This window comes from Scytonema sp. PCC 10023, from assembly GCF_963920835.1.
GTDB lineage: Bacteria > Cyanobacteriota > Cyanobacteriia > Cyanobacteriales > Nostocaceae > Kalymmatonema.
This window is the reverse complement of the sequence record NZ_CAWUDP010000006.1, coordinates 57,672-114,631: the sequence shown is the minus strand read 5'-3', so window position 1 is coordinate 114,631 and position 56,960 is coordinate 57,672. Positions and strand designations below refer to the sequence as shown.

At 43.5% G+C, this 56,960-nt stretch carries 53 protein-coding genes (1 of these 53 only partly in view); 19 read left to right on the top strand and 34 right to left on the bottom strand.

What is annotated here, in order from left to right; all coding sequences use genetic code 11:
* Nucleotides 1-123: 123 nt before the first annotated feature.
* The 3 genes from ACM0OZ_RS05900 to ACM0OZ_RS05890 all read right to left on the bottom strand — a co-directional run bounded on the left by ACM0OZ_RS05900 (nt 124) and on the right by ACM0OZ_RS05890 (nt 2,116).
* On the bottom strand, nt 124-369 hold the full coding sequence (locus ACM0OZ_RS05900; protein ID WP_414581875.1) for a hypothetical protein: 246 nt from the start codon (nt 367-369) through the stop codon (nt 124-126).
* A 174-nt stretch (nt 370-543) separates the two neighbouring features.
* Complete coding sequence (locus ACM0OZ_RS05895) at nt 544-1,077, bottom strand: phosphate-starvation-inducible PsiE family protein (RefSeq protein ID WP_414581874.1); 534 nt, start codon at nt 1,075-1,077, stop codon at nt 544-546.
* A 106-nt stretch (nt 1,078-1,183) separates the two neighbouring features.
* Complete coding sequence (locus tag ACM0OZ_RS05890) at nt 1,184-2,116, bottom strand: tetratricopeptide repeat protein (protein ID WP_414581873.1); 933 nt, start codon at nt 2,114-2,116, stop codon at nt 1,184-1,186.
* Nucleotides 2,117-2,388: 272 nt separating this feature from the next.
* Between ACM0OZ_RS05890 and ACM0OZ_RS05885 the strand changes: the two genes are divergently transcribed.
* The gene (locus ACM0OZ_RS05885) at nt 2,389-4,440 is read left to right on the top strand and encodes an elongation factor G (protein ID WP_414581872.1); all 2,052 of its coding nucleotides are present in this window, start codon (nt 2,389-2,391) and stop codon (nt 4,438-4,440) included.
* Nucleotides 4,441-4,520: 80 nt separating this feature from the next.
* Here the strand turns inward: ACM0OZ_RS05885 and ACM0OZ_RS05880 are convergent, their stop codons facing one another.
* From ACM0OZ_RS05880 to ACM0OZ_RS05870, 3 genes are all read right to left on the bottom strand, one after another.
* On the bottom strand, nt 4,521-4,727 hold the full coding sequence (locus ACM0OZ_RS05880; protein ID WP_414581871.1) for a hypothetical protein: 207 nt from the start codon (nt 4,725-4,727) through the stop codon (nt 4,521-4,523).
* Between the two features lie 327 nt (nt 4,728-5,054).
* Nucleotides 5,055-5,639, bottom strand: coding sequence for a PEP-CTERM sorting domain-containing protein (locus ACM0OZ_RS05875; protein ID WP_414581870.1), 585 nt, complete (start codon nt 5,637-5,639; stop codon nt 5,055-5,057).
* A gap of 356 nt (nt 5,640-5,995) precedes the next feature.
* Nucleotides 5,996-6,601, bottom strand: coding sequence for a Uma2 family endonuclease (locus ACM0OZ_RS05870; protein WP_414581869.1), 606 nt, complete (start codon nt 6,599-6,601; stop codon nt 5,996-5,998).
* 124 nt (nt 6,602-6,725) lie between these two features.
* Here ACM0OZ_RS05870 and ACM0OZ_RS05865 point away from each other — a divergent pair, with 124 nt between their 5' ends.
* Nucleotides 6,726-6,914 carry a DDE transposase family protein gene (locus ACM0OZ_RS05865; protein WP_414581868.1) on the top strand — a complete coding sequence of 63 codons (189 nt, stop codon included), beginning with the start codon at nt 6,726-6,728 and terminating at the stop codon, nt 6,912-6,914.
* Between the two features lie 72 nt (nt 6,915-6,986).
* Here the strand turns inward: ACM0OZ_RS05865 and ctpC are convergent, their stop codons facing one another.
* Nucleotides 6,987-8,276, bottom strand: a complete 1,290-nt coding sequence (gene ctpC, locus ACM0OZ_RS05860) for a carboxyl-terminal processing protease CtpC (RefSeq protein ID WP_414581867.1) — start codon at nt 8,274-8,276, stop codon at nt 6,987-6,989.
* Between the two features lie 155 nt (nt 8,277-8,431).
* Nucleotides 8,432-9,658, bottom strand: a complete 1,227-nt coding sequence (gene ispG, locus ACM0OZ_RS05855; RefSeq protein ID WP_414581866.1) for a (E)-4-hydroxy-3-methylbut-2-enyl-diphosphate synthase — start codon at nt 9,656-9,658, stop codon at nt 8,432-8,434.
* Between the two features lie 240 nt (nt 9,659-9,898).
* Here ispG and ACM0OZ_RS05850 point away from each other — a divergent pair, with 240 nt between their 5' ends.
* The 4 genes from ACM0OZ_RS05850 (at nt 9,899) to ACM0OZ_RS05835 (ending at nt 12,877) form a co-directional block, all read left to right on the top strand.
* The gene (locus ACM0OZ_RS05850) at nt 9,899-10,879 is read left to right on the top strand and encodes a phosphotransferase enzyme family protein (RefSeq protein ID WP_414581865.1); all 981 of its coding nucleotides are present in this window, start codon (nt 9,899-9,901) and stop codon (nt 10,877-10,879) included.
* A 188-nt stretch (nt 10,880-11,067) separates the two neighbouring features.
* Complete coding sequence (locus ACM0OZ_RS05845; RefSeq protein WP_414581864.1) at nt 11,068-11,412, top strand: hypothetical protein; 345 nt, start codon at nt 11,068-11,070, stop codon at nt 11,410-11,412.
* On the top strand, nt 11,409-11,801 hold the full coding sequence (locus ACM0OZ_RS05840) for an HNH endonuclease (RefSeq protein ID WP_414581863.1): 393 nt from the start codon (nt 11,409-11,411) through the stop codon (nt 11,799-11,801). The genes ACM0OZ_RS05845 and ACM0OZ_RS05840 overlap by 4 nt, the downstream gene beginning before the upstream one ends.
* Nucleotides 11,802-11,848: 47 nt before the next feature.
* Complete coding sequence (locus ACM0OZ_RS05835; protein ID WP_414581862.1) at nt 11,849-12,877, top strand: isochorismatase; 1,029 nt, start codon at nt 11,849-11,851, stop codon at nt 12,875-12,877.
* Nucleotides 12,878-12,986: 109 nt separating this feature from the next.
* Here the strand turns inward: ACM0OZ_RS05835 and ACM0OZ_RS05830 are convergent, their stop codons facing one another.
* Nucleotides 12,987-13,889 (bottom strand): LysM peptidoglycan-binding domain-containing M23 family metallopeptidase, encoded by a 903-nt coding sequence (locus ACM0OZ_RS05830; protein WP_414581861.1) that lies wholly within the window; start codon nt 13,887-13,889, stop codon nt 12,987-12,989.
* 668 nt (nt 13,890-14,557) lie between these two features.
* Between ACM0OZ_RS05830 and ACM0OZ_RS05825 the strand changes: the two genes are divergently transcribed.
* The gene (locus tag ACM0OZ_RS05825) at nt 14,558-15,763 is read left to right on the top strand and encodes an HhoA/HhoB/HtrA family serine endopeptidase (protein ID WP_414581860.1); all 1,206 of its coding nucleotides are present in this window, start codon (nt 14,558-14,560) and stop codon (nt 15,761-15,763) included.
* A gap of 73 nt (nt 15,764-15,836) precedes the next feature.
* On the opposite strand, the gene ACM0OZ_RS05820 is transcribed toward ACM0OZ_RS05825, so the two are convergent.
* From ACM0OZ_RS05820 to ispD, 3 genes are all read right to left on the bottom strand, one after another.
* Nucleotides 15,837-16,184, bottom strand: coding sequence for a DUF760 domain-containing protein (locus ACM0OZ_RS05820; RefSeq protein ID WP_414581859.1), 348 nt, complete (start codon nt 16,182-16,184; stop codon nt 15,837-15,839).
* A 110-nt stretch (nt 16,185-16,294) separates the two neighbouring features.
* Nucleotides 16,295-16,825 (bottom strand): SMC-Scp complex subunit ScpB, encoded by a 531-nt coding sequence (scpB, locus tag ACM0OZ_RS05815; RefSeq protein ID WP_073633509.1) that lies wholly within the window; start codon nt 16,823-16,825, stop codon nt 16,295-16,297.
* Nucleotides 16,826-17,013: 188 nt separating this feature from the next.
* The gene (gene ispD, locus ACM0OZ_RS05810) at nt 17,014-17,703 is read right to left on the bottom strand and encodes a 2-C-methyl-D-erythritol 4-phosphate cytidylyltransferase (protein ID WP_414581858.1); all 690 of its coding nucleotides are present in this window, start codon (nt 17,701-17,703) and stop codon (nt 17,014-17,016) included.
* 230 nt (nt 17,704-17,933) lie between these two features.
* On the opposite strand from ispD, the gene ACM0OZ_RS05805 reads away from it, so the two are divergent.
* The 3 genes from ACM0OZ_RS05805 (at nt 17,934) to ACM0OZ_RS05795 (ending at nt 21,409) form a co-directional block, all read left to right on the top strand.
* Nucleotides 17,934-18,893 (top strand): glycosyltransferase family 9 protein, encoded by a 960-nt coding sequence (locus tag ACM0OZ_RS05805; RefSeq protein ID WP_414581857.1) that lies wholly within the window; start codon nt 17,934-17,936, stop codon nt 18,891-18,893.
* On the top strand, nt 18,886-19,473 hold the full coding sequence (locus ACM0OZ_RS05800; RefSeq protein WP_414581856.1) for a D-glycero-alpha-D-manno-heptose-1,7-bisphosphate 7-phosphatase: 588 nt from the start codon (nt 18,886-18,888) through the stop codon (nt 19,471-19,473). Before ACM0OZ_RS05805 ends, ACM0OZ_RS05800 begins: the two co-directional genes overlap by 8 nt.
* 1,168 nt (nt 19,474-20,641) lie before the next feature.
* Nucleotides 20,642-21,409 (top strand): hypothetical protein, encoded by a 768-nt coding sequence (locus tag ACM0OZ_RS05795; protein WP_096567215.1) that lies wholly within the window; start codon nt 20,642-20,644, stop codon nt 21,407-21,409.
* A 390-nt stretch (nt 21,410-21,799) separates the two neighbouring features.
* Here the strand turns inward: ACM0OZ_RS05795 and ACM0OZ_RS05790 are convergent, their stop codons facing one another.
* Complete coding sequence (locus ACM0OZ_RS05790) at nt 21,800-22,273, bottom strand: CRR6 family NdhI maturation factor (RefSeq protein ID WP_332987760.1); 474 nt, start codon at nt 22,271-22,273, stop codon at nt 21,800-21,802.
* Between the two features lie 544 nt (nt 22,274-22,817).
* Here ACM0OZ_RS05790 and ACM0OZ_RS05785 point away from each other — a divergent pair.
* A complete protein-coding gene (locus tag ACM0OZ_RS05785; RefSeq protein WP_414581855.1) occupies nt 22,818-23,267 on the top strand; it encodes a Fur family transcriptional regulator in 450 nt (149 codons plus the stop codon).
* A gap of 56 nt (nt 23,268-23,323) precedes the next feature.
* On the opposite strand, the gene ACM0OZ_RS05780 is transcribed toward ACM0OZ_RS05785, so the two are convergent.
* Nucleotides 23,324-26,521: a pentapeptide repeat-containing protein gene (locus ACM0OZ_RS05780; protein ID WP_414581854.1), complete on the bottom strand. Its 3,198-nt coding sequence runs from the start codon at nt 26,519-26,521 to the stop codon at nt 23,324-23,326.
* Nucleotides 26,522-26,662: 141 nt separating this feature from the next.
* On the opposite strand from ACM0OZ_RS05780, the gene ACM0OZ_RS05775 reads away from it, so the two are divergent.
* Nucleotides 26,663-28,447, top strand: coding sequence for a DUF3685 domain-containing protein (locus ACM0OZ_RS05775; RefSeq protein ID WP_414581853.1), 1,785 nt, complete (start codon nt 26,663-26,665; stop codon nt 28,445-28,447).
* A 170-nt stretch (nt 28,448-28,617) separates the two neighbouring features.
* Here ACM0OZ_RS05775 and ACM0OZ_RS05770 read toward each other — a convergent pair whose 3' ends face one another.
* The 16 genes from ACM0OZ_RS05770 to ACM0OZ_RS05695 all read right to left on the bottom strand — a co-directional run bounded on the left by ACM0OZ_RS05770 (nt 28,618) and on the right by ACM0OZ_RS05695 (nt 49,008).
* Nucleotides 28,618-29,499, bottom strand: a complete 882-nt coding sequence (locus tag ACM0OZ_RS05770; RefSeq protein WP_414581852.1) for a glycosyltransferase family 2 protein — start codon at nt 29,497-29,499, stop codon at nt 28,618-28,620.
* Between the two features lie 161 nt (nt 29,500-29,660).
* Complete coding sequence (locus ACM0OZ_RS05765) at nt 29,661-30,497, bottom strand: HpsJ family protein (RefSeq protein WP_414581851.1); 837 nt, start codon at nt 30,495-30,497, stop codon at nt 29,661-29,663.
* A gap of 327 nt (nt 30,498-30,824) precedes the next feature.
* Nucleotides 30,825-31,466, bottom strand: coding sequence for a TIGR04282 family arsenosugar biosynthesis glycosyltransferase (locus ACM0OZ_RS05760; protein ID WP_414581850.1), 642 nt, complete (start codon nt 31,464-31,466; stop codon nt 30,825-30,827).
* A gap of 32 nt (nt 31,467-31,498) precedes the next feature.
* Nucleotides 31,499-32,176, bottom strand: a complete 678-nt coding sequence (locus ACM0OZ_RS05755) for a Tfp pilus assembly protein FimT/FimU (RefSeq protein WP_414581849.1) — start codon at nt 32,174-32,176, stop codon at nt 31,499-31,501.
* Nucleotides 32,103-33,044: a hormogonium polysaccharide secretion pseudopilin HpsC gene (hpsC, locus tag ACM0OZ_RS05750; protein ID WP_414581848.1), complete on the bottom strand. Its 942-nt coding sequence runs from the start codon at nt 33,042-33,044 to the stop codon at nt 32,103-32,105. The genes ACM0OZ_RS05755 and hpsC overlap by 74 nt, the downstream gene beginning before the upstream one ends.
* Nucleotides 33,045-33,076: 32 nt before the next feature.
* Nucleotides 33,077-33,769: a hormogonium polysaccharide secretion pseudopilin HpsB gene (gene hpsB / locus ACM0OZ_RS05745; protein ID WP_414581847.1), complete on the bottom strand. Its 693-nt coding sequence runs from the start codon at nt 33,767-33,769 to the stop codon at nt 33,077-33,079.
* Nucleotides 33,770-33,801: 32 nt separating this feature from the next.
* Nucleotides 33,802-37,479: a hormogonium polysaccharide biosynthesis protein HpsA gene (gene hpsA / locus ACM0OZ_RS05740; protein WP_414581846.1), complete on the bottom strand. Its 3,678-nt coding sequence runs from the start codon at nt 37,477-37,479 to the stop codon at nt 33,802-33,804.
* A gap of 342 nt (nt 37,480-37,821) precedes the next feature.
* Nucleotides 37,822-38,058, bottom strand: coding sequence for a 50S ribosomal protein L28 (gene rpmB, locus ACM0OZ_RS05735; protein ID WP_414581845.1), 237 nt, complete (start codon nt 38,056-38,058; stop codon nt 37,822-37,824).
* Nucleotides 38,059-38,179: 121 nt separating this feature from the next.
* On the bottom strand, nt 38,180-40,162 hold the full coding sequence (gene htpG / locus ACM0OZ_RS05730) for a molecular chaperone HtpG (RefSeq protein ID WP_414581844.1): 1,983 nt from the start codon (nt 40,160-40,162) through the stop codon (nt 38,180-38,182).
* A 317-nt stretch (nt 40,163-40,479) separates the two neighbouring features.
* Nucleotides 40,480-40,815 (bottom strand): XisI protein, encoded by a 336-nt coding sequence (locus ACM0OZ_RS05725; protein ID WP_073633526.1) that lies wholly within the window; start codon nt 40,813-40,815, stop codon nt 40,480-40,482.
* Nucleotides 40,803-41,222 (bottom strand): element excision factor XisH family protein, encoded by a 420-nt coding sequence (locus tag ACM0OZ_RS05720; protein ID WP_414581843.1) that lies wholly within the window; start codon nt 41,220-41,222, stop codon nt 40,803-40,805. The genes ACM0OZ_RS05725 and ACM0OZ_RS05720 overlap by 13 nt, the downstream gene beginning before the upstream one ends.
* Nucleotides 41,223-41,333: 111 nt before the next feature.
* The gene (gene clpB, locus ACM0OZ_RS05715; protein ID WP_414581842.1) at nt 41,334-44,003 is read right to left on the bottom strand and encodes an ATP-dependent chaperone ClpB; all 2,670 of its coding nucleotides are present in this window, start codon (nt 44,001-44,003) and stop codon (nt 41,334-41,336) included.
* 226 nt (nt 44,004-44,229) lie between these two features.
* Entirely contained in the window at nt 44,230-46,125 is a 1,896-nt protein-coding gene (locus ACM0OZ_RS05710) for an iron uptake porin (protein ID WP_414581841.1), read from the bottom strand.
* A gap of 23 nt (nt 46,126-46,148) precedes the next feature.
* A complete protein-coding gene (gloA, locus tag ACM0OZ_RS05705) occupies nt 46,149-46,583 on the bottom strand; it encodes a lactoylglutathione lyase (RefSeq protein WP_414581840.1) in 435 nt (144 codons plus the stop codon).
* A gap of 150 nt (nt 46,584-46,733) precedes the next feature.
* The gene (locus tag ACM0OZ_RS05700; protein ID WP_414581839.1) at nt 46,734-47,363 is read right to left on the bottom strand and encodes a 4Fe-4S single cluster domain-containing protein; all 630 of its coding nucleotides are present in this window, start codon (nt 47,361-47,363) and stop codon (nt 46,734-46,736) included.
* 385 nt (nt 47,364-47,748) lie between these two features.
* A complete protein-coding gene (locus ACM0OZ_RS05695) occupies nt 47,749-49,008 on the bottom strand; it encodes an RNA-guided endonuclease InsQ/TnpB family protein (RefSeq protein ID WP_414581838.1) in 1,260 nt (419 codons plus the stop codon).
* 29 nt (nt 49,009-49,037) lie between these two features.
* Between ACM0OZ_RS05695 and tnpA the strand changes: the two genes are divergently transcribed.
* The 6 genes from tnpA (at nt 49,038) to ACM0OZ_RS05665 (ending at nt 53,980) form a co-directional block, all read left to right on the top strand.
* On the top strand, nt 49,038-49,448 hold the full coding sequence (gene tnpA / locus ACM0OZ_RS05690; protein WP_414581837.1) for an IS200/IS605 family transposase: 411 nt from the start codon (nt 49,038-49,040) through the stop codon (nt 49,446-49,448).
* Nucleotides 49,449-49,880: 432 nt separating this feature from the next.
* Nucleotides 49,881-51,161, top strand: a complete 1,281-nt coding sequence (eno, locus tag ACM0OZ_RS05685; protein WP_414581923.1) for a phosphopyruvate hydratase — start codon at nt 49,881-49,883, stop codon at nt 51,159-51,161.
* A 160-nt stretch (nt 51,162-51,321) separates the two neighbouring features.
* Nucleotides 51,322-51,480: a hypothetical protein gene (locus ACM0OZ_RS05680; RefSeq protein ID WP_414581836.1), complete on the top strand. Its 159-nt coding sequence runs from the start codon at nt 51,322-51,324 to the stop codon at nt 51,478-51,480.
* A 542-nt stretch (nt 51,481-52,022) separates the two neighbouring features.
* Nucleotides 52,023-53,234, top strand: a complete 1,212-nt coding sequence (locus ACM0OZ_RS05675) for an RNA-guided endonuclease InsQ/TnpB family protein (protein WP_414581835.1) — start codon at nt 52,023-52,025, stop codon at nt 53,232-53,234.
* Between the two features lie 154 nt (nt 53,235-53,388).
* Nucleotides 53,389-53,613 carry a hypothetical protein gene (locus ACM0OZ_RS05670; RefSeq protein WP_414581834.1) on the top strand — a complete coding sequence of 75 codons (225 nt, stop codon included), beginning with the start codon at nt 53,389-53,391 and terminating at the stop codon, nt 53,611-53,613.
* Nucleotides 53,603-53,980 carry a type II toxin-antitoxin system VapC family toxin gene (locus ACM0OZ_RS05665; RefSeq protein ID WP_414581833.1) on the top strand — a complete coding sequence of 126 codons (378 nt, stop codon included), beginning with the start codon at nt 53,603-53,605 and terminating at the stop codon, nt 53,978-53,980. Before ACM0OZ_RS05670 ends, ACM0OZ_RS05665 begins: the two co-directional genes overlap by 11 nt.
* Before the next feature lie 116 nt (nt 53,981-54,096).
* Here ACM0OZ_RS05665 and ACM0OZ_RS05660 read toward each other — a convergent pair whose 3' ends face one another.
* The 4 genes from ACM0OZ_RS05660 to argC form a co-directional block, all read right to left on the bottom strand.
* The gene (locus ACM0OZ_RS05660; RefSeq protein ID WP_414581832.1) at nt 54,097-54,303 is read right to left on the bottom strand and encodes a Uma2 family endonuclease; all 207 of its coding nucleotides are present in this window, start codon (nt 54,301-54,303) and stop codon (nt 54,097-54,099) included.
* Nucleotides 54,300-54,497 (bottom strand): hypothetical protein, encoded by a 198-nt coding sequence (locus ACM0OZ_RS05655; RefSeq protein WP_414581831.1) that lies wholly within the window; start codon nt 54,495-54,497, stop codon nt 54,300-54,302. The genes ACM0OZ_RS05660 and ACM0OZ_RS05655 overlap by 4 nt, the downstream gene beginning before the upstream one ends.
* Before the next feature lie 53 nt (nt 54,498-54,550).
* On the bottom strand, nt 54,551-54,673 hold the full coding sequence (locus ACM0OZ_RS05650) for a hypothetical protein (RefSeq protein ID WP_414581830.1): 123 nt from the start codon (nt 54,671-54,673) through the stop codon (nt 54,551-54,553).
* Nucleotides 54,674-54,780: 107 nt separating this feature from the next.
* Nucleotides 54,781-55,839 (bottom strand): N-acetyl-gamma-glutamyl-phosphate reductase, encoded by a 1,059-nt coding sequence (argC, locus tag ACM0OZ_RS05645; RefSeq protein ID WP_414581828.1) that lies wholly within the window; start codon nt 55,837-55,839, stop codon nt 54,781-54,783.
* Nucleotides 55,840-56,077: 238 nt separating this feature from the next.
* Between argC and ribBA the strand changes: the two genes are divergently transcribed.
* Nucleotides 56,078-56,960 carry the 5' portion of a bifunctional 3,4-dihydroxy-2-butanone-4-phosphate synthase/GTP cyclohydrolase II gene (gene ribBA, locus ACM0OZ_RS05640; protein ID WP_414581827.1) on the top strand. The gene runs 806 nt beyond the window's last position, so the window shows 883 of its 1,689 coding nt (coding positions 1-883); the start codon lies at nt 56,078-56,080; its stop codon lies off the right edge, out of view.

Genomic DNA, 56,960 nt, shown 5'->3' with positions numbered 1-56,960 from the left:
TTCCCAACCTAGGCAACTGGCGCAATTTGTAGCGTGTCCAGAGGACATACCGAAGGGGCTTTGTTTGTGTAGCCTGTTAGGAAAGAGTGCAAAATCTGTCTAAAGGCTACGTTATAACAAGGGTTACATCTTACCGTGCTGCATGACTTGCTGAAGGTGGTTGCGGATTTCCTGCGCTTGCTCGATATCAGATTGCCGCAACTTCTGGAACAGTTCTACACAAGGCTGAGAACCAGCTTGCTGTGCATCATTGATGTAAGTCTCATAAGCTTTGATTGCTTCAGCTTTGTTGTGCAACACAGTGAGGAAGTCATACTCCAGGTTGCTAATAGGATTTTGAGTTTGAGCGTTTCCTGCGGTTTGAACCATAGATTTACCCTCCTTTAGGTTTCTTATTCACTTCTACTTGTCCTACAAGAGGTATTCATCTTCCTAAAAGAGTATGCCAGGATACGTAATCGGTAGATAAATTATTAACCTAAAAGGTTAAGTTCCCAGGTGGAACCTGGGAACGAGATAAGAAGCTGAAGACAACTCTACTATTCAAGCAATCTCCTCACAGCGATGGCTTGAATTCACGCTCAATTTCATGTTGTCTATCTCACCGTGTTTAACAGGACAAAATTTAGTGTTAGCACTTATGCAGTCCATATGTGGTGTCTTGGCACAGACTAGCAGTAGCCCACCTAGTATCAACAATAACCCACAAATTGAGGCAACCTGAATCCAAGAAATTTCCAATGCTCCGTGAACCACCACTTCTCGCAGTACAGATACAATTGTGACCTCTACTGCCACTCCCACAGAGATGCTGTGTTCTTGCAAGTAAACCATCAGCAATCGAAATAACTCGACCAAAATCAAGATAAATAATATCTTGGCGGTGACTCGTTTATAGTCTAGTGGCTGCGTGAGGGAGGTAAATATCCCCCACAAATGGATAAGCATGACGGCAAATAAACCTAGGCACAGGATAACCACAATTAGGTCTTGGAAAGCTTCCATCTGGCGGACAATCCATTCCCGATCTAGCCAGCGATCGCTGAACAAGAATCGACTCTTGAGGCGCTTTTTCATGAGTATTTTGATTCCAATTGGGAGAACTTTAAACCACACCAGCCAGTGTCTATGACACTTTTATTGTGCCGCGATTACGCTTTATTTATTGTGCCGTGATTACGCTTTAACGAGGCTGATAATTGAAGTTTTGCGCCTGTTGTAATAATTGTGCCGCATTGTTCGCCCATTGGAAATTACGCTGACTGTTGTATAAATCTCTGGCATATTGCAACACTTGTGCCGCTTCTGGATATTGCCTTAATTGTATAAAAGCCAACCCGGCTCCATAATAAGCATTGGCGTTATTTGTATTTGCTTCTGCCGATTTTCTAAAAGCTTCTAATGCCTCTTTTAACTTTCCTTGGCTAAACAAAACTGTCCCCAGATTGTAGTGAGCTTCTGAATATTTGGGATTGATTTTCACTGCCTTGCGAAAAGCATCTTTTGCTTTATCAGCTTTTCCTTGTTGTAAATAACATATGCCCATATGATACGCAGGTTCTGGTGCATTTTTGCTCAGATCCATTGCTTTTTTAAAGGATGCGATCGCTCTGTCCCAATCTCGTTGTTGCTCGCGCAGCAACCCTAGGTTATAGTGAGCAACTCCCAGTTTGGGATCAAGTTCTACTGCTCGTTGTAAGTAATCGTTCGCCTGCTGCCAATTACTTCCTTCCAATAGTGAACCCCCCAAATTCGCATAAGCCAGAGCAAATTGGGGATCAGCTTGTGTTGCTTTGTAAAATGCATCTGCCGCAGGTTGTAATTGTCCTATTTGTCGCAGTGCTAGTCCCAAATTGTAGTGCGCTGCGGCTAAATTGGGATCGAGTTCTGTGGCTTTGCGAAATAAGGCGATCGCATCTTGTACTCTCGCTACCTGAATTGCCTGCAACCCTTGACTCAAGTAATCTTGAGCGCTGCTATCAACGTATTGCGCCAGTAGAGGGAGGCGGGGATCACGAGGAGATGGAGTGGCTGGGGAAGAAGGGGAGAGAAAGCTTTGTGCCACTAATATGATCACCAAAACTGGGAGGCGATATTTATAAAGAGGAACTCGCATTGTTTTTTTATGTGGGAATTTGAGTTACATTTACTTTACAAAGTTTGTGTGAGAGATGAATAGATTCACATAAGTTTAAGTTTATATAGTAAATTTTGTGTTTCTTAAATTTTGCTGTGGTAAATATTACGAGAAAATACGATTTTTAACTCTCATATTAAAGGAGAGATAATCTCAAGTTAAAGACAGGATAATCTTTTCAATCATCAATGTTAAATCCTCAATAACTTAGGATAACGCGGCGAAAAGTGGCAAGCCGCTAAGGAGGTTGTATGAACGAAAAAGTCAAATCGGGTTCGCGGAATGTGGCAATTGTCGGTCCATATTTAAGTGGCAAAACCACATTAATGGAAAGTTTATTATTCGTTACAGGGGCGGTAACTCGCAAAGGCAGCGTTAAGGATGGCAACACAGTAGGAGATAGTGCTGCGGAATCGCGCGATCGCCACATGAGTGTGGAGGTAGGTGCCGCTAGCACTGAGTATAATGGCACTCGCTTCACATTTATTGATTGTCCTGGAAGTGTGGAATTTGCCCAAGAAACTTACAACGCCCTCATGGGAGTAGATGCGGCAATTGTAGTTTGCGAACCCATCACAGACCGAGTTCTCACCCTTGCTCCTTTATTTAAATTTCTTGACGATTGGGAAATTCCTCACCTCGTGTTCGTCAACAAAATGGATCGGGCTAATATCAATGTCTTAGATACATTGCACGCCCTGAAAGCCGTTTCCAGCCGTCCCTTGGTAGCGCATCAATATCCCATCATTCAAGCGGAACAGCTCATTGGCTTTATCGATTTGGTAAGCGAGCAAGCATACAAGTACCATGCAGGTGGTCCTGCTGACCCCATCCCCTTCCCGGAAGAACTTAAAGAAGAAGAACATATGGCACGGGCAGAAATGCTCGAAGCTTTGGCAAACTTTGACGACCATTTATTAGAAGAACTTTTAGAAGACATCGAACCGCCCCAAGAAGAAATTCTCACAGATTTGAAAATGGAATTAGGGGCAGATTTGGTCGTACCCGTTTTCTTTGGAGTCGCTGAACAAGATTATGGCGTACGCCCGCTCTTGGAAGCTTTACTTAGAGAAGCCCCTGAACCAGAAACCACAGCAGAACGTCGCTTAAAGGCTCAAAAAGGCGATTTTCCTATAGCGCAGGTACTAAAAACTTATTACACCCCCCAAGGTGGCAAACTCTCTCTCGTGCGAGTTTGGCGGGGTAAGTTAACAGACGGTATTGTTCTCAATGGCGTTCGCGCTGGTGGTCTTTACCGCCTCATGGGACAACAACAGCAGCAAATTAACGAAGCTTGTGCTGGTGAAATCGTTGCTGTCAGTCGTTTAGAGAATATCAAAACTGGGGATACTCTTTCTTGTGAGCAGTTGACGACAGCATTACCCAAAGCTGAGCAGCTAGAACCAGTTTATGCCCTAGCGATTACTCCCGAAAAGCGCAACGATGAAGTTAAACTCAGCAGTGCTATTACTAAGCTGTTGGAAGAAGACTGCTCTCTTGCTTGGGAACAACACGGCGATACTCACGAAGTTATCCTTTGGGGTCAAGGCGAGATTCATCTGCAAGTCGCACTCGATCGCCTGCGGCGTAAATATAATTTGCCGATGACAACGCACTTACCGCAAGTGCCTTACAAAGAAACGATTCGCAAGCCAGCGTCATCAATTCACGGGCGCTACAAACACCAAAGTGGTGGTCACGGGCAGTTTGGCGATGTTTATCTCGACATCAAGCCATTACCACGCGGCGAAGGCTTTAACTTCAAAGAAACTATTGTCGGTGGTGTGGTTCCCAAGCAGTACATCCCAGGTGTGGAAATAGGTGTACGGGAGTTTCTCTCACATGGTCCGTTGGGTTTCCCGGTTGTAGATGTGGCGGTAACACTAACAAATGGTTCTTACCACACTGTTGATAGTTCCGAACAAGCATTTAAGCAAGCAGCGCGTCTTGCTATGCAAACGGGAATACCCAAGTGTGAACCTACGCTACTAGAACCGATTATTCGTGTGCAAGTTTCTACTCCAACCGAATTTACTGCCAAAGTGCTGCAACTTGTGACTGGTAGGCGAGGGCAGATTTTGGGTTATGAAGGTATACATGACTGGCAAGGATGGGACAGTGTGATCGCTTATCTGCCGCAAGCAGAGATGCAAAACTTTATCGTAGAATTGCGATCGCTCACTCTTGGCGTTGGTTCTTTCCATTGGGAATACGACCATCTTCAGGAAGTTCCTGATAAAATTGCCGATCGCATCCGCACCTCTGGTAATGGCAATGGTGGTAACGGCAACGGTAACAAGTAATTTTGGATTTTAGATTTGGGATGAATCTAAAATCTAATGGAAGTACCATCGCCTCTTATTTCAGCCGCTGCTGATTCGGTTTAGTGAGGAGGTGTGGTGCGATCGCCTACCTCATCCCCTCCCCTGATGCCCATCATTGGTGGAGGGGTATTTTTTTGCGGCTGTGGGGTATGAAACGGTGATGCCCCCATTTCAGCAGCGGCTGATTTGGTTTGGTGAGGAGTGGTTGTAGTGCGATTGGCTTTGCCACTGCCCCTTGGGCAATCGCATTCCTCCGTCGCCAGCATTCAGGGTAAGGGTTTTAGCCGTCGCCAGCCCTGGTACAGCGAGACAAGTAGCTTGATATTAGAAGGCTGGCGACGGAGCGGTGGCGACGGAGGGTGGCGACGGGTGACGGAGTGCGCTCGCCATGACTAACCCAGTAACTTATGGTCAATCGCCAGGGGTGTGACCGTTGCCCGATTACGTAACTGGTTATGCTTACTATTTTGTGCCGACTTTAGGCATTACCAAGCCAAGATACGCGCCTAAAGCTACTTTGCTTAAATCAGGTAGGGCGTGTGCTAGCCTGCCACTTCCCCGAAAGTGGGTAATCAGACCGAAACTACTTTTGACTAAAAATCATCCTGCGACCGCTTCTTACGCTTGAGTGCCAAAGGTGCGCCGATACTGCCAAGGATGAGTAAGCTAAGGATGAAGGTCGTTTCAGGGACAGTGATTATGGTTGCAGAAAAACTAATAGGTAACTCACTATCTTCCAGTCCCAAATTTTCAAAACCAGGTACAATTGGTGGCGCAGAAAAAACCTCTAAATAACCCGGTGTCGGCAAAAAACTAGCGAAAAACGGATTAGAATAGTTTCCCTGCTCGGTGGAATACCCAAAACCATCACCCGTTAACTGCTGAGTATTAAGACTAATTAAATTGTCAACATTAAAAGGTTCGTTTCCCGGTATTGAAGTCCCAGCAGGTTGCAGACCAGTAATTGTTTCACCATTTCGTGTACCAGTAATTTCAGAAATCTGGTAAAAACCCAAATCATCAGGGGTGTCATTAGTGGTGAAAGTGCCACTCGCCGTTATGCCAGTACCAAAATAATTCCAGTTCCAATTTAAAGCAGAAGCTGCTTGCATTGTCCCGAAAATCAATCCAGATGTGGCAGCAAGGACTGTGACAGATAATAGAGCTAGATTTTTCATGAAGGTCGGAGCGTGTTATCACGGAACTTGTAGGTGGAGTTAAGCTACAGCCCAACCCAAAACTAATGGCAGTTTAACACCAAAGATATCTATACAAAGTAAACTTTGTACGCTAAATATGTAGATAAGGTTGGAAGTATTTGACTTCACCTTCAACTTTGTACTCACTCTAAGTGGACAAGATTGATTAGCTCGACCTCCGATTTTCAGTGAGCGCTAAATCGTCAAAGCTTTTCAAATCATCGGAGCTTCCCCGCCACACCCCTCCACAACAAAATTCCCCACAACCATATCGGATTATGGGGAATCGCTACTATGAACAAGATATTTATTTACTTAGGGATGGGTCAACTGGTTTATGCATTTTTATTGTGGGAGCTATGGGCGATAGAAGGGTCAGGATGCATAACGTACTGAGCTAAAAGTGCTAAATCCAAACCGGGAAGCAATTCACTGTGAGAAATTTTTTCATAGTCCTTTCCTCGCAGATGATAAACCTCAAACTCAGTATTATGCCAAAACCAAACTTCCTTAATCCCTAATCTTTTGTAAACAGCGAGCTTATCCACGCCTCCACTAGTTAGCACAACCTCAATCGCTAGATCCGGAAGCTCCTTTTCTACACCAATGCAATAACACTCGTCTGGTTCCGTACCGCCCCTTTTCTCTTGTCTACGAAACGTGGTTGAACCCAACCCCCAAAAACGAGTCCTAGTTTCCTGAAAATATGCTTCCAGAAGCATTCCAATATTTGTTTTGCTTTGGTCGTGACGACGACTTGGCGACATGATTTCCAGCACTGCTTCCAGATAGCTAACTCGATACCAGGGACTATCGCCCAGTCTGTTCAGGAGTTCCTCATACTGCTCCCAGCTAACACCAGTGGTGATAAATCGCTCCTCTGGATCGTCAGTGACCAAATCTAGCTCTTCTGCAAGGTCTTTAAGCAATGTTGAGGTCATGAGGATTTCCTTTCCATGCCTGGGTGAGTGTCTCGACCAAAGTCTAGCACCGTACTAAGCTAAACTACAATTTACAGGTTCTTAATAAAATGACTTCTATGTTGACCTAATTTTTATCACAAACATGAGCAATACACAAATCTGGTATATTGTCAAGCGTCATGCAGGTCATTGCGAAATTGTCTCCAGCAACGAAGCGACTGGAGATGATAATCCAGAAATTATAGAACAGTGGGGACCTTTCACTTCCGAAGGTGAAGCGATCGCCCGTCGTGTGGGACTGATTAGGTCTGGCAAATGCCAACCAGTATAAAGAAAGAAGAAAGAACAAGGAAGAACGAAGAATAGTTCTCGTCTTCTGTTTTCTTTCTTCCCTCTACTTTCTTCATTTTTCTGCCCTATTATTGCCTCTTTGTGCAATTTCCTTGCCTAACACTTCCGCTGCTTTAGCAAACTGGGGATCTGCTAGAGTGCCAATTTTTTCGCGCTCTTTGAGCCACAATTCCTGCCGCTGGGCATCTGTCATTTCCACCTTGATATCTGGGTCAATCCCATGCTTATTGATATCCCGATTACTGGGAGTAAAGTATTTGGCAATTGTCACAGCTAGTCCTGAGCCATCGTCTAGAGGACGTACTGATTGCACCAAGCCTTTGCCAAAGGTCTGACTACCGACCAAAACAGCACGCTTATTATCTTGCAAAGCTCCTGAGAGGATTTCACTCGCACTTGCGGAACCTTTATCGACCAACACCACAAGCGGTTTATTAGTTAAAGCACGTCCGTTTGCTGTTTCCCGTTCCACTTCTCCTTGACGGCTTTTAGTGGAGACAATCGTGCCGTTATTCATCCACATCCGGGCAATTTCCACGCTGGAGAAGAGCAAGCCCCCCGGATTATTCCGTAAATCGAGAACATAACCAGCAACCTGCTTATTCTCCAAATTTCTCACTGCTTGTTGCATTTCCTTACTGGCGTTAGCGCTGAACTGCTTCAAGCGAATATAGCCAACGTTACCTACTCCTGGAATTTGCTTTTGGGAATACTCTACTGGATGAATTTCAATCTTTGCTCTTGTAATTTTGAATTCTTTTTCTTGACCGTTACGCAGAATAGTCAAATTGACCATCGTTCCTGGTTCACCTCGGATCAAGGATACTGCCTGATTGGTATCCATGCCCTCGGTGCTTTTTCCGTTGATTTTGGTTATAGTGTCCTTTGCTAAAAGTCCAGCTTTGGCGGCTGGTGTATCCTCAATTGGCGCAATCACAGTTAGCTTTTTCGTTTTCTCATCTAGACCCATCTGGATACCAATACCTGTAAGTTCTCCAGAGGTATCCACTTGCAGACTTTTGAACTCATTTGGATCCATAAACCGGGTGTAGGGGTCATCTAGCTTCTTCAGCATTTCCCGTATGGACTTATAGGCTTCCTGCTTGTTGGTGTACGACTTGTTTAGGTACTCTTTACGAACAGCGACCCAATCAAGCTTATTAAAAGTACCATCTACATATTGGCGGTTAATAATTTGCCAAACTTCATCTACTAAATCCTTAGGACTTTCTTTAAATAAAGCCTGTCCTTGCGAGTGAATTCCCAGGCTGGTGACTGCGATTGTTGTCAGTGTCACCGCTGTAGCACCCACCAAAACAAGCCCACTTTTTGTAATCACCATAATGACAGCTGCGCGTCTACGGAAAGTTTTATAGTCAGTATGCCCAATCTAACACAGGGTTTTAATGTACAGACTGAGCATTATTTTTTTATTTCATTAAAAGCCTTTGTCGTCCGGCGATATCGGAACCGTCGGTACAAAACTTGTCGAAAATTTTATGGATCTACCCAACGCCCATCAGCCTTAATTAAATTAATCAACTCTTCTACTCCTTTTTCTTCTGAAACTTTTTTAATTTCTTCTCTCCCACGGTAGAGAGAAATATATCCAGGAGTTTTTCCAACGTAACCATAATCGGCATCAGCCATTTCTCCTGGTCCATTGACAATACAACCCATAACTGCTATGTCAAGCCCTGTCAGATGTTTCGTAGCTTCGCGGACTTTGTGCAGGACTTCTTCTAAGTTAAACAATGTACGTCCGCAGGAAGGACACGCGACGTACTCCACCATTGTTTTCCGCAATCCCAAAGCTTGCAAGATACTGTAGCATACGGGAATTTCTTTCTCTGGTGGTTCCGTCAGGGACACGCGAATTGTATCGCCAATTCCATCAGCTAAGAGAGTCGCAATACCCGCAGTGGATTTAATCCGTCCGTACTCCCCATCACCTGCTTCTGTGACACCTAAGTGTAGGGGATAATCCATACCCAGTTCATCCATCCGCTTTGCTATGAGGCGATAAGCGGCTACCATCACCGGAACCCGTGAGGCTTTCATGGAGATGACGATATTACGGAAGTCCAAAGATTCACAGATGCGAATGAATTCCAGGGCAGATTCTACCATTCCTTCTGGAGTGTCCCCGTAGGTAAACAGCATCCTTTCGGCAAGGGAGCCGTGATTAACGCCGATTCGCATAGCTTTCCCTTGATCACGCAAGGAAATCACTAAGGGAGCTAAAGTTTCGCGGATTTTTTCTCCTATTTCGTCAAATTCCGCTTTGGTGTATTCGCTTCTCCCAGAATTTGGCTTTTCAAACACATACAACCCTGGATTAATCCTCACTTTCTCTATGTGTTTGGCGACTTCCAAAGCAATTTTCATGCCATTGTGATGCACATCGGCAACAATAGGCACGTCCTTGTAGGTTTTGATTAATTTTTGTTTAATCTCTGCCAACGCTTTAGCATGAGCCATACTGGGTACAGTAACGCGGACGATTTCGCAGCCAATTTCATGAAGACGACGAATCGCTGCAACGGAACCATCAATGTCCAAGGTGTCTTCGTTAATCATTGACTGCACCACCACAGGGTATCCACCCCCAATGGTGACATCGCCAATTTTGACTGGACGGGTTTTGCGCCGTTTGATAGTTGTGTCAAAGGTGGGTTGACTAAATGCGGTATTAGAAGTTGTAAGCGTAGGCAGGGTTTGCATAACCTATTAGGTAATTTTTTGTAGCGAAGATATCAACTTTGAAAACATTCTGTTTCCCAGATTGCCACAGGTGGGGCAAATTTGAGTGATAAATTTTGAGAAAAAATTGGAGCAAGAAAGGGAAAGGGAGAGATGAGGGGAGTGGGAGCCCAGGAGTGGGGAAAAAACTAAAAATTACTTATGGATAATCTAAAATCCTGGCAATAAGCAATAAATACTATTAGCAGACGCAATATTTTTATGAGCCAATTATTAGTTCCTGTAATTCATTCTATTCCTGATGGTGAGGCATTAATTAAAACTGTACTTACCCACTACCTTATCAGCAATATCCGTAGCTTTAAACTATACAGGCGGGGTCTCAACGATACGTATTTTGTGGAAACTAAGCAAGACAGATATATTCTGCGAGTTTATCGGCGTGGGTGGAGAAATAAGCAAGAAATTGATTTTGAACTAGAACTGTTAGCATTTCTACAGAAGCAAAAACAGCCAGTTGCATACCCCATTGCAAGAAAAGATGGCGTTTTTACAACCGAAATTGCCGCACCAGAAGGAAAGCGCTATGCGGCAGTATTTTCATATGCACCAGGACGTGCAGTCAATGAAAAGCTTGATGGTATACAAAGCTATCGTTTAGGAGAAGCACTGGCAAAAATTCACCAGACACTAGACGAGTTCAAAAGTAGTTTTACTCGCCCTGCTTTGAATAGCTATTACTTGCTAGATTTGTCAATACAAGCAATTACAGCTGTGTACCAAGACCGAGAAAGTGATATTAACTATCTGCAAAAACAGGTAGACCAAATAAAAAGGCAGTTAGAAGCATTAAAATTGCCTTTGTCAGCACCAGCTTATGGAATTTGTGTTGGCGATGTTCATTCAGGAAACGCTCATTTCACGGAACAGAATGAACCCACTTTATTCGACTTTGACCAGTGCGGTTACGGCTGGCGTGCTTTTGACATTGCGAAATTTTTGCACGCAGCAACCAGAATGAAAATAGATGTCACAGTTAGAAATAGTTTTCTCGAAGGATATCAGTCAATTCGTAAACTGAGTGAAACTGAGCTTGCTGCAATTCCTGTTTTTATCAAAGCTGCCCATATTTGGGTAATGGGCATTAGTGCAAGTCTGGTGAAAGATGTTTTGGCTTATGGCTGGTTCACTGATGAGTGGATTAATGAGCGTTTGGCGATGTTAAAAACTTTGGATTTGTGAAAATCCATTGCTTAGATTCCCGACTTCTTCAAGAAGTCGGGAATCTTGTATTAGTGCTAGTAACTAAAGTCAGTTGAAAGGGACTTAAAAACATAATATTTAGTCGGTTCTTCTCGTTTCCATGCTCAGTGGAGAAACGAGTAAAAGCTAGCTAAAATGATGGAAAGAATGCTAAGAGAGGCGGTACTGTGCTTAAAATTACCATCGAACTACCGGAAGAACTTTCTGAGCAACTGGCTAGTGTAGGCGATCGCCTTCCCGAACTCCTAGCCCTCAGTTTGCAACAACCACCACTACCAGCCCATATCTACCACATTCTGAATTTTATTGCCAGTAACCCCACACCTGAAGAAATCGCTGCCTTTCGTCCCACACTTGAAATGCAAGAGCGTTTGCGGACTCTTATAGAACGGAGCAAAAATGCGGAAGTCACAGAGCAAGAGCGTATAGAACTTGACGAGTATGAGAGGATTGAGCATTTGGTAATTATGCTTAAAGCTGGCAATCTGAAAAATCTTACCAGCATATCATGACCTATATCACTCCTGCGCTCCGACGACAAGTTGAACAACGAGCTAATGACAGGTGTGAATATTGTTTACTTCCAGCAGACGTTACCTTTTTCCCAGATGAAGTTGACCATGTGATTGCGGTAAAACATGGTGGTGCTACCAATTCTGATAATCTAGCTTTCGCCTGTTGGCGCTGTAATCGTTACAAAGGTACAGATCTTGGTTCATTTGCTCCACAAACAAGAGCCTTCAGTTTTCTCTTTAACCCACATACACAAAAATGGGATAAACATTTCTTAATAGAGGATTGCAGGATTACGGGGTTAACACCAGAGGGACGCACAACTGTGAGATTGCTGCAGTTAAATAACGATGAACGAATAGCAGAAAGACAGCGATTGTTGGGATGAGAAAATTTCTTCCTAGAAGCTGTATAGCCAGAGGTTGCGATTTAACTATGAATACTCAAACAGTAACCCAACTACCAATTCCTCCTCACTTCAACCCCCAAAAAGTTGGCGAAGTGTGGCGCGTACCTTATCAACAACGTGCTGAAGAAGCAAGAGAATGGGCAAAAAAATATGACATCAAACCAGCATCCGAAGACAAAACTCGCATTTGCCTACTTTTAATTGATGTGCAAAACACCTTTTGCATTCCCGAATTTGAATTATTTGTAGGTGGAAAATCTGGTTCAGGTGCAGTAGATGATAATGTCCGGTTGTGTGAGTTTATCTATCGCTATTTAGGAGTCATTACTAATATTATTCCTACGATGGATACTCATACAGCCATGCAAATTTTTCATCCCATTTTTTGGGTAAACCAGGCGGGTGAACACCCTACCCCATCTGCTACTAGCATCACACCAGAAGATATTGAAAAAGGAGTTTGGAAAGTTAACCCAGGAGTTGCTCATAGTCTTGACTACGATTACGAATTACTAGAAAAACACGCCTATCACTACGTTAAGCAGCTGAGTCAACATGGAAAATATCCGCTAACAGTTTGGTCTTATCATTCTATGTTGGGTGGTATCGGTCATGCTTTGGTTTCTGCTGTGGAAGAAGCAGTATTTTTCCATTGCATTGCTCGTCATAGTCAAACGCAATTTGAAATCAAAGGGAATAACCCTTTAACAGAAAATTATTCTGTTTTGCGTCCAGAAGTTTTGGAAAGTTTTGATAAACGTCCGTTTGCACAAAAGAACACACACTTGATTCAACAATTATTAGAATTTGATGCTGTGATTGTTGCAGGTCAAGCCAAAAGTCACTGTGTTGCTTGGACAATTGACGACTTATTAAGGGAAATCCAGCAAGTAGACCCGAATTTAGCGAAAAAAGTTTACCTGCTGGAAGATTGCACTTCCCCTGTTGTTGTTCCCGGTGTGGTGGATTATACGGGAGCAGCAGATGCAGCTTTTGAGCGATTTGCAGCAGCAGGGATGCATTTGGTTAAATCTACGGAATCGTTTTTGAGTTGAGGGAGGGAGTGAGGGAGGGAGTGAGGGAGGGAGTGAGGGAGGGAGTGAGGGAGGGAGTGAGGGGGATGAGGATATAATCTCTGGTTTAGTGTACCTCCTCGGTACTTTCTCAGCGCTGGAGATACCCTTTAGGATCTTGAGCAGTCCAACCTAAGGATGAGCTAGAACGCACTTCAAAATGGAGGTGGGATTGGCTGATGGTTGGTGTACCAGTTGTACCTACGGTTCCGACTAGGTCTCCTTTTTTCACTTGTTGACCGACGGAGACGTTGATACTGTCAAGATGGGCGTAGCGGCTTTGCAATCCGCCACTGTGATTAATGATGACCAATTTACCATAAGTTCCTTGCTCGTTGGCAAAGGCAACCGTACCTTCACCGATCGCTTGCACTGGCGTCCCTTTTGCTGCTAACAAATCCATACCACTATGAAAAAAAACTTCTCCATTGCTAGGATTAGTTTGCCAGCCATAACCTACAGCCACAGTTGCGACTTCCGCTAAGGGATACCCAGCTAATTTACTGAGAGTGGAAGTAGAGGAGTTACCAGGGAACTGAGGTGTGGGAGATTCAGTCATAGGACGACTGGGTGAGCGATTTACCTGGGGAACAAAAACGACTCTGGGATTTTTCTGACACCCATTCACGTCAAACAATACATCTGGACGAATTTTATATTTTGCTGCTATTTGTCGCCAGTTTTGACCAGGCGATACCTCAACAACAATTCCGTTATATGGAGGGATTTGAATTTCGCTACCAACGGCAATTTTACGGTTTTGTAAAGCCGAATTCATGGCGATAATAGTAGCTGGTGTGAGATTGTAGCGTTGCGCTATACTCTCCACAGTTTCTCCTGGTGCAACTGTGTGTCGCTGGAAGCGTTCAAGGGCTGAGGTCTGGCAACCAGTTACAGAAGTTTGTGCCACTGCAGAGTATGGGTTTGTGTATACTAGCCCAAGGGTGCTGGTGACTATGCTACAGAGAAAAAGTAAACGATAGCAAAAAGTCATGTATATAAAGGAGGCACTCAATTATTCTAGATTTTAGATGGCAACAGCAGGTTATGAGAGGTGGTTAGTGGTGCTTTTTGACAACTAACAACTCACAATTAGCAACTAAACAACTGACTGATGAGCAATTCATATGTCAGGTTTGGACTTGCTTGACTAAACTTATAAATTAGGCATCTGCATTGCTGACCTTGAGCGTCATGATTGTCAACAACCCAGGTCTAAAGACACTGGGCTTCTAGCCTAAGTTTTAGACAGTAGTTGACCAGGCTCAGTATCTTCGGATACTACGTTAACGGCAAGTGTTAAAGTTCCTACCTTGGGATGCGTTCGCGCAGCGTGCCGTTAGGCATAGCTAGTTCCAAGCTCTAGAAATCTAGGATTAAACAGATTTATTGGGTTAAGTCAGTGTCCTAAATATAGTTACCGACCGTTAACATTGTCGAAGCTAACTTTACTCCCTTTTGGGAAGGCACATCGAGTGCAAAACCATTATGCGTACAGGGTGAAAGGTATCAGTTCGTAATTGCCCGAACGAAAGTAGATTGCAAAACTACACGGTATTGAGTAACCCCAAGGCGGTAATGGAGCAAGGTGACTAAAGTCACTCGTGTCGTTTTCCTCTCAGGTCTAAAGACGCGCTCGTTTCCCACATCCCGCGAAGTTTTATGAAATTATCATTAAAGCAACTGATTATTTATCTATCCATATTGACTATTGGCGGCGGTGCAGGCTTGTTGGGTAGTCGCTATCTCCCGCCACAAAATCGCTTGTTTCGCGAGTTAAGAACTGTAACAGTGTCTTCGCCCCCAGAAGTTGCACCTGCAAATCCTGTTGGTGGACAAGTTGCAGCTCCTAGTGCCGATAATATGAATTTTATTGCCACTGCTGTTCAAAGAACTGGACCGGCTGTCGTGCGAATTAATGCAACCCGCAAAGTGGCTAATCCTATTTCTGATGCATTGAAAAATCCGCTTTTACGGCGATTTTTTGGAGAGGAAGAGCAGCCATTCCCCAAAGAACGGATAGAGCGTGGAACAGGGTCTGGATTTATTTTGAGTGAAAATGGACAAATATTAACAAACGCTCATGTTGTCGCGGATACAGATACAGTACAAGTGACCCTCAAAGATGGTCGGACTTTTGACGGTCGGGTCGTTGGAGTTGATTCAGTGACAGATGTAGCTGTTGTAAAAATTTCAGATTATGATCTGCCAACAGTGAAACTAGGCACTTCACAAAACTTAATACCAGGTCAATGGGCGATCGCTATTGGCAATCCCCTCGGTTTAGATAATACTGTGACAATCGGCATTATCAGCGCGACAGACCGTACCAGCGCTCAAGTTGGTGTTCCAGATAAGCGAGTCAGCTTTATCCAAACCGACGCGGCTATTAATCCGGGTAACTCAGGCGGACCTTTATTAAACGCCCAAGGCGAGGTTATTGGAATTAACACTGCTATCCGCGCCGATGCTCAAGGGCTGGGTTTTGCCATCCCCATTGAAACAGCAGCCCGCATTGCTAATGAGCTTTTTACCAAAGGGCGTGTACGACACCCGTTTTTAGGGGTTGAAATGTCCGACTTATCTTCTAGCAAGAAACAGCAGATTAATCAAGACAAGAATCTCAACATTAAACAGGATGTTGGGATAGCCATTACAGGAGTCCTGGAAAATTCTCCAGCACAACGAGCAGGACTCCTTGCTGGCGACTTGATTCAAAAAGTTAACGGTAAGCAAGTAAAAACATCTGCTCAAGTACAGAAGCAGGTGGAGTCTAGCACCGTAGGTGACATATTGGAAATCGAAGTCAACCGCAACGGGAAAATTCAAACATTTAAAGTACAATCAGGGGCTTATCCCCAGAAGTAGTGATTAGTCCTTTGTCGTTTGTTCTTTGTCCTTTGTAACTAATGACTCATGACAAATGACTAATAACTGTTAACTAATGATTGTTACTCAAATGATCTAACTGCATCCGTTGTTCCATTTGGCGGAGAAAATAACCTGTCATCATAGCCGAGGCTAAAAGACCAGCGAGATTGTCTCGGTCTGTGGTAATTTGCACATTAAAACTTTCTGAAGGTAACATCCCGACAAGTCCTTGGACGTTTTGCGAAATGATTTGTTTAATTTCGGGGCTGACAGACTGGGCGACGCGGGCTAGGACTTCAGGTGGCTGGTGCTGTAGATACTTGAGTAACTGATTAGGAAGTTCCTCAAAGCTATCATTCAGGATCTGATTGGGGTGTTCCTCAGGGTAGTCATTCAAAAAATTAGGATCAAACACCATTGGCTGTTTTTTTAGCTGAGTTGCTTATTCTACTCTAAACCATAGTAGAAGGGTGAGACATATCACTACCTCTTTCTGGAGTACTAGCATTCCAACAAGAGCAGCAGTACTTAATCTGGTTGTGGTTGTGCTGTGAGTTCCAGCTCTAGCTGTTTTTGCTCTTGGCTATTGGATAATAATTGGGGAAGTTGCTCAATTTGGAAATATTGCTGAAATTTAGGGGTGACTTGTAACGAATACGAGCGAGACTCACTATCTCGGCGTTTTTTGACAAAACCGAGTTCGACGAGTTCGGAAACGTGTTGATACGCACCAGAACCCCGCAAGTTGATCAAGTCGCTTTGCAGTATTGGACTATTTAGGGCAATGGCTGCCAAGGTTCGTAATGCTCCCAGACCCAATTCTACTGGAATCAGAGTTTGTACCAAGTCATGAAAGTCTGACCTAAGTTGCAAACTATAACCATCGGAGGTTTCTACGACTTCTAAGGCGCTATCACGGCGGGCATACTCATCAATCAGTTCGATGATGCCTTCCTGAACTGTGGTGCGATCGCAAAGCGCATACTCGGCAATTTCACTTATGGACAGGGGTTTACCCTTCAAATACAGAATTGCTTCTATCTTCGTCGATGCATTCATCACGGCATTATTCATCAGTCATCAGTCATTAGTTATTGGTCATTAGTCACTTGTATAAATAAAAAATGACAAATGAAGGAGAATTACAAGTGTTTGGCACAATAACATAATATCGGAAAAAAATCAAGGATTATGTTGAAAATACCAAAGGTGAGGCTTCGGGATCTTCAAAATTGTTATAACCCACCTCAGTGCTGATCCAGTCTAGTTTTTAGGATGAATTCAGCGATCGCCAAATCTTGTGGAGTGGTCAACTTCAGATTCGTCTCTTCTCCCTCAACAATTCGCACACTATAGCCGCATTTTTCAAACAAAGCAGCATCGTCAGTCACTTCCCAGCCTTGACGGACACCTTCGGCGTGGCACTTTTTCAATAATTTAACATCAAAACCTTGAGGAGTTTGTGCCGCCCACAATTGCCGTCGGTCAGGCGTGCTTTGAATTATGCCATTTTCATCTACGACTTTGATAGTATCCTTAACTGGTACGGCGGCAATTAAACCAGGACAATGTCGAATAGCTTCAGCACAAGAGTTGAATAAATTTGGTGTGGCGAGGCATCTGGCTCCATCGTGAATTAACACTTGCTCTGCGGAGCCGCTTAGCGCCTGCAATCCATTGTAAACCGATTCTTGACGGCTAGAACCCCCTTGAATCAGTTCCACTGGCTTAGTTAGCTTTAGAGAGGCAAGAATGGTTTTGAAATCTTCCCAGTCATAAGGTTGGGAGATAATGCCTATCCAACTGATTTGACTTGCTGCTTCAGCGGCAAGAAGAGTCCAAGCGATAATAGGCTGGGAGCCTACCACAAGCAGGAGTTTATTGCGGTGACTTCCCATTCTTCTGCCTGTTCCAGCAGCTGGAATTAATAAATGCACAGAATTCCTCAAGTTTGATAGATATTAGGGACTGGGGACTGGAGACTGGGGACTGGGGACTGGGGACTGGGGACTGGGGACTGGGGACTGGGAAAGAGACTAATCCGCGTGAAGATTCTTCCCTAATCCCTAATCCCCAATCCCTAATCCTCAATCCCTAATCCTCAATCTCTAATTTCCAATCCCTATCTTCCCCTAAAATAATGAGCGAGTAAGCGTGAAGATATATTATGCGAATAGTAGCCCTTGTTCCTGGCGGAATTGGTGACCAAATTCTCTTCTTCCCGACCCTAGATGACCTGAAGCGCTATTACCCCAATGCTCAGGTGGATGTTGTTGTGGAACCCCGTTCAAAGGCTGCTTACCGGGTGAGTAAGTCAGTTAATGAAGTACTGGCGTTTGACTACAAAGACCGTAACAGTATGGCAGATTGGGGCAACTTGGTAGGCTCGATACGCGATCGCGAGTACGATATTGCCATTGCTCTAGGGCAAAATGCTTTAGTAGGTCTTTTGCTCTGGTTAACCGGAATCCCCACACGAATTGGCTATAGGAGCAAAGGAGCTGTTTTTCTCACCAATCCAGTTCCTCTGAGAACAAATCAGTATGCTGCTAGTATGTACCATGACTTGCTGCAAGGGTTGGGTATTAACTCTCCTTGTCCAGAGTTAGCAATCAATGTGCCAAAAGCAGATATTGACTGTGCTATTCAGGAACAACAACGGTTGGGGATAAAGGAAACTGGTTACATTTTGATTCACGGTGGTTCTAGCAAGCTAGCCCAGACGAAAGGTCTAGATAAAATTTATCCTGTCAGGAATTGGCAGCAAATTATTCAAGACATCCAGCAAAAGCAGCCGGAAATGCCTGTGGTGGTTATCCAAGGACCAGAAGATGAACAGTTTGTGCGTAGTCTCAAACAGTCCACACCCAATATCAAAGTGAGTTCTCCTGATGATATTGGCAAGTTGGCGGCGATGATTGCTGGGGCAAATTTAATGCTGTGTACCGACAGCGCCCCTATGCACTTGAGTGTGGCGGTACAGACTTATACCATTGCCTTATTTGGTCCAACAGACCCAGCAAAGTTATTGCCTAGAAGCGATAAATTCCTTGCCATTAAATCCCCCACGGGTAAGATGGCAGATATCGCGCCTAACACTGTGTTGGAGAAAATTTGGGGTGGCTAAACCTGCTGTATTCCTTGACCGCGATGGCGTGTTAAATGTTGAGGCTGGCTACATTCGCGACCTAGAAGATTTACATTTAATTCCCGGTGTTGCACTTTCCGTGCGCCAGCTCAATGACCAAGGTATTTTTTGCTGTCTTGTTTCCAATCAATCTGGACCAGCTAGAGGTTATTATCCAGACACTCACGTACAAGCGTTACATGATCGGCTTTGTCGATTGTTGGCACAAGAAGCTGAGGCAAAATTAGACGCTTTGTATTATTGTCCCTACCTCAGTCCACCAGAAGGCGGCAAAGACCCAGCATACACTCGCTGGTCTACTTGGCGCAAACCAAACACAGGAATGTTGGTCGCGGCGGCTTGGGAACACGATTTGGATCTCAGTCACAGTTTTATGGTGGGAGATAAAGCGACTGATGTTGATATGGCACACAATGCTGGTTGTGTGGGAATTTTGGTGCAAACAGGGTTTGGCGATCGCGTTTTGGCTGGTGATTACCAGCACCATACAAAACCCGATTACATTGCCAAAGATTTGGCTGTAGCTGTTGAATGGATTTTGCAGCAGCTACAGATTTAACACTCCTTGCGGGAAGTCCCCAGGTTTCGTTCCTCCACCTGGGGATGAAAGCTTTTGTCAGGGTCTTGATTGCAAAACTGCCGACGTGGGAAAATATAAATAGCGAGGCATAATCAGTAACAGACCCGCTTGCTACCAGGGATGATAACCTCCTTCTTTGTAAGAGCTACTTTTCTACCCCTAAACGATACAGTTGGTGGCAGTATCCACCAGAGATAACCCGTAAGGCAGGACTACGACGAAAAAATAAGTCCCCTGTCAACGAAATAACAAGATAATATTTTTTGTTATCGGCGTAAGGAACTTGCGTCGTTAGACGCGGATGGTGAAACCTCTGCGTATTAGAACCTCCGGACTCCAAGGGTAAGTTTGCCAGAAGAGGCGTTAGAAACCTCGTACGAAGCGTAGCTCCGTGCGAGTGTTGTTCATAAAAAATACAACAAATCAAGCGCTATTGAGCTTCACCTCAGTACCACTTGTAGCAAAACTTTTGCGATCGCCTCTTGGGGCGATCGCTATTTAAAATCTGAATCAGGCAATCCTAAATTATTCCTGAACAACAAAATTCCCGACTACTTGAAAAAGTCAGGAATTTGAGCGAATTGATTCTCACAAGTCTTGACTTTTAGCTTTCTTTACCAGTTCTGTATACAAATTAAATATCTAAAAATATGTAACAGGTGAGGAATTTAGAAAAAAGATTTTTTGCTAAAGGCTAATATAAATCAAACTTTTATGTAAAAATTTGTAAATAACGAATAACTATGTGTAACCTAGTACACATTAGTTGTGTCCTATCATAATTAGGTATAGGTTGGAAGTTAAGCTTGGGCGAAACTTCAAGCCTAATTTTTGAAGGTCACACTGAGTTATTGAATAGAAAACCTGACAATGGCTCTTGAAAATTAAAGAAACAGGGAGTTTAAAGCTTTGTTACGAAACTGATCAGCTGCAACTAAAAATTTACGTTAGAACAAAGATTAGTGACCTCAGTGCAGCAGGCTGAGGATTCTCGGCTACATGGCATCTGCTTGTTGCCATTATTATTAGGTGTGAATAGCTTACAGCTGGATATAGCACGCCATGTTATGTGTTCCTTCACTTCCCTCTTGCTGTCAGGTTGGTGCATCGAAAAAAGAATGTGAAGAAAGATTATAAGGAAAAACAAATGGCGATTCGATTACATAGCTTTGTGAGCAGTGGAAAACGTTACATCCAAGTAGAGAGCCAACCTCACCACATTACTGGCATTTTTAGAACGCTCATGCGCTTTTCAAAAAATATGCATCACTGTACGTTAACAGATGCAGAAAGTGCATATTTTCGCTGTGAAGAAGATGGAACAATGACCTTCTACCAAGCTGGAAGTTCCGATGTTGGTGATTCAGAAGGAATTTGGACGTATCTTGTCTATGAATGTCCAGAAGGTGAGGAAAAAGTTTTCCCTGACTCATCTATTGATACAAGTGCAAATTCTTTAAAGCAATTGTTTGCTGGTTACAAAATAGTTCAAGTCGCTGTAGATATAAAGGAGTATCTTAAATATCAATACGTCGAAGATGAATATCTGGATGTTCAACTACCTTATGATTGGAATACTCTAGAAGGAAGAAAAATCGCTAACCTTCTATTAGAAGAATTTCAGGCGTTGAAATCATCTCCTGTGTTTGCAGAACGTGCTGGTAGAGAATACATGAAAGCCGTTTTGAATGGCTTTATTAAAGCTGGACAAGAAGTCTTGGAAAATGGTGGCATCTTGAGAGACTTTGAATCGACTCAATACGATGTCCTAAAAAAGACCAAAATTGATGAGATGGCAAATTTGATTCTTGAATATAATGATTATCGTATTTGGAAAGCGGCATTACCAAGTAAATCGAAAGCAGTTGAATACGCTTTTAGTACAGCCTTAAAACTTATATGCCGTATTAAGTGAGAAGAAAACTGCGTGTACAAATTGCATAAGAGACCATTTATAAAGTAAATGTTAAGTAGGGTGCGTTAGGCACTAGCCGTAACGCACCGCTATATAACATGGTGCGCCCTTGCGCTTTGATTATGTTTTTGGTGACAAATCATATCGCTCATGCTGCGCCTAACACACCCTACAGTAATTTTATTTTTACTTTATAAATAACCTCTAATCACTCTTCATGGTCGTTGAGTGTTGAGTGTTAAGAGTTAACACTCAACACTCATAACAAGTTAATTCTAATTTCCATAGCATCTAATAAAATGCTTTATAAGACATTTTATTAAATGCTATACTTTCTCTTTGTTCTAGCCAATGAGGGCATCCGCCGCCTTTTGTTCACCAGTTACCTTTTCAAAACATCTCAAATAAGGCATCATCTAACTCATAGCCCAGAAGTTGCGCCATCGACTGGAGGCGAGATTTACTGGGAATGCCTTGCTGTTGTAACCAGTCGTTTAAAACAAACAGCTTGTGCATCAAAAAGATTTCTAAAGCTTCAGGATTATACTGAATACCTTCTCTGGTACTGAACTGGTGGGGTACAAGCATAGCTGCATAACGAGCGAATTCCCCAGCCTTCCAATCTAGTAGAAATGGCAACCAGGGATACCGAGTATCCAGCCGGATAAACCACATCCGCACTTCTGGGATTTCTGAAAGTTCCCGTGGATCGCCTGGTTCCAAGGAATAGTCAATATCAAAACGCAGCTGCTGCTCTTCGGATGCGATCGTCCCGTCTTGCAGCAGTTTTTCAATCTCTGTGACTATAGGGGACAGATCCAAGGAGTTAATGTGATCAGTATTAATTGCGATGGTGATTGTCATCGAGTCAAAAAATAGCCTCGACAATTCATACTACTCTTTTCCTGCATACAAATCACAAAATCAATCGGCACGTATGTTTGGAACTACAGTTAAGCACTCAAGGCTTGTGGAATGGGGAGTCATGGGGGGAATAACTCAAGGCTCTGAAGAAACACTGTTGAGGGAAGGAGTGAGAAAGAAAGGGAGGGAGTCAAAGAGGGAAGTGTTTCTTTCATTCGTAGCGGGGGGCGCGCCGCCAGTGCGCCGGCTCCTAACTAAAAGTAAATGAATCATAAATCGTGGCTCTTGACAAGACAAAAGCCTTCAGGTAGACGTTGGCAACGATTTTAAGCTAAAGTTGTAATGAGTTTGTTTTAGAAGAGAGTGTGAGCGAGCAGTTAAAAAGTATAACCATCCCCTTAAACCAACCTGTAATTTCCCGAAGCAAAAAAGCAAAAACACAGGCAAAGCGGAACGTGCAGGGTGCAAAACCTTTGAATATATAAAATAACAAACAAACATTCAAAAGGGAAAATTAGCCCCTAAGTTAAGAAACTTATAAAATATGCAAAAGCAAGAGATATCTACAAAACCAATTCGTTCACTGGAAGATGCTCTTGAGCAGTGTCAGGCATTAGGTATGCGCGTGAGTCGTCAGCGTCGCTTTATTCTGGAACTGCTTTGGGACGCAAGAGAGCATCTTTCCGCTAGAGAGATTTATGATCGCCTGAACCAGCAAGGCAAAGAGATCGGACATACTTCTGTTTATCAAAATTTAGAAGCGTTATCCAGTCAGGGCATCATTGAATGTATTGAACGCTGTGATGGACGTTTATACGGCAATATTAGTGATTCCCACAGTCATGTTAACTGTTTGGATACAAATCAAATCTTGGATGTTCACCTAGAATTACCAGAAGAATTTCTCCGCCAAGTTGAAGAACAAACAGGGGTGCGGATTACTGACTACAGTATTAACTTCTACGGTTACCGTAACTCACAAGAAAGCACATGATGCTTGTGATCAGTTGCGCTTCAGCGCAACTACCAACCTATCACCGATGACCAAATTCACTTATAGTTATCGTCTACAGCTGTTTGATCATCAACATCATCGTCGTACAAATCTTCTGGCATCATCGGTTTACCTTCTGCGCTTTCAATTAGCCCGTTGTAGGGTGCATTGTTAGACCAAGCTGCTGTGTGTTCTGTTGCCTCAGCAATGTTAAAATGAGACTGCTGGGACAGTAAATTTTTGATGGCTTGAAACTGCTCTAATGAGAATAAGGCACCATTCATCAGAGCAATTTCTCTGTCAGCCTCGCTTAGGATACCTTGAAATAAGCAAGCGTTGGTGAGATTAACAGAACTAAGATTCACCCCTGTGAGGTTGGCACTTGTGAGGTTGGCACCTGTGAGATTTGCACCTGTGAGATTTGCACCTGTGAGGTTAGCACCTGTGAGGTTAGCTTCCTGCAAATTGACTCCCGCTAAATTTGCCTCAATTAACTCAGCATTTGATAAATCTGTTTGCCCAAGATGGACTCCTGCGAATACCATAACTTGCGGCAAGTGAACCCCTGCTAAATTAAGGAAAGCGAGGGATTTTGAGCGTATACGGGTTGCAAAGGTATTTTTGCCCAAAACTGCTGTCTTACCAATAAGCATGAGCAGTGCTTCTGGATTGAATTCTTCTAAAGAAGCTGGATCACCACAAGGGGAAAATGGAATCTTTGCTTCTTGGTGGATAGCACATAGCAACAAGAAAAGATTCAGTCCCACAGATGCATTTACCTGCTCGATATTAACAGGGTTTTGCAGTGTCTGAAAATAAGTTAAAGCTTTGTGCGCTATACCCTCATCCAACCAACGACCTCGGCAATAGCTATACCAAAAAGGTAGCAGTCGATCGCACAGTATTTCAAAAGAAAAATCCCGCTTTGAAGAGCGTCGCAACCCTTCGATCACAAGTTCCTCTATTTCCTGAGTGAGGATACCGTAACCAAGTAGATTGTAGAGGTGTTGGGCAACACTACTGGAATCAACGACGAAGGTCAATTCACCGTAAGCATCCAGTTGGCGTTTAGTCAAGAGTTTTAATTCAGTGATCAAAGCTTCAGCACAAAGATACTCTCCTAACTTCGCATGAAAAAACTCAACGAGAGAATTTTGAATTTTGGAGCCACTCCCATGCGGAGGTTCCCGACCTTGAGCGGAGTGGCGTGATTTAGGATTTTGGATGTGAGATAAAAATTTCTCCCCTTCTTGCCATCTGTCTTTTTTGAAATAAAAAGCTGGCAGTGTATTTAATTCTCCACTCAACTTAATTTGAGAATGCCGTGAGTGTAGAATTTGCAGTGCCACTGCTTGCATTTTCTCAAGTAACTCTTGCGTGCGGTGAATATGAGCCACTCCCCACCGCATAAGCATTGTTTTGATGCTACCAGTTTGAGGATAGCCTAATAGCGATCGACTCAGGCGATGGTAAATTTCCCACAGCAAAGAGGCATTTCTAGTGTGCTGATTTCTAGCTGTAAACTGCAATATTTCCTCATCCAGCAGTTCATCACGGTGCAAAACACCTAACAAATAGAGCATAAAAGGTTGGCGGACAAGAGCGGAGATTTCCGGGAACTTGGATTTAGCGGAAAATACTCCTGCCTGTTTTAAGAATGTAAAGAAATTTTGAGATATGGGCAAAGATTGCACTTTTGCCCACTGCTGAAACCATTGTTTCAACTCTTCCTTATCCCACGGCGCGATCGCAATTCGTTTTAATTGCTGTGCAAGTTCTTGAGCGATATCTTGCAATGCTGTTGACCGAGTGGTCAGGAAAATTTTATGTTGGCTGAGAGATTGAAATCTCAGCAGTTGCTGAATAAAAATTGCTTGTATCCTTTTGCCGTGACGCGAAGGCGGTAGCTCATCGAGACCATCCAAAATCAACAAACACCTTGGATGCTCTAGCTCTAGCCACTCTAATAGACTGAGGTGAAAATTATTTGCTTGAAAACCAGAATCTAACGTTTCCTCTAAAGTATTGCCATATGTCACTTCACTCAGGCGAATCAAAACCGGCATCCAAGTTGGGTATAATTCCTGTGCTACTTTCGCCGCCCAAATTTGGCAGAAACTCGTTTTTCCATAACCAGGTTCTGAGCAAATCACGGCAATTGTTTCTAAATCAGATAGCTGTTGCTGCGCCCATGTCATTAAATCAAGCTGGGGAATTTTTTGCTTTTGCTGTGAATCATTTTCGTTTAGGGGCAAGCCTTTGAGAGGAACATAGATATCCTTGAGGGAAAAGAATTCTGTGAATAAAGGTTCTGAGTGACTCTGGAGCAAACTCGCTCGGTAGAGTTCCCGGTACAAGTCAATTTTGTTATCAGATGTCGAAGGGTTGGGAGTTAACCCTCCTACAACTTCTGGGGTGTGTAAAGGTAATCCTGCACTGGCTGGTAGTGAAGTCCCTATGCGGAAAAATTTTTGCAGTTGGGCGAACGCAAGCGCATTCTCGGCGATGACTACTAGTAAGTGCCCAGCAAGTGCGTTCATCAATCGCTGTATGATCAGCTTAGCTTCGTGTTCTTCGGCACCATTGGCAATCAACCAAGCCACAGCTGCGCTGTTCATTTGTTGCACAAGTAATGAATCTGCTACCTCACAAAGCGCTTGTTCAGCTTGTGTGTCAGTGAGTTTCCCTGGACGGAGAGTTTTGAGTAGCCCTTGCAGTTGAGCATCTTGCAGGGGACGTATGAAAGATGAGGGGGATGAGGAGGATGAGGAGGATGAGGGGGATGAGGGGGATGAGGGAGATGAGGGGGATGAGGGGGATGAGGAGGATGAGGGAGATGAGGGAGAAATTTCGCTCTCTACTCTCGTTCTTTGTGTGTCCCATACGATTGCTCGGTCTAGCCAAGGTCGCTGTAGGCTTTTTTCCTGGTTAAGAACTTGTTGTAGACCAAGAAGATAGGCAATTTGAAAGGCTAGCCATGTGCCTTCGTTGCGTTTCAAGGGTTTTTTCTTGCTCAGTGCACTCACTAAGCTTTGAGTGATGTGGGCTAATACACTGATTTCCTGGCAAACACTGCCTATGGGTAGTTCTAAAATTTCTGCTAAGGTACAAATATCAAAAAACATAAGGCTTTTGACTTCCATATCCTGAACAATACGGAATGCCAAGCCTGCTATCTCCGCTGGTGAAAACTCTCTTATTTGGGGTAGTTCAATGTGGTGTTCTGCTAAGGTGTGCCGAATACTCAAAGTCATTGAATCAAAGGGTAAATGCCTGCCTATGGCAATTATGATTCATTTATCTGTCTACGAAAACAACTCTTATTAAGGTAACTAAGCTAATTTGTCAAGCTTATTTTTTACCAAAAGAAAAAAGCCTGCGTTTTTAAGCCGATTATGAGCGATCGCCCTCTAAAACTATTGTTAGTAGACCAAGACCCTATCTTCCGGCTAGGGCTACGAGTGGCTTTGGAAGAATTTCCGGATTTGCAAGTGGTCTCGGAAGCTCAAACAGATACTGCTGGACTGCAGATTTTAGCCAAACTTGCACAAGAAGACCCTAACCAAGTTAATTTAGTTGTTTTGGAACTGGGAAATGGTCGCTCCCTCTCTAGTCAGCAGCTCGGTTTACAACTTTGTCGGCATTTGAAAACCCAGTACCCCAATCTGCCCTTATTGCTCCTAAGTTCTGTTCAAGAACAAGGGTTGCTTTTAGCAGCAAGATCTGCTGGGGTTAATGGTTACTGTCCCAAAGGTACGCCTGTTTCTGAATTAGTCACCGCCATGCACGAGATACTAGCAGGTGGCTTATGCTGGGATGGGGAAATGAGAGAGGACACGGGGTATGCTCTTGAAAACCTTTCCGCTTCTTCTCGACTCCCTTTCGCTCAGCTGCGGAAGCGTCTACGCTTATCAGGAATGGGTTACATTAACACTACCTTGGCAGAAGTAACGGCACAATTACAAGTGCCCGGCTTACCTTTACTTGATAGAGCAGTTTTAGCTGGGCAAAGACGAGAATTGTTAGCAGCTCGTTGGCTGCTGAATCGATTATTAGCTTCAGCAGTGGAAAGGCGAGAGGTACCACGTTGGCGTAACGTTCCTACAGGAAATAATTTCGCGTCTGTACAGTTGCAGCCTCCTGCAAATCCCTCACTCAGTACTTTTATTTCCAAATCTGACTCACCAAACAAGCAAAATGCCCCTTCTCTACTCAGCCCGCGATCGCTGCAAGCGGCATTATTTGCATCTTGTATTACCAAGCTTCAGCTTCCTTTACAAAACTTGACAGCTACCCCTCTGGAAATTGATATTTTACGTGAAGATAAAAAACGTGATTTACTTTATCTAGTTCTCCAAAAAGTTGCTGATACTTTAGATGAAATACGAGCTTCTCGGGTAGAAATCAACCAATTATCGGAATTAAAAAATACCTTACTCATTGATGCTTGGGAAGCTGCAACTACAGAGTTTTTTGGAAAATTTGCTAGGGTAAGAGTTGGCAAAAACAATTTAGAAATCGTCAATTTTCTACTGCAAAATTCTGCAATTGTGCAAACAGAGATTTTTCAGAAAATTCCTCTTGCTGAGGAGTTATTTTCTTATCTGTTATTTCAAACTGATTTGCAAATTGATAATGCCTCATATCCAGCAGGAAGCTCTGAAGCAAAAGAGTACGCAGAAATGCTCCTAGAGAATTTGTTAATTCAGATAGCAAATGGTGTGATACAACCGCTGCTCAACTCTTTAGCGGATGTCGAAGAAATTAAACAAAGTTTTTATGATCGCCAATTGATTTCTACGCGGGAAATCGAACGTTTTAGAAATAATTTGTCGTGGAGATATCGCCTGAGGAATTATGTCAATGAGCCTCAAGCAATTTTTGAAAGCCGCTATGAGCTATTTGTTTTTGCACCTCGCGGTATTGCGACAATTTCTATTTATGCGCCGCGTGGACAAGAGCTAGCTCAACTTTCTGGTATCCCGCTAGTGATTACCCTAGCGATAGAATTTCGTGATGCGATCGCCCCTCGTCTACAATCATTATTATCTTTCTTAGGAAGTGGTGTTGTTTTTGTTCTGACGCAAGTTATTGGACGTGGTATAGGTTTGGTTGGTCGTGGGATTCTTCAAGGAATTGGCAGTGTTTCTTTAACCGAAAAAAAGAATAAAAAGTTATGAGTTGGGTATCAGCAATCTAGAGACGCGTCATGGCGCGTCTTTACACATCACTTATTATTTGTCATTGCGAGTGGAACCAAGTGAAACGAAGCAATCGTAAGTGCTTGAGATTGCTTCACTACGCTGGCGCTTCGTTCGCAATGACAACTATTCAACCGGACATGATATAACTAATCAACAGAATTTGATATTAAATGCGTAGCTTCACTTGCAGGTATTTTTGCATCCAAGTTGGGTGCAGGAATATGCTTCATTTCCCAAACTTTTAGCAGAATCAGGTATTCGTAGAAAGCTTGCAAGGTACACCAAGCAAAACCAGCGCGTCCGTCTAAGCAGCCACCTAAGAGAAAATACATATACAAAAAACGTATGAATGGTCTACCTGGTAAGCGCAAGGACAAATCTTTTAAAGCGCGGCGTCGTTCGACTTCTGACTTGCCAAAAAATAAACTGCGCCAGCTAACTGTTCCATTCTCTAATTGATGCAGAGTTTCTCTGGCTTCATCTGTGGAGTAACGATTGTGCTTTTCAATCCACCGGCTTAAACCCTTGCTAGAAGTGTAATGGGGGTATGTTTCTTTTAAAAAGCTTGTTGAACCGTCACAAACTTCTCGTTCTGTGTGACCGTAGTCTGTAAACCAAACTTTACCGTGGCGGAAAAGGCGCAGCTGGTAACGAGGATACTGGGTACTGCGACGAATCCAACGATTCATGAAAATGACGCGTTCAGCGACGTAGTAACCGATGTAGTCTGGATTCTGACTTGCTTTTTCGCATTCTGCAAACAGTTGTGGCGTCATGCGTTCGTCAGCTTCTAGAATGTAAACCCATTCATGCTTGGGAGGTATATTTTCTAGCATCCAAGTACGCTGACGACCGTGGCTTTCAAAAGGATGCTGAACGACGCGAACTGGGTAGCGACTGGCGATTTCGACGGTGCGATCGCTACTACATGAATCTACAACAATAATGTCATCTGATAGCATCGCCGACTCAATACAAGCCGCAATATCTATTTCTTCGTTATAAGTCAATATGTAAATTGAAAACATTCCCAACGTTAGTCATATAAGTTCTCTTGTGCCAGATTATACTTTTTTATAGGGAATACCTGCAAGAGATACGAAATGATTTTCATCAAGGAATGAGTCAAAGTGGCAGTATGAGCTGCGTTAAATTTTTAATGCGTCGTACTGCCTTTGAGGATAATGAACTAGCGTGCAGGTACTTTGCGTTTTGCACTTTGGAAAGCACCCATACTTCTTAATCCTGACCAGCCGATAATGATGTAAGCAACAGACAACAGCAAACTATTCACAACAATCCTTAAACCAGGCTTCCAATTTTCTTGAGCTTGTTTTTCCAGTTCTTCCCGGCGAGTGCGAATTTGAGCTAGTCTTTGATTGGCAAGTTGCTGTGGATCTGTTTGTTGGGCGATAAATTTGTCAAGCTCCTGAGGATTTGCCTTAAACTTCTTGAGTAAATCTTTTGTAGCTTGGGGAACATTTGGGTTATTCAGTGCTTGGTTGTAACGCTGCTCATCTTGAAGCAGTTCACTGTACTGGGTTTTGACTTGAGTTCTCTGCTTTTCTACAGCTGCTTTGACTTGATCATTACCCAGTTGAGCTTGCACTTGGTTGAGCTGGGTTTTCAATTGGTTTTCTGCTACTTGCGCATCCCTAGTGATTTGGTCCACCACTTGAGTTCTTTGGTTAATAATATTCATCGCGTGGACAGGAGCAATAACCAAAAAGAGTAACCCCAAGATACTTGATATAATCAGAGCCGGCATTCTAAAGTCTAGGGGCTGTGGTTGATTGCCATCATCAAAACTGTCAATCCAATACGCCGCGAATAGCATACCCAAACCTACTAATGGCACGACTCCCCGCTCAACCATACTTGCTGCCCATCTTAGTTGCAACTGTTTATCAGTAGGGCTGAAGTCAAGGCTGAGAATGATAAAGTCGATCAAAAAGGACAATATTAAGATTATCCCAATTACCTTAAGTGTACGGGCGGCGATCGCAGCAGCAAAACGGTTATTCATAGTTTTTTGTCTCGTAGTCAATCAGAGTGAATATTCTATATAAAGGTACTGGAATATTGTTTCCATGACGCTATCTATTGTTTATGATTCCGAGATTCTTTTTTGGGTGATATATTTTCTACCCTTTCGATTGAGCTACACCACGGTAGCATCTGTATTCTAGCTTGTCTTCCGGAAATCCTTGTGTTAGAAAATACCAGATATAGATTGACACCATTGATAACCGTAGTAAATATTCCATTAGAGGGATTTCGTGTGCATTTTTCTTGTGTATCAGGTAGGGTGTGAGCCAAGAAATGATTACACACCCAGCGACCACACATAAGTTTAGTGCGTAAGTCCGAGAAGCTTTTCCCAAATTGGCAAATCCTCCGGACGATCAATATCAGCCAACAAAGGCAAGTAATCTACCAATAAATTAAGCGTCTGGGCAGTATCTATAGTCTGTTGCAATACTTGAGAGGTTCCCCAATCTATATTGATAAATAATTCTGGGACGGAACGCTGCAAACCAATCAAGTAATAGCCACCGTCTACCGCTGGACCAAGTACAAGGTCGCACTGCTGAAGTTGTTTAAAGGCTTCTGCTAAAATTTGGTCATTGACATCAGGGCAGTCAGTACCGATAGTAATGACTTTTTCTGCACCTGATTGAAAGGCATTGTAGAAAGATTGTGCCATCCGCGAACCCAAATCTCCCTCACCTTGAGGTTGGTAAGCGATGTCATATCCCAGCCAGTCTTGCATCAGTTGCAAATTACCGCCTGCAAACCGTACTTCACAAGATATGGCAGAAGTTTTTTGCAACTGTTTCACTTGAGATAGGGTGTGTTCCGTCATTTGACGCTGAAGATTTGCCGCGCCTTCAGTTCCCAAAGCAGGTATCAGTCGGGTTTTCGTTTTACCTGGTTCTGGATAGCGGGTGAAAATGATAAGATGCTGTTTTGCTGTTTCTGGTAAATGTAGCACGGGGTACCTGATTTAAATTAACCAGAAATATCTTAATAGCAATACTTATCGTTGCTATCAGCTTCATCGTGTTCTTTTCCAGTTCGCATTGCACCTAAAATTGTAGAAACATAGACGCAACGCCTAGCTTTTGCACCATTTTTACTAGATAAGGTTATCTGTCCCAGTGTGTTTAGTGACGTTTGGGTACACTCATCTTCCACTTGGTAAACAGGACAACCTTGGTAATTAAACATTATTCGCCACTCTTGCTGTGTAGTATGCTGTGGCAAAGTTGTCTCGTACTTTCCTTTATTGTTTCTATTTTTATCAATTTGAATATTTTGGTCAAGGTTATGCCACAAGACATTGTTAGCACTAATAGCATTAGGAATAAATACCTCTGCTTCTGCTTGATGAACCACCCATTGCAAAATGCCGTTTTGTTCACGAAAACTCACTTGCCAGGTTAATTTGCTTTTAGTTGCTTGGCTTTGAGCTTGGCGTATAGCAAGATAAACTTCTTGTTGTGCAGTGTTGAGGCGCACAGTATTAACAAAACCTAGCCAACTTGGAACTGTGATAGCAGCTAAAATACCAATAATTATAATACTCACCAAAACTTCTAGCAGCGTGAAGCCACTGCTTGAACGATTATTAATTCGTAAATAAGAATCTATTTCCTTGAATTCGTGTGCTTGCTTGAGGAAAATATGTTTTATTAGTGCCATTGAAATTTATATTAGTATTTTGAAGACGAGCGAGGGCATTACCACGCAAATAAACTTCGGCTACAACATTTTCTGAATCTACACAAACGTAAAATCCTTGTGTTTTAACATTGCCAATGGCAACAGCATCTCCACTCCCAGAAAATTGTGGTATTTGTTGACCACTAGCGCAGGAGGGGGCTGGATTGCTATTATCATTGATCAGAGTTTGATCAATATAGTCAACTAAAGCCGAAATCCGTTGGTCATAATTCCCGCTCTTTGTCCATTGATTCATCTTATTTTTCAGATTACCTGATGCTTGCAGATTAAATATCTGAAAGCCTTTGTTTCGAGTTTTGTTTTTATCGGTTTCAGTAGCACCATAACCGTCTTTTATTTGAAATCTACCGATTCGAGCAGCTTTAGACCATACAGAGTCCTTATCATCATCTTTAATTAAATAATAGGCAACTAAAGAGTAGACGAAGGTATCATCTTTCTCTTGAGAACCGGGAACGGGAAGTTTATCTGAAAGAAACTGCCGCTTCCAAAAGACAAGAACAGGAAAAAATTTTTTCTTATCACCATACCTTGGTAGTTGCTGCCTAATTTTATCAATTCCATCAGCATCATATATATAGATTGCCTGCTGCAAGTCTCGCGCAATATAATCAAGCGCTGCTTGGATTTCTTGCTCAGTGGTTACCTTTGCCTGCTCTTGTCGATCACTTGTCATAATGTTAATCATGAATCCTAGCAAAGGCGTGATAACAAGAGTAGCGATGACGATGCCTACCAGTAACTCAACTAGGGTAAAACCTTCACTTTTCTGTTTCACCCTAAAGAGTTTTCGCTGCTTAATGAAAAGCCATTTCAGCGGACTCATAATATTAATTTGCCTAGAATAGTTGCGTCTATTTAGCAATTAGATTGAGGATTAGGATTACTGGGTGGAGCTTTCAAACGCGCACAGAAATCATTAAATGTCGTTACCTTATTTGATATTTCTGTAGTCGTTTCTACCAAGGGTGCTTGTCTTGATGTTAAACCTGTTCCCCCAGTGAAAGTTTGTGCTTGTTTAATTTCTGGGTCTTTCAATGCCTTCAGTGTGATGTTATTTTCAAAAGCATCCGCCCTGTAAACTCGCAAGCCCAACTTATAACCATCTTGAGCATTAGAAGAAGTTGGATTATACCCAAATGTCTGAACAATTAAGTCTTTGGAGTTATTATTTGTACAACCTCCTGTATCTCCATCCACACAAAATAATTGATATGCTGATGGAGGAGCTGTGGGTAACGAACAGTAGACATTTGCCGTAGGACAGTTCAAGGTTGTTTCTGAGGGGGCGTTTGGGGGAAAAGATGTACTTGTATTGGTGATAGGAGGAGGTGGAATTGCCCCTGATCTAACTCCATCAATATAGGTTTTAGTAGCGTCAGTTGCCAACTCAACACGTCTTGCTTGCACCCGTGTGGCGACAGATAAGACAATCACAGGTGCGATCGCTGCTAGTAAAATGCCAACAACAACGATTGCTACCAATGACTCAATAATGGTAAAACCTGACTGACTGGATGCAGATGCTTCCTGCTGTTTTTGGTGAATCATATTTCAGCAATTAAAAGTAGAATTGAGTCAAATCAAGGACACGTACCGCGTTGGTCTTGGCTAACAGCGTATTTGAAGTTACTACCGTACGTAGTAGGAGCATTTTCGTAACCGCCAACATTCCCATCTTGTGCAGCACATAGCAAAGTTTTCACCCAAGCATCGTCTCGCCCGACTTCCCTGTAAAACTCACTCGGGTGTTTTGTGGATGGTGTAGTAAAGCGTTGAGTAAATAAGTCAGGTGGCTGACTTAGCAACGCTACATCATAACTCCAGAAACGGTTAGGCTTGGAAGCATTAGTGTCATTATCAGTTGGTGTTTGCCAAGGAGCTGTGGCATAGTTACTGTGTTTAAACTGGATGAAAGAACCAGCGACTGTGTGACTTTTGCCTTCCCAGCGTTCTAAGTAACGCACAAAGTTTTCTAAACCACCATTTGTTTCATTAGGGCGTCCTGGTATGTTACCTTGAGCAAATACGACGTTTGTTTCTGTGTTTGTGGCGATTTTATTGTCGTTTTTCTCGTCACGGAAATCGAACTGGAAATCATTTGATAAAACTGTAATTGCATCAGCAATAACCACTGCTGAACGCCAAGTTTCACCTGTGTTGCAATCAGAAAACTGACCTTGGCGACAGGCGAAGTTAGAATTTAGTGACTGACGTGCATAGAATTTATTACTCCAGTCCTTTTCCTGTTTTAACGAGTTATCTGTGAATTCTTCCTGGGTGTGAATATTGAAATTTCCTTTGATGTAAACTGGCAGGTTAGATGCCAAAATGAGTCCCTTCTCTTCTGGCTTGTAGGTAGCGTTACGGCTTAAGTTGCTGCCATTAATCAGCATGATGGCATTAGGTCGTCGAGTTGGATCTAGTTTGAAGTCGGTAGCACTGACATCTCTACTTTCAGCATTACTTTTGTCTTCGAGTGCATCATCACGGGTTGCATAAATAATCCCACTATTTGGAAATAAAAACTCTCCATTAGTTTTTGGTTTTCTTCGTAACAAATCAAGATCCAAAACAGTGGCACGAATTTCTAATGGTTGACGCGATTCAACATCCAAATCGGAGTTTCCTGGAGTTGATATAGGTTTGTCAATTGCTTCTATCTGCCTTGCATCGAGAAAAGCGGTTTCCATGATAGTGCCATGAGGAATCGCGGAATCGTCAATCCTAATAGAGTTATCCTGATTCCATATCTTCAAAGCGCACATGGCAGAATCAACTGCTGATTGGTCTGAAAGGGTAAGAGGTTTACTAGCTGTAATCTTGTCCCAAGCTTTGTTAAGTGGTTCATTCACCCAGCGTTCGTTTGGGTATTTCAGCGTTGTTTGGTACTTAAGCGCTTCTTCATAACCCGTGGTTGATAGAGACAAAACTGAGTAGACAACACCGTTGTTGGAATTGCCTGCATCAGCAGCAGAAACTGTGGCTGTCAGTTCTAAGGATCTGTTAGGAATTGAAGTAGGAACTGTAACTCTTTGTCTAATGTCTGGTAGTCCCTCTCGGTTTATCGCTGTCTTGCTACTTGTGGGGTCGTAGTAGCTGCTAACACAGGCAATTGGTGTTTGGTAGTCTGTTGGGGTTTTAGGATTGTAGGAATCATCTTGGTAGTGATACACCACTGTAGCCCGCATTCGTAGATAAGGTGTATTGTCATCAGGTAAGCCCTGGCTATTATTAGTAACACCTATTGGCATCGAATCTGCCCAGACTGTTTCTGGATCTGTGATTGCAGCAGCAAATTGAGAAGTTCCGCCACTGGGAGTATAACGGCTAGATAAGTAAATTCCTGCACCCGTGACGACTCGCAAACCCCCAACGATATCCAGAGGACTTTGAGGTTTTTGTGCTGCTGACTTTTCCCAAAAGCCATCTCGGTTGGCTTCTAAATCTTCTAATTGAAATGCTTGGGAAAAACGCTCACGAGTGACAGTGCTATTATTTCCATTTTTATCAATATCCCATTGCTTACCAACAATTGTTTGTCCTTCTGGCGAACTCACAAATCTGTCTTTGGTTGCGTCAAACCACAATTGAGGTAAATTATTGCCAACCAAAATGCGATCGCCAATTTTTAGTTCTCTACCTTCTTTTGCTTGTTCTTCTGGAGCTGTAGCAGCTAAGAAAGTTTTGTTACTACCATTTTCTTTAATGTCTATCTTGGCATAATTTGTAGCATTTGTGCCATTAGCAGGATCATAAGGAAATATCCATGCGTCCACTGGTCGTAGAGAGTTACCACTTCCTTGAAGAGGACTATTTGCTTGAGAGTTATAAGTGGCGAGTGAATCTCCGTTCGGAGGAACTTCAGCGTATGGAACGCGGCGTGTTCGCTTTCTAAAGTAAATTCTTAACTTTTCATTACGAACATTGTCAGGATTTAAAGTGGGGTCAGCATCTAAATCTCGTTTTACTTGCTGTGTAACTTCATCTGGAAGATCTGCAATATTTGTTGCTTGCACTAAACGGTCTATCCGTTGTGCATATGCCTCATCGTTATATGCTGCTGTGTTTCCGTAAACAGATGAAGGTACAGTTTTGTTTATGTTATTAATAGGTTCACTTATAATTGTGCTGTTAGAAGATTGGTTAAACAAATCTACCTGTACGTCATTACCACTGGAATTTTCAGTAACTCTACTATCTATTACATTTCCTGCGACAATAATCTTACTGTTTTCTTCTTTGGAATAGCAAGAGTTAGGACTACTGACTAGATAATACCTAATAGGATTTGTTCCCGCTTTTGTTAGCAGATTACCATTAGTGAAGACGCGTCCATTCAGATTTATACCTTGTTCAGGAGCAATTTCTAAATCATCTTCAAAAACAACAAAATTATTATTAAGAGGTATTCTTTCTCGGTCTTGCTGATATTCTAGAGCTAGAAAACCGTTATTACCTGTAAATTTTTCATATTTAGAAGTATCTAGCCCTGTTAAATCTGTAATTGGTACAGTTGTGGTAAAAACAAAAATGCTTTTTTTTAGCTTATCACCGACTTTGTACCAACCTTGAGTACTGACCAAGTTTCCACTAGTGGTAAACAAGCTCTGACATTGAGTACTAAAACTACTCTCGTCCATCGGTGGTGTTCTTGCTTCTAAAACAGTTCTGGCTCTGCTAGTAGTTGAAGTCCGAAAGTAAATGCCATATAAAGTGTAACTATCAAATTTACTGTTGTTATCCGTATCTACGGGATATTTCCAAGCACTTTTTAAAGTCTCTTCATCTTCTTGAATATTCGTTTTACCGTTAAATTCTTTAACAAGTTTTAACTGTATTTCATTGCCAAAAGTGAACTGGTTAAGATTTTTGTTGATGACTTGGCTTAGTAAATCGTCTGAGGGGGTTGTGCTTGATAATCTCGGGTCTCTAAATAACTGTTCTATTTTTGCTTTTGCTCTTTCAAGGGCTGGTGATGCTGCGTTTAAAACAGCCTCATTCACTCGGACATTACTAGCATTCTTTGCACGTTCAAAAGACCGAAATAAAATAGCCGTTGTCAGTAGCACAACTACGAGTGCTACCATTGCTACTGTCGGTAAGACAAAACCAGCATTCGCACTTGCTCGTCTTCTCTTAGTGACCAGCAAAGCCCTTAAGAGCCAAATAATTTGTTTTTTAATTGCAAAGACATTTTTTTTAATAATTTGTCTATAAATTTTATCTATTTTCTTTAAGATTCTACGATGGTGAGACATACCTGCTTACGTAGGAATTTTTATAATGATAAAACCACATATATATAGATATAAAAACAGATAATTTATCTGTTTTTATCTGCGTCCAACAGAAGTGCATCTGCGGTTCTAAATAGCTCTAAACCGATTGAGGTAACTTCATGAAGGTAATCTTAGGAAAGTAAATTTATAGTACCCACTTGCTAGATAAAACTTATCAAGCTATCGCAAATTTATATGCGAATTAATATTAGATAAATAAAAACCTCCCCTATATGGAGAGGTAATAAAGGAAAATGAAGATTGGTAACAATAACAAAGCCCATCTCCTACAAGAAAAAGGGTTGAGGAGATGTCAAGGTATTAGTAATGATTAAGGTTAATCCCAGCTTCTTTCGCCATTGCTTCTAACCCTTTGGTTTCTAGGGTTTTGATTGCTTTAGTAGATAGACGCATTTTCACCCAACGCTTTCCGCTTTCCCACCAAACGCGCTTGTTTTGCAGGTTCGCTTGCTGAAGGCGCTTGGTGCGGCGGTGCGAGTGAGAGACGGAAAAGGCGTTATTTGCTTTTTTGCCTGTTAATTCACAGCGACGAGACATTGTCAGAAACTCCGATTCTTTAGCACAATCTCCCATTATATAAAATCGCCCGGCAAGCGGGATACGATTTATCCTCGTTACCCCTCCTAGTGAATGAGGAGGGGTTGGGAATGAGGTTTTTCTACTTTGTAGCTTCCTGTGTCAGCTTGGTGAGTACCTCATTGGAACGCTCAACGAATGATTTCATTCCTTCAGCGTCAAAACCCTTTTGAGACATCAGCGCCAAATCATATATATGTTGGCAAACCAAGTTCACGAGCTGTCCGGTAGGCGATTGAACATCACCTTGAATAATGCTACCTTGACTCAAATCCGCTAAATTTTGAATTAGTGGGTGAGCAGTATTGACTAGGAAAATGTGGTCTTCAGGAAACTCTGCTGTTTGCTGCTGCATTAAAGCGTTCATTTCCCGCAGGCGGCGCAAAATCTCTGGTAAAAGCACCATTGCAGGTGGTGTCCCTTGCGGATCGTCGGCTTTCAAAGCTTCGGTGCGGATATTCAGCTTGGGTTTGTTGAGGGCTTTCTCAAATAGCTCTTTGATAACCTCAGTTCTGGTTTTATTTGTCTTCGGATCAACAATTTCCCCTGCTTTGTCTTGATCGAGCAGAGTGCTATCTAAGTCGGAGTCTACCCGCGTAAATTTAACATCCTGATGTTCCCTCTCCAAGAAGTTGATGAAGTGGGTGTCAATAAAGGAGTCTAGAAACAGGACTTCTAAACCTTGATTTTTGTGCAGTTCTATGTATGGAGCTTGCGCCGCTTCATCGGTGGCGTAGAAGACACGGTTTTCGTGACGTTCTTTATTGCGTTCTAGGTACTCTTTCAGGGTTGTGTAGGGCAATTTTGGAGTGTCTTCGTTTGCTGAAGTTACATCTTGCCAAACATCCCCCTCTTGAGATTGTACCTCAACTGCTGGGGTAGCTGTTGATTCCTGAGCGCTGCTTGGTTGATAGGTGCTGCGGAAGACAATGATATCTTCGACTTGTTTTTTGAATTTCTCGTCGTTGAGAACGCCGAATTTTACGAAGGTACCCAAGTCTTTCCAAGCGCTGATGTATTGTTCGCGGTTGTCGCGGTAAAGTTCTTTGAGGCGATCGCCCACTTTCTTGGCAATGTAGTCACCAATTTTCCGCACAGTGCGGTCAGTTTGCAAAGCACTCCGTGATACGTTCAGCGGAATATCTGTGCTATCAATCACACCCCGCATTGGCAGGAGAAATTGTGGGATAATTTCCTCACAATGGTCGCTAACAAAAACTTGGTTGGAGAAGAGCTTGATTTGCCCCTTGGTGACATCCACATCCGGTCGCATTTTGGGGAAATACAGAATACCGTTGATGATAAAGGGATAGTCAGTATTGAGATGCACCCAAAGCAACGGCTCTTCTTGGAAAGGATACAGGTAGCGGTAAAACTCTAGATAATCTTCTTGACTCAGGCTATTAGGAGTCTCTCGCCATACTGCTCTTTGCTTATTTAACACCTCGCCATCAAGTTTGATGGGTACTGGCATGAAATCGCAGTATGTTTTAATAAGCTGCTTAATACGTGCTGCTTCTAAATACTCCTGTTCTTCCTCTTGTAGAGTGAGGGTAATCGTAGTACCGCGAGTTGTACGAGAAGATTCTTCTAGGGTGAACTCTGGAGAACCGTCGCAACTCCAGTGAACCGCTTGCGCACCTTCTTTGTAGGACAAGGTATCGATTTCTACCTTTTGTGCCACCATGAAGGAGGAGTAGAAGCCAAGACCAAAGTGACCGATTATCGGTTGGTCTGATTTGCCTTCGTACTTCTGTATAAATTCCTCAGCACTAGAGAAGGCTACCTGGTTAATGTATTTCTTGACCTCCTCTGCCGTCAGTCCGATACCATTGTCCGTGATGGAGAGGGTCTTTTTGTCTTTGTCTATAGCAATTTGAATTTCCGGTTCGCCGATTTCACCGGAATACTCCCCAGCGCGAGATACCATTTTCAACTTTTGGATGGCATCTACAGCGTTGGAAACCAGTTCCCGCAAGAAGATTTCGTGGTCGGAGTAAAGAGACTTCTTGATAATCGGGAAAATATTCTCAGTATGAATACTGATTGTGCCTTGTTCTAGCATAACTGATAATCTTCAATGCAAGTATCTGAATGATAACTGAGGCAAAACCCCGCAGCACCCCTATCTACACCTAAAGCCTAATTTAGGTGGTTAGTTAATAACTACCCTCATCTTAAAGGGCAGATATGGGGATTCTACCCATTAGGATTTTATGGTGCGTGTAAGGGCGATCGCTCTTAGTTTGCAGCATTGATTACCCGATATCAGCGATTCGGATTTCCCTACCAATTTGCTAAAGGTCGTATCCGCATAGAAGCGATCGCTTTTAGAGCTTAATATGTTCGCGTGGAAAAATGTTTTGACAACAGGTTTGTGATTCAAGATATGGCAAAGCCTGTATGTTGACGTAAATTCTCCGGATGAAAACCCAAAACAATGTCTTCACGAGGGATACCAGCTTCCATGAGTGCTTCTGCGACTGGGTAAGAACTACCGTCATACTGAATCCAAACTTTATCACCAATAATGTCGATATGTACCGTACAACCATGTACCCGACGGATTCCATCCCAACCTACTTGTAGGACTTGGTAACGGTCGCGTTCGGAATCTATAATAGCTCCAACATCAATTTGACCGTGATAAGGCTTGTGGGTGGTATATTCGGATATAACTTTCCGGACTATTTCACGATACTTTGCTAGTTTATCCATCGCACAATCCTCGCTTGTTCCTCATCAAAAACAATTAAGCAAATTTGTATCCGATTGAGGATTAACTGACCAAAGCGTTCTGAAAATAAACTTTCATACACTCGCTGGGGAATTGCCAGATAAAGTAAGCGTTCTGATTCTAATTCTAAAAGTACAGTGCGATAGATATCATACTGTCCCACTGCCTCCTGAAGGTCACGTATAGGCGAAAGGCTGAGAAAACTCTTAATTTCAACGGCGATTTTTTGAGAATCTTTTTCAGCAGCTATCGTATCACGTTCTGCACCGAGATCCACATACAAATTTCGACCCCCATAAGCTAAATATAAGGGGTCATCAGTAATTGTCCAGCCATCCGCTATCAGTGCTTGTACAACTACATCATGATATACATCTTTTGCAGGCATTCGTTTGCGAAGATTCTTTGGCTCCTAGAATACAGCTTAGAGTAATGTAGCTTCTATCACCAATATGCAGGATGTGAATTAAGCAATGCGCCTTACACACCCTGCTACTGCTCACACTTCTTGGGATGCCTCAATTAAGAAGGTCTTATTTTGCTGCGCTGGCACTTTAACCACCACTTTCTTACTAAAAGTCAACCCATGATCCGCCTTGTCAATCACAATCGTGTCGCCAAGGACAAAAGTATTCTCCAACAACTTGGTGGCGACGGGGTTTTCTACCTCTCGCTGAATTGCCCGTTTGATAGGACGTGCGCCGTATACTGGGTCATAACCCACTTCCACCAAGTAATCGCAAGCGGCTGATGATATTTCCAATGAGATTTTTTGCTCTTGTAGAAGTTTTTCCACCCGCTTAAGTTGGATGCGGACAATTTGCCGCAATTCGGTGCGGTTGAGGGTGTGGAAGAGAATGATGTCATCAACGCGGTTGAGAAATTCGGGGCGGAAGTGCGATCGCAAAGCATCCATTACCCGGCTGCGCATTTTTTCATACTTGGAGTCATCACCAGACACATCGAGGATATGTTCGCTACCAATGTTACTGGTCATCACAATCACAGTGTTGCGAAAATCAACTGTTCGCCCTTGCGAATCAGTAATCCTCCCGTCATCCAACACTTGCAACAGAATATTGAACACATCGGGGTGAGCTTTTTCCACTTCATCCAACAGCACCACCGAGTAGGGACGGCGGCGAATGCTTTCTGAAAGTTGACCGCCTTCTTCGTAACCGACGTATCCCGGAGGCGCACCCACCAAGCGGGAAACCGAGTGTTTCTCCATATACTCGGACATATCCAGACGCACCAAGGCGTCATCAGAATCAAAGAGAAACTGTGCCAAAGCACGGGCGAGTTCCGTTTTACCGACTCCCGTCGGTCCCATAAACAAGAATGAACCAATTGGGCGACCAGGGTCTTTCATTCCTGCACGGGCGCGACGAATTGCCGCTGAGACAGCTGAGACGGCTTCCTCTTGTCCAATAACTTTCTGGTGGAGGTGATTTTCAAGTTGCAGCAACTTTTGCCGTTCAGATTCCAGCAGCCGATTTACAGGAATTCCCGTCCATTTAGCGACAATTTCCGCAATATCTGCTTCTGTCACCTGTTCTCGTAGCAAGGTTTCCCCTTTACTTTGAATTTCCAGCAACTGCACTTCTTTTGCTTCGCGATCGTGCAGGACACTCTCCAATTTGCCAAACTTTAACTGTGCAGCTTTGTTAAGGTCGTAGGCGCGTTCTGCTTGTTCAATTTGCACCCGCAGCTTTTCTTCTTCTTGCTTTAATGCACTAATCGCTTCCAACAGCTGTTTTTCACCTTGCCACTGGTCATTAAATTCCTGCTGTTTTTCCGTCAAATTGGCAATTTCTTGCTCAATTCGCAGCAAACGCTCTTTCGTCTGGGCTGTAGCTTTCTCTTCTCCTGCCAAAGACAGCTTTTCCATTTCTAGCTGCATCAATCGTCGGTCGATGGCTTCCAATTCCGCTGGTTTGGAGGTAATCTCCATTTTCAACTGCGCCGCTGCTTCATCCACCAAGTCAATTGCTTTATCTGGTAAGAAACGGTCAGAAATATAACGTGCAGACAGTGTTGCTGCTGCTACTAAGGCGGAGTCAGAAATTTTAACATTGTGATGAACTTCGTAGCGTTCTTTCAAACCCCGCAAAATGGAAATTGTATTTTCCACACTCGGCTGATCGACAAAGACTTGCTGAAAACGCCGTTCTAAAGCCGCGTCTTTTTCAATGTATTTGCGGTACTCATCCAAGGTGCTTGCGCCAATGCAGCGCAGTTCTCCCCGCGCCAGCATGGGTTTGAGCAAATTTCCTGCATCCATCGCCCCTTGTTGCGTGGAACCAGTCCCGACAACGGTGTGCAGTTCATCAATAAACAGCACTATTTGACCGTTCGATTCTGTGACTTCCCGAAGGACGGATTTCAAGCGGTCTTCAAATTCGCCCCGGTATTTTGCCCCAGCAATCAAGCTGCCGATATCCAAAGCCATCAGTTGGCGATTTTTCAAAGATTCTGGAACATCGCCATTGACAATACGCTGTGCCAATGCCTCGGCGATCGCCGTTTTACCTACCCCAGGTTCACCAATCAGTACAGGGTTATTCTTGCTGCGGCGGGACAATACCTGTATGACTCGGCGAATTTCGTCATCTCTTCCAATAACCGGGTCTAGCTTACCAGCTTTTGCCTGTTCTGTCAAGTCTCTGCCAAACTTTTGCAAAGCTTCATAACGAGATTCTGGGTTTTGGTCTGTTACCTTTTGGCTACCCCGAACCGTTTTAATACTAGCTTCTAGCTTTGCGGTGTCTAGGTTAACGCTTTTGAATATCTTTCGTCCGATGCGTTCATCTTCAACAAAAGCTAAGAGTAAGTGTTCAATAGATATGTAGGAATCTTTCATTCTAGATCGAGCTTCTTCAGCTCGGTCTAGCAATGTGTCTAAACTACGACCGAGGTAGAGTTGATCGGCTTTACCTACTTTGGGCTGACGTTGGGTAAATGCTTCTAGTTGCTGTTGCAAGCGCATGGCGTCAACTTCACAACGACCGAGGATGCGTGTTGCTAGCCCAGTAGGTTCTTCTAATAAAGCAATCAGTAAATGTTCGACATCGAGTTGTTGTTGTTGATACGCTCGGACAATATCCTGTGATTTGACAATTGCTTCCCAGGCTTTATCAGTAAATTTATTTGGATCTGTAGGCTGCATCTTTACAATTTTAGATTTTGGATTTTAGATTTTGGATTTTAGATTTTGGATAATGGTATTTGTTTCAAATTAATATCGAATCATTATTGGAGACTATCTGCTTGTATCTGCGGTTGCAATTTGGTGATACTTTGTAGTCAGCGATCGCAGTGCTTAGCCTCAAGCGAACGTCGGTGACCTAGGTCGGGAAACCCTCCTTTAATACTGGTCTCACTACAAACCTACTCTAAAATGAAATCACTGTTCTGAAGGTGCCTTGCCAAATAGTGTTGTTGGAGCTATCGTTATCTGCATTTGTTACCACCGAAAGCGTGGGCGTAATACTAACATTGTCGCTTAGCTCCAGATTATAGAATGCCTCATAATTTATCTGAGTGGCATTTCCCAAACCATCAGTAACGAAAGGTTGACCAACGGCGATACCCCCAACAGTACCGGGAAGCAGGAGGTTACGAATACCAAATCCTACCGCCCAACTAAAGGGATGTAAATCTAAATCCTGGTTAATGGCGTTGTTGAACCCTTGGTAACTACCAAATCCCAGGCGAGTAAAAATCCCTATGTTTCGATTAAGGGCATATTCGGCATTAACCCCAAAGGCGTTAATGTCGGTGTTGTTGATTTCAGCTTTAGTATATTGTAGTCTTAATGCAAACTGATTGCTAAGTGAGTATTCCAGTTCTGCACTCGCTTGATATCTATCTTTAAATAAGCCACCATCGGCATTTGAGTTGACAAGATTTGCATCAGCGGCGATGTAAAGAGAACGCAAAGTCAATTGACCACCGCCTGGATTCCAAGCTAGCGCCACCCCTGCACCCCCATTTCGGTCAATTTGGTTTTGGACAATCAGAGGGTTATTGATAAAAAAGCTGGAACTAAAATCAACCGCCTCGTTGTTAGCATATCTGTTACGGTCAATAAAATCCCGTGGAGACATTTTTGCCCCAACAGTTACAGCCAAATCTGACACGGGGCGAAACGAGTAGTACAAGCGTCTTAGTTTAAAATTGGAGTCAACTTCCACATAATCAAGTCCGCCACCATTGGCGATTAAACCAGTCGTTCCCAACAGGTTAAGGTTCTTCTTTTGTTTTCGACTAATAGCATCATCGCCATTGTTACCAGCTTCTAGCTGAGTGAGGAGTAAATCTTTGCTGTCGAAGCTTGTTAAAAGATTTAACCGTAGGCGGGCGACGATACTAGCGTTTGCATGACTACCTTGTGTTGAAGCAACAATAGCTTGACCTTGGAGTTTTGTTGTGGTGGAGAATTGATTTGCTTCGAGTTGAGGGACGCGATCGCCAATTCTGTTGACACTCTGCTGCAATTCATCCAAGGCGGAACGATATTCTCTTTGTAATCGTCGTAAAGTCATCAAGTCTTGTTGAATAAACTGATTCCCAATACGATTAGCAATCAAGCTATCGACTTTATCTAAAGTAGCCGCCAAACCAGCAGCAAATTCATAACGAGACACAGGGCGGTTACCACGAAAGGTGCCATCCTGATAACCAGAGAGGACACCATAACGTTCCATGAGCGATCGCAATGCCTGATAAGCCCAGTCTGTGGGTTGAACATCAGACAATTCAGAAACCGCAGGTTGTTGAGGTGACGGTTGAGCATTCATCTCAAGATTACCAGGTTCTTGTTCAGCAGTGGATTCTGTAGCCGATGTCACAGATGATTTATCTGTTGCACCTGGAATTTCATCCGTCCCCACATCCGTTAAATCTCTAGTAGTCTCCCTACCCAAAAATGACGGGTAAGCATAGTTTGTAGTAAGCGCTTCAGCGCTAAAGCGCTTACTACAAACCCCGCAAAGTTGCTGTGGCGGACTACTAATTTCATCTGTTGCTACAGATGCTTCTGGAAATTCTGCAGATTCAATGACATCAGTAAACTGTTCAAATTTCTCTGGTATATTGCTATCACCGAGGTCATCCTGGTGATCAGAAATTGCAATAGCAGTTTCTGGCTGCTGTGGAGAAGGCAAAGAATTCGCTGCTTTTGGAAAGCAGATAATTTGGCTGAGAATTCCACAAATGAGTAAATTCCTAGCCAACAATTTTCGAGAACGGATTCTTTGCCGTAGGCATTGCTTTAGGCTCAACTCCATCACACCCATGTTTTTAGTTAGATTTACTGAGCAATCATTTGCTGTTCAGTTTCTTGTTTAACACTAGAACTGTGAGTACTCAGTTGAATAAGTTCTACCTTATATCCATTTGGGTCTTCCACAAAAGCAATGACCGTAGAACCGTGTTTCATTGGTCCTGGTTCGCGCACAACTTTACCACCAAGTTTTTTGATGTTCTCGCAAGTGGCATAAATATCATCAACACCAATGGCGATGTGACCGTAAGCATCGCCCAAGTCATACTTTTCCACACCCCAGTTATAAGTAAGTTCTAGCACCGTATTTTCACTTTCGTCACCGTAGCCAATAAAAGCCAGAGTAAACTCTCCCCCTGGGTAATCTTTTTGACGTAGTAGCTTCATTCCCAAAAGATCACAGTAGAACTTCAGAGATTCCTCAAGGTTACCTACCCGTAGCATCGTGTGCAGGAGTCGCATAATTATCTCCTTTGGCTTAATTTTTTGTGCTTCCGCTCAATATTGTAATCTGGGAACTGGTTCCATATTGGGAAAGTGGGGGGATGAGGAACAGACTCCTGATGCCTGAATTTTGAATTTTGAATTTTGAATTTTGAATTGATTTCTCCCTCACTCCTCGGACAACTCCAACCCGCCTCGGTAGCCAGTGATCAGACGGCTACCATCTTTGAAAATATGAACCTCTATTTGGTCGCTTGCCCAGGTAATCTGGTCTTCTAAGGCGGGATTAAAGACGTGAACTCGTTGATTGCTGGACGAAACAGGAGAATCAGGTGAGTTCATTGCTAGCGACTGAATGTAAGGACCATCAATCAGGATGTCCAACTGTTCCAATAAATCTTGAGCGCCAGCTGGCGGATACTGGGATTGTAACTGTTCCAAAGTAAAACCAGAAAAGGACATCACATTCAATCCACCCGCTTTTACCTTGCGTGCAACAGCAGCCAATGCAGGGGCTTGCCAAAAGGGTTCCCCTCCAGAAAATGTCACTCCTTGATTGCGAGGATTGCTAAGAATTTTTTCAGCAAGGCTGTCAACGGATATCAATTGATTCATTTCAAATGACCAGGATTCAGTATTAAAACAACCAGGACACTCCCGCAAACACCCCTGCACCCAAACAACAGCACGACATCCAGGACCATTCACCTCTGATTCATCGATATAGCCCATAATGTTGAGGTATCCGGCGGGAATTTCCATCAAAGCTGGGTAAGGGTTAGTTTTCTTTTGGGTCATTGTTTTTCTCTCTCTATGTTGGGGAAGGATTTACTTGCAGGCTAGAGGGAAAATTTGAGGAACTTTTGAGGGACTACAGTAGAATCGGCATTGCTGACTACTCCCTTCCCGCTATAAGATTACCGAACCTTCGTCTTTTCTTTCTTCGTGTCCTTCTCCTGACGGAGACGCTGCGCGTTGGCGTAGCCTGCGCTTTGCGCTTACGTGCCTTCGCGGTTCGTTACATTAGGTATTCTTAGGGCGGGAAGGGAGTAAAAAAGGTGTAGATATAGTCGGCAGTGCCTAGCCTAGGAAAATTTCATTCGACTGGTCGCAAAAATCCGCGTTTAGTATGTGACGTTCTCTCCCGTTAAGCTTGCGCTATAACAACGGGAGCTTCTCAAGATTAAAATAGAGAGAGCTGCACTCCATTCAAACCCCAAGCTTCTGGCTTCACGGGCTGTCTATTGACTAAGCCTCCACCAGCAGGCAAGATGAGTCCCACCTCGCTTAATGCTCGCTCCTTAATGTTCAGAGCGGCATTTTGGTCTCTATCCATTTGCAGTCCACATTTATCGCACTCATGCAATCGGATAGAGAGGGTTTTCGGTACTTTCGCGCCACATTTAGAGCAATTCTGGGTTGTACCATGAGGACTTACTTTCACTACTCGGACTCCGCATTTGACTGCCACTGATTCCAGAATTGTGATGAACTGACCCCAGGCTGCATCTAGAATTGACTTGCTCAATCGTGTACGCGCAAGTCCCTTGATATTCAATTCTTCAACCGCAATTAAATCATACTTTTTTGCCAGTTTGTGTGCTGTGTTGTAATGAAAATTTTTGCGCTGCCTACCAATACGTTGGTGGATTCTGCTTATTTTGTTCTGTTGAGCAGTAAACCCTCTAGATCCTTTCTGCTTGCGTGCCAAGAAGCGTTGCTGACGAGCTAGGTGAGACTGGGCTTTCCGATAGTGTTGCTTAATTGGGACTGTTTCACCTTCGGACGTAACAAGAAACTCCTTCAACCCTACATCAACGCCAACAGATGTCTTGACTTGTTCGAGCGGTAGTGGCTCTGGTATGGTGTCGTCCGCCATAGAAATACAGGCATACCAACCATCAGCTTTGTGGACAATCGTACAGGTCTTTAAAGTAAAACCATCCGGAATAGGGCGATGCACAATAATTCGCATTTCCCCTATTTTTGAGAGCTTTAAAATGCTGTTATTGAGAGATGCTCCAGCTTTTGGGCAGTTAACTCGCGGGTAAACAAATGACCGTAATTCTCCAATTTTCTTGTATTTGGGTCTCCCGCCTCGTTTCCCTAATTTATCTGGGAATAACCAACGTTCCCATGCTTTATTTAACCGTTGCAGATTAACCTGCTGTGATTCTGCCCAGATGTTTTTGTACTCTGGGAACAGTTCCTTGGTTTGCTTTAAATCAGCTTGTTGAGTGTAGTAGTTGACAGAAACAGGAATTTCCCCGATAGGCTCGCTTACAAGGCTACATCGGTCTAGTTGACAACGAGTTCGTCGCAGCCAATCTAAACGCTGACCAAGTGCATAATTCCAATGGCGACGTAATAGCTCCAGTGTGTGGAGCATTGCCGCTTCTTGTTCTGCATTAGGTTTGATTTTGTAGCTGTAAGTTAAAATCATAATTGCTATTTTAAAACTTACCGCTAATTATGACAAGTCTATACAATAAGGGTTTTAGGTCTGTATACTCTCTTGCCGCTCATATAGTATTTGTTACAAAGTACCGAAAGAAAGTCATCAATAAAGATATTCATAGTAGACTTGCTACTATTTTTGATGAAACTTGTTCCAAATGGGAAACAACACTGCTAGAGTTTAACGGGGAGGATGATCATGTACATCTACTAATTCGCTATCATCCTCAAATTGAACTGAGTAAGTTTATTGCTAATCTAAAGACCGTTTCCAGCCGCCTGATCCGCAAAGAGTTTGGTGACTATCTAGACAAAATTTACTGCAAACCCGTTTTCTGGACTGGTTCGTATTTTGTCGCTAGTTGCGGAGGAGTAACTGTTGAACAACTTAAAAAGTATGTTGAGCAACAAGCAACACCTGAATAATGATTCGCTATCGCTCAGTTTATTAACTGGTCGGTATTCCCCTCCCGCTAACACGCGCGGGTATAACAGGAGACCCCTACCGACATTTAGTTGGAAGCACAGATGGACACAGATGGACGCAGATGGACGCAGATAATTTATCGGTGTGCATCTGTGTTTATCTGTGGTTTCATAGACAAAAATCTGCTTTTGCAAGAGGGGTTTTGCCTCACAAGTCCATATTTTTTCTGCTAATCTCCTGTTGAGCAGAGACTTGGATAAACCATATCGCTGGAAATCTTCCTTAATCTCAGCCTATAGAGTTACTTAAACGCCCTATGCTAGATTCTCGGGTTAACCATTGGACTGTTAACCATTTGTCATTATTCCTTAACAAAAGACTAATGACAAACGACGAAGAACAAAGAACAAATGACAAAGGACGAAGAACAAATGTTTGACACTGCCATAGAAGCTATTGTCGCCCGCGAAATTCTTGACTCTCGCGGTAGACCAACAGTTGAAGCAGAAGTGCATTTGGTCAACGGTGTTGTAGGATTGGCGCAGGTTCCCAGTGGTGCGTCTACTGGCACTTTTGAAGCGCACGAACTGCGCGATCAGGATAAGGCGCGTTACGGGGGTAAGGGCGTACTCAAGGCGGTGCAAAACGTTAAAGAAGCACTTGCTCCAAAATTGATAGACTTGGATGCCCTTAACCAGGAATTGCTCGATCGCACGATGATTGCCTTGGATGGTTCTCCCAATAAATCCCAGCTTGGCGCTAATGCGATTTTAGCGGTTTCCCTGGCAGCAGCTAAAGCCGGTGCTGAGTCCTTGGGAATTCCCCTCTATCGCTACTTAGGCGGTCCACTTGCAAATTTGTTACCAGTACCGCTGATGAATTTGATTAACGGTGGTGCCCACGCAGCTAACAACGTGGATTTTCAAGAGTTTATGATTGTCCCCGTTGGCGCATCTTCTTTCCGGGAAGCGTTGCGCTGGGGTGCAGAGGTGTTTGCCACCCTCAGCAAAGTGTTGGATGAGAAAGGATTACTCACTGGGGTGGGAGATGAAGGCGGTTTTGCGCCAAATCTGGAGTCAAATCAGGTGGCGCTAGAATTGCTAGTTGCAGCGATTGAGAAGGCTGGGTACAAACCAGGGGAACAAGTGGCTTTGGCGTTGGATGTTGCTGCAAGTGAGTTTTATAAAGATGGGCAGTATGTCTACGACGGCAAACCTCACTCTCCTGCTGAGTTTGTTGACTACCTCGGGCAACTGGTTGACCAATACCCGATTGTGTCGATTGAGGATGGCTTGCATGAGGAAGATTGGCAAAATTGGCAGTTACTGACTCAGAAGTTAGGTTCCCGTGTGCAGTTGGTAGGAGATGACTTGTTTGTCACCAATGTCACGCGCTTGCAAAAAGGAATTGAGACCAAAGCTGGTAACGCCATTTTGATTAAACTTAATCAAATTGGTTCGCTGACAGAAACGCTGCAAACAATTGACTTGGCAACTCGCAACGGTTTCCGGTCAATCATCAGCCATCGTTCTGGAGAAACAGAAGACACAACTATTGCTGATTTAGCAGTCGCAACTCGTGCCGGTCAAATCAAAACGGGTTCCCTCTGTCGCAGCGAACGGGTAGCAAAATACAACCGTTTGCTACGAATTGAGGATGAATTAGGCGATCGCGCTGTTTATGCTGGTGCTGCGGGACTAGGACCGAAGTAAGAGCAAGGGGAGCACCGCTTAAGGGGGAGATGAAGCGCGCCCTTCTCCGCGCCCCCTCCCTTGCCCGCTGCGGGCTCCAGAATGATAAACATGTTCCGTGCAAAATTTTGTGAATCTTTTTTGGAAATCTTTTTTGTAGGTATCCAAAAAAGGGTAAGGTATGGCGAAGACTTCAATGATTATCCTTTCTAGAGATAAAAATGAAGATGAAAACCATAGGAAGGCGGGTTTGTCTCGTGGCGGGCTTGTCTGTGGCGGTTGTTGTCGGCGCTTTGGGGGCGGATTTGTCGGCGGCGGGGGCTCTTGGGGCGAGCGTTGAGAGCAGTTTAGGACACCCAGGTGTACAGAGGCACCCAGACGACACCCGTGTCTGGCCATCACCCGTGTCTGGCGGCAATCTCGGGTGCAACGGGAACAAGGAGGGGCGCAGGTGCGGGAACAACTAAGGTTAGCGACCAGGCTGCGGGGAGAAGAAACCAACGTGCGGCAACACTTTCTTTTATTGCAACTTCCGTCAAACGCCCTATTAGCTTGGATAAACTTATCTACCACTTCTGCCACTTCGGGGCATTCCAATACCTGGCACTGTTCCCAAAGTGTCAGTTGACCTGGTGAGCATTTGGTGCTTACTTCTTATTCGATTAATTTTATGACCAGCCAGCAGCCGCCCCTTTGGGGAAGGCAAAAGTCAAAAGTCAAAAGTCAAAAGTAAGGATCTTCTTTTGATTTTTGACTTGTTTTGTGTTGGTTTTGCTTTCGGTTTATGTTGTTGACCGAAATTAATGGGTACAAGCCCCGCCGTTGTAGGGCGGCTTTTGGTATTTGTGATAGGATGGTTTACGTAGGGTTTGTCCACGTCAAATGATAGTTTTAGAGTTTAAGGCTAAGGGAAGGACAACTCAATATAGTGCTATAAATGAGGCGATTAGAACGGCTCAATTCGTCCGCAACAAGTGTATCCGTTTTTGGATGGACAATCGTGGCGTGGGACAGAAAGACCTTTATCGTCATAATACAGCGCTGAGAGCAGAATATCCCTTTGTCAAAGACTTAAACTCTCATGCTTGCCAAGCAGCAGTGGAAAGAGCTTATAGTTCAATTGCTCGGTTCTACGACAATTGTAAAAAGTCTATTCCGGGTAAAAAAGGCTATCCGAACTTCAAAAAGAACTGTCGCTCAGTAGAATACAAGACATCAGGATGGTCGCTTTCTAGGACTAGGAAGCAAATCACATTTACTGACAAAAAAGGTATTGGCAAACTCAAACTCAAAGGAACGTGGGACTTAAACTTCTACCAGCTAGACCAGATAAAACGAGTTAGGTTAGTCAACAAAGCTGATGGGTACTATGTTCAGTTTCTAATTAGAACTGACAACAAGATAGACACACAGCCTACTGGTAAAACTATTGGATTGGACGTAGGACTCAAAGAGTTTTACACCGATAGTAATGGACATACCGAACCTAACCCGAAATTTTATCGCACAGGTGAGAAGCGGTTGAAATTTCATCAACGTCGGGTTTCTCGCAAAAACAAAGGTTCTGCCAACCGCAAAAAAGCCATTAACAGTTTAGGGCGAGTACACCTCAAAATAAGTAGGCAACGTCAAGAACATGCCAAGAGACTGGCGCGTTGCGTAATCCAATCTAACGATTTGGTCGCCTACGAAGACTTGAGGATTAAGAACTTAGTTAAAAATCATTGTCTTGCCAAATCTATTAATGATGCTGGTTGGTATCAATTTAGAAAATGGTTAGAGTATTTTGGCATTAAGTTTGCAAGAGTTACGGTTGCCGTCAACCCTGCATACACTTCTCAAGAATGCTCTAAATGCGGCACGATAATCAAAAAGTCTTTGTCTATGAGAACCCATGTTTGTCAGTGTGGGTTTATCTTAGACCGGGATCATAATGCCGCGCTTGTTATTCTAAATCGAGCCTTGAGTACCACAGGGCATGTGGGAACTTGGATCTTAGATCCGAACGCTTCGGGAGATTCGACCTCTACTCTGATTGGAGCAATCCTGTCTGAACAAGTTGGGTCTTTGAACGAAGAATCTCCGCACTTATAGGGCGGAGAGTGTCAAATGATATCGTATAGATGATGGAAAAGGTGTGCGCAGGCGAACCCACCTCTCCTACAGTAAAAACAAACAATAAACGATGAAGTGAGCTTTGTGCTCCAAGACTGTAAACGAAGTTCGTTTTTGAAGTAAAAAATTGCTCATGGAAGTTCTAAAATTTACGAGCACGATAGATGAATCAGGATATTTGAATCTTAATATTCCAACGCAGTTAGCCGCTGGGGAGGTGGACATTGTTGTTGTTTTGAATCCAGTTTCGTCACAAGGGAAGCAAAAACCCAGCTATGATTTCTCCGACTTGGTGGGGCGGTTAACTTGGCAGGGAGATGCACTTCTTATGCAAAGGACTCTACGGGATGAGTGGTAATCGCTACGTATTGGATACGAATGCGATTGTGGCTCTACTTCAAGGGAATTCTCAACTGATTCAATTACTTCAAGATGCTGATTGGATTGGAATTTCAGTTATTAGCCAAATTGAATTTCTGGCTTTTTCTGAGTTGAGTCAAGATGATCGCCAGCTTTTTCAACTGTTTCTTCAGCGAGTGGAGATTGTCGATCTAGTGGCGAGTGATGCTGTATTAATTGAGAAAATCATTGAAATTCGGCTGCAATATAGGTTGAAACTACCGGATGCTGTTATTGCAGCAATGGCGATCCAAAATTCAGCAAGTTTGGTGACTGCTGATACTGAGTTTACGAAGGTAACAATGTTAACGGTAATTAATTGGTAGCGATGCTCCTGAAGAAGCCGCCAAGGGCGATAAGCCGGAGGCTTGACGCTACGCGTATCGCGCAAAGCAACAGACGCCAGAATGCGTATCGCCAACAAGCAAGGAAAACATTTGTGCTAGCTAAACACAACTTGTAAATCTAAAACAAACCCAGGTAAAACATCTTCTCCTGATAAACTTGTTGGATTATTCAACACGAATTGTGGCTGTAAGGCACGATAAATTTCTACTTTTTTATTTTGTGTATCAATTAACCAACCCAGACGCAATCCATTATCGATGTATTCGGTGCATCTTTTTGCGTAGCGTTTCCATATTGTCACTTATGTAAATCAGCGAAATCCTGCTCAGTAAAGATAATCCCCTCGCTTTGGATTACCTTTCTAAATTTTTGTAATCCCTCCCAAAAATTATCTCCTCTAGATTCCTCCTTTTTTTTCCGCAGAAACTCAAATAAATAGTCCCGTTCTTCTGTGGACAAAGTGTTAATAGAATTAAGAATTTCTTGTAAAGTCATCAAGTGAAGCTCCTCTAAACTGAACTCCCATCTTATACCGTTTCACTTGAAGGTTAATACAAATGGGCAGCAGGGGAGGCAGGGGGAGATGAGGGAGCAAGGGGAGCAGGGGGAGATGAGGGAGCAGGGGGAGATGAGGGAGCAGGGGGAGATGAGGGAGCAGGTGCGCAAGGCATTACACCCGTACATAGACAGTTATTTCTTTCCCCCTCATCCCCCTCATCCTCCTCATCCCCCTCATCCCCCTCATCCCCCTTATCCTCCTCATCTCCCTTGTTCTCAGTTACGGATAAAACCCCAACTTCGGCAACCCCAGTGTCTCATCCCAACCCATCATAATATTGAGACATTGGATGGCTTGACCTGCCTGTCCTTTGATTAAATTATCAATTGCTGACATGACGATCGCCCGACCAGTACGCGGGTCAACTTCTATGCCTATGTAACATAGGTTACTGCCGCCTGCCCATTTGGTTTGGGGGTAAACGCCTGGGTCACAAACTGTCACCCAAGGAGAGTTACGGTAAAAGGCTCGGTAAATCGTGATTAAGTCATCTCGCACCAAACCAGGATCCCGTAGCGTAGCATACACTGTTGCTAAGATGCCCCGCACCATCGGAATCAGGTGTGGTGTAAATTGGATGGTGACTTCGTGCCCCGCTAAGTCACTGCAAATCTGCTCGATTTCTGGCGTATGGCGATGACGGGCAACATTGTAAGCACCCAAGGAGTTATCTGCTTCGGCAAGTAACATATTGACTTTCGCTTGACGTCCGCCGCCAGATGTGCCTGATTTGGCATCAACTATGGCTGTTTCTGGGACAATCAGCCCTTGCTTGAGGAGTGGTGAAAGTGCCAGGAGGCTAGCGGTGGGGTAGCAACCAGGACAGCCTATGAGTTGTGCTTCTGCAATGCGATCGCGGTACAGTTCTGGTAATCCATAAACAGACTGTGCTGCCGTTGCAAGATCCGTTCTCTGGACACCATACCAGCTTGTGTAAGTTGTTAAATCGCTAAAGCGATAGTCGGCACTCAGATCAAGGACTTTACATCCTTTTTCTAACAATTGCGGAGCCATTTTGCAAGCTAGACCATTTGGCAGAGACAGAAAAACTACCTCACAACGCCCTGCAATTGTTTCTGGATCAACAGCCTCAATCTGTTGGTTAATTATATGAGCCAGATGCGGGTAGAGATCCGCCAACGGTTTTCCTGCGCTACTCTCTCCACCTAAGTAAACCAGTTCGACTTCTGGATGATCCATCAATAGTCGGACTAACTGAACTCCGCCGTAGCCTGACGCGCCAACAATCCCAACGGGTACGCGTCTAAAATTACCCATAACTATGAAATCCTTTTTGAATCTGGAGAACTCTCATTACCAGTATTTTGCCGCTAAAGGCTTATTGCTGTTTCACTGTTACTGCCAAGAGCGATCATAAATCCTACTTTAGCCGCAGATATTTATCGGTATGTTATCGAATCTTTGCTTCTGGTGCTTCTGGAATATTCCAAAAGAGCTACAATCAAAAACAAGGATTTATTAAAAAAAATTTACCTTTGGTAGCTGGAAATTCTCTGTGTCGCAGCTTAACACGACCTTAAACCCAAGCTTTGTATTTGACTCGATTGACGCCGCCTTGGCTGACTTGAAAGCTGGTCGCCAGATTGTGGTGGTGGATGACGAAAATCGAGAAAATGAAGGCGACCTGATTTGTGCTGCTCAATTTGCTACCCCTGACATCATTAATTTTATGGCAGTGGAAGCCCGAGGGCTAATTTGTCTGGCAATGACGGGCGATCGCCTTGATGAATTAAACTTGCCATTGATGGTGACTAACATTACGGACACCAACCAAACTGCTTTCACCGTCAGTATTGACGCTGGACCTCACCTAGGGGTAAGTACTGGAATCTCGGCTGAAGACCGCGCCCGGACGATCCAAGTTGCTATTAACCCAGCAACACAACCATTAGATTTGCGTCGTCCCGGTCATATTTTCCCCATTCGGGCAAAGGAAGGAGGCGTACTCAAACGGGCAGGACATACAGAAGCTGCTGTTGATTTAGCCCGATTGGCTGGATTATACCCCTCTGGCGTCATTTGTGAAATTCAAAACTCCGACGGTTCGATGGCGCGGTTACCCCAGTTGATTTCCTATGCCAAACAGCACAATCTCAAAATTATTAGTATCGCGGACTTAATTAGTTACCGCCTCCAGCACGATCGCCTGATTAAGCGCGAAACTGTTGCTGATTTACCCACCCAGTTTGGTGTTTTTCAAATCTACGCTTACCGCCATACTCTTGATAATACAGAACACGTTGCAATTGTCAAGGGCAATCCTGCTGAATTTCAAGACAACCCAGTTATGGTGCGGATGCATTCCGAATGCCTCACTGGAGATGCTTTAGGTTCTTTGCGCTGTGACTGTCGGATGCAGTTACAAGCAGCACTGAAAA

What these genes read in the sequence shown, in the direction of transcription:
- ACM0OZ_RS05680 (WP_414581836.1), top strand. Translation starts at nt 51,322, where the DNA reads ATGGCGAAGACTTCAATGATTATCCTTTCTAGAGATAAAAATGAAGAT.
- ACM0OZ_RS05765 (WP_414581851.1), bottom strand. Translation starts at nt 30,497, where the DNA reads ATGAATAACCGTTTTGCTGCTGCGATCGCCGCCCGTACACTTAAGGTA.
- ACM0OZ_RS05795 (WP_096567215.1), top strand. Translation starts at nt 20,642, where the DNA reads ATGGCGATTCGATTACATAGCTTTGTGAGCAGTGGAAAACGTTACATC.
- gloA (WP_414581840.1), bottom strand. Translation starts at nt 46,583, where the DNA reads ATGCGACTCCTGCACACGATGCTACGGGTAGGTAACCTTGAGGAATCT.
- hpsA (WP_414581846.1), bottom strand. Translation starts at nt 37,479, where the DNA reads ATGTCTCACCATCGTAGAATCTTAAAGAAAATAGATAAAATTTATAGA.
- ACM0OZ_RS05885 (WP_414581872.1), top strand. Translation starts at nt 2,389, where the DNA reads ATGAACGAAAAAGTCAAATCGGGTTCGCGGAATGTGGCAATTGTCGGT.
- tnpA (WP_414581837.1), top strand. Translation starts at nt 49,038, where the DNA reads ATGACAAGTCTATACAATAAGGGTTTTAGGTCTGTATACTCTCTTGCC.
- ACM0OZ_RS05790 (WP_332987760.1), bottom strand. Translation starts at nt 22,273, where the DNA reads ATGACAATCACCATCGCAATTAATACTGATCACATTAACTCCTTGGAT.
- htpG (WP_414581844.1), bottom strand. Translation starts at nt 40,162, where the DNA reads ATGCTAGAACAAGGCACAATCAGTATTCATACTGAGAATATTTTCCCG.
- ACM0OZ_RS05865 (WP_414581868.1), top strand. Translation starts at nt 6,726, where the DNA reads ATGAGCAATACACAAATCTGGTATATTGTCAAGCGTCATGCAGGTCAT.
- ACM0OZ_RS05890 (WP_414581873.1), bottom strand. Translation starts at nt 2,116, where the DNA reads ATGCGAGTTCCTCTTTATAAATATCGCCTCCCAGTTTTGGTGATCATA.
- hpsB (WP_414581847.1), bottom strand. Translation starts at nt 33,769, where the DNA reads ATGATTCACCAAAAACAGCAGGAAGCATCTGCATCCAGTCAGTCAGGT.
- ACM0OZ_RS05775 (WP_414581853.1), top strand. Translation starts at nt 26,663, where the DNA reads ATGAGCGATCGCCCTCTAAAACTATTGTTAGTAGACCAAGACCCTATC.
- ACM0OZ_RS05655 (WP_414581831.1), bottom strand. Translation starts at nt 54,497, where the DNA reads ATGACTTTACAAGAAATTCTTAATTCTATTAACACTTTGTCCACAGAA.
- ACM0OZ_RS05675 (WP_414581835.1), top strand. Translation starts at nt 52,023, where the DNA reads ATGATAGTTTTAGAGTTTAAGGCTAAGGGAAGGACAACTCAATATAGT.
- ACM0OZ_RS05875 (WP_414581870.1), bottom strand. Translation starts at nt 5,639, where the DNA reads ATGAAAAATCTAGCTCTATTATCTGTCACAGTCCTTGCTGCCACATCT.
- ACM0OZ_RS05870 (WP_414581869.1), bottom strand. Translation starts at nt 6,601, where the DNA reads ATGACCTCAACATTGCTTAAAGACCTTGCAGAAGAGCTAGATTTGGTC.
- ACM0OZ_RS05840 (WP_414581863.1), top strand. Translation starts at nt 11,409, where the DNA reads ATGACCTATATCACTCCTGCGCTCCGACGACAAGTTGAACAACGAGCT.
- ACM0OZ_RS05725 (WP_073633526.1), bottom strand. Translation starts at nt 40,815, where the DNA reads ATGGATAAACTAGCAAAGTATCGTGAAATAGTCCGGAAAGTTATATCC.
- eno (WP_414581923.1), top strand. Translation starts at nt 49,881, where the DNA reads ATGTTTGACACTGCCATAGAAGCTATTGTCGCCCGCGAAATTCTTGAC.
- ctpC (WP_414581867.1), bottom strand. Translation starts at nt 8,276, where the DNA reads ATGGTGATTACAAAAAGTGGGCTTGTTTTGGTGGGTGCTACAGCGGTG.
- ACM0OZ_RS05900 (WP_414581875.1), bottom strand. Translation starts at nt 369, where the DNA reads ATGGTTCAAACCGCAGGAAACGCTCAAACTCAAAATCCTATTAGCAAC.
- ACM0OZ_RS05805 (WP_414581857.1), top strand. Translation starts at nt 17,934, where the DNA reads ATGCGAATAGTAGCCCTTGTTCCTGGCGGAATTGGTGACCAAATTCTC.
- ACM0OZ_RS05710 (WP_414581841.1), bottom strand. Translation starts at nt 46,125, where the DNA reads ATGGAGTTGAGCCTAAAGCAATGCCTACGGCAAAGAATCCGTTCTCGA.
- ACM0OZ_RS05670 (WP_414581834.1), top strand. Translation starts at nt 53,389, where the DNA reads ATGGAAGTTCTAAAATTTACGAGCACGATAGATGAATCAGGATATTTG.
- ACM0OZ_RS05665 (WP_414581833.1), top strand. Translation starts at nt 53,603, where the DNA reads ATGAGTGGTAATCGCTACGTATTGGATACGAATGCGATTGTGGCTCTA.
- clpB (WP_414581842.1), bottom strand. Translation starts at nt 44,003, where the DNA reads ATGCAGCCTACAGATCCAAATAAATTTACTGATAAAGCCTGGGAAGCA.
- ACM0OZ_RS05700 (WP_414581839.1), bottom strand. Translation starts at nt 47,363, where the DNA reads ATGACCCAAAAGAAAACTAACCCTTACCCAGCTTTGATGGAAATTCCC.
- ACM0OZ_RS05835 (WP_414581862.1), top strand. Translation starts at nt 11,849, where the DNA reads ATGAATACTCAAACAGTAACCCAACTACCAATTCCTCCTCACTTCAAC.
- ACM0OZ_RS05780 (WP_414581854.1), bottom strand. Translation starts at nt 26,521, where the DNA reads ATGACTTTGAGTATTCGGCACACCTTAGCAGAACACCACATTGAACTA.
- ACM0OZ_RS05820 (WP_414581859.1), bottom strand. Translation starts at nt 16,184, where the DNA reads ATGGTGTTTGATCCTAATTTTTTGAATGACTACCCTGAGGAACACCCC.
- ACM0OZ_RS05695 (WP_414581838.1), bottom strand. Translation starts at nt 49,008, where the DNA reads ATGATTTTAACTTACAGCTACAAAATCAAACCTAATGCAGAACAAGAA.
- ACM0OZ_RS05825 (WP_414581860.1), top strand. Translation starts at nt 14,558, where the DNA reads ATGAAATTATCATTAAAGCAACTGATTATTTATCTATCCATATTGACT.
- ACM0OZ_RS05785 (WP_414581855.1), top strand. Translation starts at nt 22,818, where the DNA reads ATGCAAAAGCAAGAGATATCTACAAAACCAATTCGTTCACTGGAAGAT.
- ACM0OZ_RS05880 (WP_414581871.1), bottom strand. Translation starts at nt 4,727, where the DNA reads ATGCTGGCGACGGAGGAATGCGATTGCCCAAGGGGCAGTGGCAAAGCC.
- rpmB (WP_414581845.1), bottom strand. Translation starts at nt 38,058, where the DNA reads ATGTCTCGTCGCTGTGAATTAACAGGCAAAAAAGCAAATAACGCCTTT.
- ACM0OZ_RS05895 (WP_414581874.1), bottom strand. Translation starts at nt 1,077, where the DNA reads ATGAAAAAGCGCCTCAAGAGTCGATTCTTGTTCAGCGATCGCTGGCTA.
- ispG (WP_414581866.1), bottom strand. Translation starts at nt 9,658, where the DNA reads ATGCAAACCCTGCCTACGCTTACAACTTCTAATACCGCATTTAGTCAA.
- ACM0OZ_RS05755 (WP_414581849.1), bottom strand. Translation starts at nt 32,176, where the DNA reads ATGGCACTAATAAAACATATTTTCCTCAAGCAAGCACACGAATTCAAG.
- ACM0OZ_RS05850 (WP_414581865.1), top strand. Translation starts at nt 9,899, where the DNA reads ATGAGCCAATTATTAGTTCCTGTAATTCATTCTATTCCTGATGGTGAG.
- ACM0OZ_RS05720 (WP_414581843.1), bottom strand. Translation starts at nt 41,222, where the DNA reads ATGCCTGCAAAAGATGTATATCATGATGTAGTTGTACAAGCACTGATA.
- ACM0OZ_RS05650 (WP_414581830.1), bottom strand. Translation starts at nt 54,673, where the DNA reads ATGCCTTGCGCACCTGCTCCCTCATCTCCCCCTGCTCCCTCATCTCCC.
- ACM0OZ_RS05830 (WP_414581861.1), bottom strand. Translation starts at nt 13,889, where the DNA reads ATGACTTTTTGCTATCGTTTACTTTTTCTCTGTAGCATAGTCACCAGC.
- ACM0OZ_RS05770 (WP_414581852.1), bottom strand. Translation starts at nt 29,499, where the DNA reads ATGTTTTCAATTTACATATTGACTTATAACGAAGAAATAGATATTGCG.
- hpsC (WP_414581848.1), bottom strand. Translation starts at nt 33,044, where the DNA reads ATGAGTCCGCTGAAATGGCTTTTCATTAAGCAGCGAAAACTCTTTAGG.
- scpB (WP_073633509.1), bottom strand. Translation starts at nt 16,825, where the DNA reads ATGAATGCATCGACGAAGATAGAAGCAATTCTGTATTTGAAGGGTAAA.
- argC (WP_414581828.1), bottom strand. Translation starts at nt 55,839, where the DNA reads ATGGGTAATTTTAGACGCGTACCCGTTGGGATTGTTGGCGCGTCAGGC.